Source organism: Acidovorax sp. Root217, assembly GCF_001428645.1.
In the GTDB taxonomy this organism is placed as follows: Bacteria; Pseudomonadota; Gammaproteobacteria; order Burkholderiales; family Burkholderiaceae_C; genus Acidovorax.
Genome location: NZ_LMIH01000045.1, coordinates 135726 through 190489, shown reverse-complemented (window position 1 = coordinate 190489; position 54764 = coordinate 135726). Strand labels below are relative to the sequence as shown.

The window sequence follows — 54764 nt, the reverse complement described above, 5'->3', positions numbered from 1 at the left end:
CTCACGCCTTCCCAGATGCGCTTGCCCAGCTCGCCCGGGTAGGGGGGGAAATCCAGGCCTTCGGCTTCCTTGCCGAGCTTGATGCATTGAACGGTGCGTGCCATGGGGATTTTCCTTGTAAATCGTTGTGCGAGCGAAGTGCTCAGATAGTTTCGGTATAAAGAACTGAAATCTTAGTTGTTTCAGTTTTGATGGCTGCCTCACAGAATGCGATCCATCGGTGTCCAGCACCCATTCACATCCCTAATTGAAGAGGCTCCTCCATGAACTTTCGCCGCGACTTTATCAAGTTTCCCTTTGCCGCTGCCCTGGTGGGCAGCTTGGCCCTGACGGCATTGCCGTCGTTTGCCCAATCGGTGACGCTGCTGAACGTCTCCTACGACCCCACTCGCGAGCTGTACGTGGAGTTCAACCAGGCCTTCGCCAAGTACTGGAAGGGCAAGACCGGGCAGGACGTGACGATCAAGCAATCGCACGGCGGCTCGGGCAAGCAAGCGCGCTCCATCATCGACGGCCTGGACGCCGACGTGGCCACCCTGGCCCTGGCTGGCGACACCGACGCCCTGCACACCAACGGCGGCTGGATCCCCAAGGACTGGCAAAAGCGCCTGCCGCACAACAGCTCGCCCTACACCTCGACCATTGTGCTCGTGGTGCGCCAGGGCAATCCCAAGGGAATCAAGGACTGGGACGACCTCATCAAGCCCGGCGTCAGCGTGATCACGCCCAACCCCAAGACCTCGGGCGGCGCCCGCTGGAACTACCTGGCCGCCTGGGAATTCGCCAAGCGCAAGCTGGGCGGCGACGCCCAGGCCAAGGACTTCGTGGCCAAGCTCTACGGCAACGTGCCCGTGCTGGACACCGGCGCCCGCGGCTCCACCATCACCTTCGCCCAGCGCAACCAGGGTGACGTGCTCATCGCCTGGGAGAACGAGGCCTACCTGCTCGAAAAGGAATTCGGCACCAAGTTCGACGTGATCGCGCCGTCGCTGTCCATCCTGGCCGAGCCCGCCGTGTCCGTGGTCGACAAGAACGTGGACAAGAAGGGCACCCGTGTGGTGGCCGAGGAATACCTCAAGTTCCTGTACAGCGAGGAAGGCCAGGACATTGCCGGCAAGAACTTCTACCGCCCGGCCATTTCCGACAAGGCCAAGGCCAAGTACGCCAAGCAGTTCCCCAAGCTCAACCTGGTGACCATCGACGGCGCCTTCGGTGGCTGGGACAAGGCGGCCAAGGACCACTTCGCCGACAACGCAAGCTTCGACCAGATCTATACACGCAAGTGAACCCCGCCCATCGCGCAAAGGACAGTTCTCCATGTCAGCCCTCTTGATTGCCGGCAGCCCGTCGGAACGCTCGCGCTCAGCCGCCCTGCTGGACGCCGTGGCCCAACGCCTGTCGGTGCGCGGCGCGCTGGTGGACCGCATCCACATCCGCGACCTGTCGCCCCAGGCACTGCTGCTGGCCGATTTCGCCCACCCCACGGTGGTCGGCGCCGTCGACCAGGTGGCCCAGGCGCGGGTGCTGGTGGTGGCTACGCCGGTCTACAAGGCGGCCTATAGCGGCGTGCTCAAGGTCTTCCTGGACCTGCTGCCGCAGACCGCGCTCAAGGGCAAGATCGTGCTGCCCCTGGCCACGGGCGGCAGCCCGCACCACATGCTGGCGCTGGACTATGCGCTCAGGCCCGTGCTGCAGTCGCTGGGCGCCAAGCACATCCTGCCCGGCATCTACGCCACCGACTCCCAGGTCGCCCTGACGCCCGAGGGCGCCTACGACCTGCATGCCGACATTGCCGCCCGCCTGGACGAAGCGGTGAACGTGCTGATCACCGAAACCCTGCGCCCACCGGCGGCGCAGGCCGGGCGCTTTGCGCCTGTGCACTTCTCGCAGGTGCGATGTAGCGTCTGACGCAGTGGGTGTCGCCCGAGCTTTTCAACGCTCCGGCGGCATCCACATCCCCTTCTTTTCTCCCCATTTTGTTGTCGAGCCGGCACCCGCCGATGCGGGCAGGCCAGGCCGCTGCATGCCCGTTGCCGCCGGTCGAACCATCGCACCACCAGACATTGCTGAAAGATTCATCGCCATGACACAAGCCCTCATCTCCTCCCGCCGCCGCCAGGTGGTCCTCTCCAGCCTGGCCGCTGCCGCCCTGGGCGCCACTGGGGGCACGGTGCTTGCCCAGGCCCCGGCACGCGTACTGCGCGTGGGCCACCAGAAGGGCTGGCTGTCCATCCTCAAGGGCCGCGGCACGCTGGAAAAACGCCTGGCACCGCTGGGCGTGAAGGTCACCTGGACCGAGTTCAACGCCGGCCCGGTGCAGCTCGAGGCACTCAACGTGGGCGCCATCGACTTCGGCGACGTGGGCGAAGCGCCGCCGATCTTTGCCCAGGCCGCCGGTGCGCCACTGGTGTACGCCGGAGCCACCGTGCCACGCCCGGCACTGGAGGCCGTGATCGTGCCCAAGGACTCGCCGATCCGCAGCGTGGCCGACCTCAAGGGCAAGCGAGTGGCCTACAACAAGGGCTCCAACGTGCAGTATTTCCTGGTCAAGCTGCTGGAGAAGAACGGCCTGAAGTACGGTGACGTGCAGTCGATCTTCCTGGCCCCGGCAGACGCGCGTGCCGCCTTCGAGAAGGGCGCCGTGGACGCCTGGATCATCTGGGACCCCTTCCTGGCCGCAGCGCAAAAGACGCTGGACGCGCGCCTGCTGGTGGATGCTACCGGCGTGGTCAACAACCGCGCCTACTACTTCACCTCGCGCGATTACGCCACGCGCAACGCCGACGTGCTGCGCATCGCCATCGAAGAGGTCAATGCCATCGACACCTGGGCCTCGAAGAACCAGGGCGCCGCCGCCGCAGAGCTGACCACGGTGCTGGGCCTGGACCGCAGCATCACCGACCTGTACCTGAGTCGCGCCAAGTTCGGCACCGCCCCCGTGACGCGCGAAATCATCGCCGAGCAGCAGTCGATTGCCGACACCTTCTTCGAACTCAAGTTGATCCCGAAAAAGCTCAACCTGCTGCACGCCGCCCCCGTGGACCTTGGCGCCTGACCGTTCCCCGGGAGCTTTCCATGCATACCCCTATGCCCTTTCCCCTGCACGAGCAACTGCGCCGCGTGCTGTGCGTGACCGCCACGTCCTGGGGCCTGCCCACGCGGCCGCGCTGTGCGGGTGTGCGTGCGCCCCGGTTCGGCTTTGCCATCTCCTACTGATGCCATAACAAACAAAGAGGTTTCCCATGCAGATCTTCTGGTTCATCCCCACCCACGGCGACAGCCGCTACCTGGGCACTTCCAAGGGCGCGCGCCAGCTCAGCCACGACTACCTGCAGCAGGTGGCGGTGGCGGCAGACAGCCTGGGCTACGAAGGCGTGCTCATTCCCACCGGCCGCTCGTGCGAAGACCCCTGGGTGATCGCCTCGAGCCTGATCGCGGTCACCAAGAAGCTCAAGTTCCTGGTCGCGGTGCGCCCCGGCCTGCACCAGCCCGCGCTGGCTGCACGCATGGCGGCCACGTTCGACCGGCTCTCGGGCGGGCGCCTCTTGATCAACCTGGTGACGGGGGGCGACCAGGCCGAGCTGGAGGGCGATGGCGTGTTCCTGGACCATGCCACGCGCTACGAGCAGTCGGCCGAGTTCATCCGCATCTGGCGCGAGATCATGGCCCGCAGCCACACCGGCGAGACCTATGATTTCGAAGGCCAGCACCTCACGGTGAAGGGCGCCAAGCTGCTTTTCCCGCCGCTGCAGAACCCGCATCCGCCGGTGTACTTCGGCGGTTCGTCCGACGCGGCCCACGACCTGGCGGCCGAGCAGGTCGAGACCTACCTGACCTGGGGCGAACCCCCGGCCGAGGTGGCCAAGAAGGTGGCCGACGTGCGTGCACGGGCGGCCAAAAAGGGCCGCACGGTGAAGTTCGGCATCCGCCTGCACGTCATCGTGCGCGAGACCGATGAGCAGGCCTGGGCGGCGGCCGAGGAACTCATCAGCCACGTGGACGATGCGACCGTGGTGCGGGCCCAGGCGGTGTTCGCGCGCATGGATTCCGAAGGGCAGCGGCGCATGGCGCGCCTGCATGCCGGTGGCGCCAAGCGCGCCCGGGCCGACCTGGAGATCAGCCCCAACCTGTGGGCCGGCGTGGGCCTGGTGCGCGGCGGTGCCGGCACGGCCCTGGTGGGCGACCCTGAGACGGTGGCTGCGCGCATTACCGAATACGCAGCCCTGGGCCTGGACACCTTCGTGCTCTCGGGCTACCCGCATCTGGAGGAGGCCTACCGCTTTGCCGAGCTGGTGTTCCCGCTGCTGCCCCTGTCCGTGCGCGAGAAGCTATCCGGCGGCAACCCGCTGGGCCCGTTCGGCGAATCCGTCGCCAACGAGCTGCCACCGCGCGCCTCGCAAAGCTGAGCGCACGGCACCCAAGGAGATCGCCCATGGCCATCCATTCCATCAACCACGTGCAACTGGCCTTTCCGGCCGGTTCGGAAGAACCCATCCGCAACTTCTACAGCAGCCTGCTCGGCCTGCCCGAGGTGCGGCTGGCCGCAGGCAACGCGCTGCACTTTGCCGCCGGTACCCAGCGCATCGACCTGGTGCCCACCGACCACTGGCAGGGCGCCCCCTCGGTGTCGCACCTGGCGCTGGAGGTGCAGGATCTGCCCGCACTGCGCGGGCGCCTGCTGCAGGCCCAACTGCCCCTGGTGGAGAACCGGGCGCTGCCCGGCTACCTGCGCTTTTACGTGAAAGACCCGGCGGGCAACCAGCTGGAATTTCTGGAACCCGACACCGAACGACAGGAGTTCGCATGACTTCATCATCCCTCCGTGAGCTGCAGGTCTCGCCTGTGGCCGATTCCATCGACGCGCCCCACCTGGCGCCGTTGGTGCCCTCGCAATGGCTGCGCTTTGCCAAGGGCGTGCTGCAGCGCCTCTTGCCCTGGGCCGTACCCGTCACGCTGATCGTGGTGTGGCAGATCGCCTCGTCGCTGGGCTGGCTCTCCACCCGGGTGCTGCCCGCGCCGCTGGAGGTGATCAAGGCCGCTTGGACGCTGACCGCCTCGGGCGAGCTGTGGACGCACGTCAAGGTCAGCGCCGGCCGGGCGCTGGCGGGCCTGGCCATCGGTGGCGGCCTGGGGCTGGCACTGGGGCTGCTCACGGGATCGGTGCGCCTGTTCGAGACCCTGCTCGATTCGACCATCCAGATGGTGCGCAACATCCCGGCTCTGGCGCTGATCCCGCTGGTGATCCTGTGGTTCGGCATCGACGAGTCGGCCAAGCTGTTCCTGATCAGCGTGTCGGTGTTCTTCCCGATCTACTTGAACACCTTTCACGGCATCCGCAACGTGGATCCGGGCCTGATCGAGATGGGGCGCACCTACGGCCTGTCGCGCTGGCAGCTGTACCGCCAGATCATCCTGCCCGGCGCGCTGTCCAGCATCCTGGTGGGCCTGCGCTTCTCGCTGGGCCTGATGTGGGTGATCCTGATCGTGGCCGAGACCATTTCGGCGCAGTCGGGCATTGGCTACCTGACCATGAACGCACGCGAGTTCCTGCAGACCGACATCGTGCTCGTGGGCATCCTGCTGTACGCACTGCTGGGCAAGCTGGCCGACCTGTTCGCCAAGGGCCTTGAAGGCTACTGGCTGCGCTGGCACCCCGGCTACCAGAGCGCCTGAACACCCCCATTGCATGCATGCCCCGCCAGAGGGGCTCCAAGGATTTCCATGTCTTCAATCTCCCACTCCACCTCCCGGCGCACCACCCTCGCTGCGCTGGCCGCCCTGGCTGCCACGGCCAGCGGCCTGGCGTCCGCACAAAGCGGCGCCAAGCCCGATACCGTGCGCATTGGTTACCAGAAGTCGTCCACCCTGATCGTGGTGCTCAAGACCCAGGGCACGCTCGAAAAGCTGCTGGCCCCCCTGGGCACCAAGGTCACCTGGCATGAGTTCACCAGCGGGCTGCCGCTGCTCGAAGCCCTGAACCTGGGCAACATCGATGTCAGCGCCGACGTGGCCGATACCGTGCCGGTGTTCGCCCAGGCGGCTGGTGCTGCCCTGACCTTCGTGGCGCAGGAGGCGCCGTCCCCCTCGGCCCAGGCCATCGTGGTGCGCGCCGATTCGCCGCTCAAGACCGTGGCCGACCTCAAGGGCAAGAAGATCGGCTTTGCCAAGGCCGCCGGTGCCCACTACCTGCTGATCGCCGCGCTGGAGAAGGCCGGCCTGTCGTTCAAGGACATCGACCCCGCCTACCTCACGCCGGCCGACGGCCGCGCCGCCTTCGAGCGCGGTGCCATCGACGCCTGGGTGGTGTGGGACCCGTTCCTTGCCGCCGTGCAGCGCCAGTCGAATGTGCGCATCCTGGCCGACGGGCGCGATGTTGCTTCGTACCAGCGCTACTACCTGGCCGCCACGCCGTATGCCCAGGCCCGTGCCGACGTGCTGCGCGTGCTGTTCGCCGAGCTGCAGAAGGCCGGCGCCTGGGTCAAGGGCAACCCCAAGGACGCTGCCGCGCTGCTGGCACCCGTGTGGGGGCTGGATGCCGCCACGGTGGAGCAGGCCAACAGCCGCCGCAGCTACGAGGTGCGTGCCGTGCTGCCTGCCGGCCTGTCCGAGCAGCAGCGCATTGCCGATGCCTTCCTGTCCGAGAAACTGCTGCCCCGGCGTGTGAACACGCTGGACGTGGCCCTCTTCAAGCCGGGAGCCTGACACCATGGCACAAACCAATGCGACACCGCGCGGCAGCGCCAACAATGGCGTGCGCCTGGAAGTGCGCGGCGTGGACAAGCGCTACGGCGCCCGCGAGGTGCTCAAGAAGACCGAGCTGGTGATCGAGCCCGGCCAGTTCGTGGCCATCGTGGGCCGCAGCGGCTGCGGCAAGAGCACGCTGCTGCGCCTGGTGGCGGGCCTCGAATCTGTCTCGGGTGGCACCATGCGCCTCGATGGCCAGGCCGTGGACGGCCTGAGCGAGGACACGCGCATCATGTTCCAGGACTCGCGTCTCTTGCCCTGGAAGCGCGTGGCCGACAACGTGGCACTGGGCCTGCCCACCGAGCGCCGCGGCGCCGCAGCCGACGTGCTGGCCCGCGTGGGCCTGGGCGACCGGCTGGGCGAGTGGCCGGCGCGCCTGTCGGGTGGTCAGCGCCAGCGCGTGGCCCTGGCGCGTGCCCTGGTGCACAACCCGCGCCTCTTGCTGCTCGACGAACCCCTGGGCGCGCTCGATGCGCTCACCCGCATCGAGATGCACCGCCTCATCGAAGGCCTGTGGCAGGCCAGCGGCTTCACCGCGCTGCTGGTCACGCACGACGTGCAGGAGGCGGTGGCCCTGGCCGACCGCGTGATCCTGATCGAAGACGGGCAGATTGCGCTGGACCAGCTGATCGACCTGCCGCGCCCGCGCTCGCATGGCGATGCCGCGTTTGCCGCCATCGAAAAACGCATCCTCGACCGTGTGCTGCAAAAGCCCGATGCCGAACCCAGCGCCGCCGACGCGCGCTGGCCCGGTGTGCCCGCGCACGGCCTGCGCTGGGCGGTGTGAGCGCCTTCGCCCCCTCTGATTTTTTGACCCATCCATCCGTTCCCGGACTTTCAAGGAGAAACACCATGTCCATTCAAGCCATCAACGTGCGCAACCAGTTCAAGGGCAAAGTGCGCGAGATCATCCGCGGCGACGTCGTCTCCGAGGTCGATGTTGAAACCCCCTGGGGCATCGTCACCTCCGTCATCACCACGCGCTCGGTCGACGACCTCGCGCTGGTCGTGGGCTCCGACGTGGTCGCGCTGGTGAAGTCAACCGAGGTGTCCATCGCCAAGCTGTGATGCCTGCCTGGGGGCGTGCATCAAGCCCCTTCGAAAGCCCCGCGATGCGGGGCTTTCGCCTTTGTGGGGCAGGGCATAGCCATATCCGTTTTTCTTCGTTGGCCCCCGGAACGTCCAGACCTAAGCTGCGGGCTTCGATTCGCCTCCACAGGATTCCCGCATGACCGCCAGCAGCACGCCAAAGCCCCGTACCCTTCAACTCGGCCTGGTGCTGCATGGCGTAGGTGCTGGCTGGGGCGACTGGCGGCATGAGAATGCGGTGACCGATGCCAGCGTGAATTTCCGGTTCTACGCGCAGCAGGCGCAGTTGGCAGAGCAGGCACGCTTCACCTTCCTCTTCGTGGCCGACAGCGTGCACATCACGCCGCGCTCCAGCCCGCACTACCTCAACCGCTTCGAGCCGCTGACCATCCTCTCGGCGCTGGCGGCCGCCACCTCGCACATCGGTTTGGTGGCCACCGTGACGGCCAGCTACAGCGAGCCGTTCACGGTGGCCCGGCAGTTTGCCTCGCTCGACCACATCAGCGGCGGCCGTGCGGGCTGGAATGTGGTCACTTCATGGCTCGACGGCAGCGCGCGCAACTACGGGCGCGAGGAGCACTATGCGCACGATGTGCGCTACCGCCTGGCCGGTGAGCACCTGGACGTGGTGCAGGGCCTGTGGGACTCTTGGGAGGACGATGCGCTGGTGCGCGACAAGGCCACCGGCCGGTTCTTCGACCCGGCCAAGCTGCACCGCCTGGACCACCAGGGCGAGTTCTTCGCCGTGGAGGGGCCGCTGAACATCGCGCGCTCGCGCCAGGGCCAGCCCGTGATCTTCCAGGCCGGCGCCTCGCCCGATGGCAAGGCCTTTGCGGCGCAGCGGGCCGATGCCATCTTCTTCCATGCCGACAGCTTCGAGGAGGCGCAGGCCTACTACCGCGACGTGAAGGCCCGTGTGCGGGCCGAGGGGCGCAACCCTGACGAGGTGTTCCTGCTGCCGGGGTTTCGCCCCATCGTGGGCCGCACCGAGGAGGAGGCCGAGCGCCGCTACGAAGAGTTGGCCGCGCTGGTACCCATCGAGAACGCCATCGCAGCGCTGGCCCGGCCGTTCAACGACCATGACTTCTCGCAGTACCCGCTGGACGAACCCTTCCCCGACCTGGGTGACCTGGGCCGCAACAGCCAGCAGAGCACCAGCGACCGCATCAAGCAGCATGCGCGCGAGCACGGCCTGACTTTGCGCGAGGTGGCGCTGTGGCATGCCCGGCCGCGGCGCACCTTCGTGGGCACGGCCGAGCAGGTGGCCGATGAAATTCAGCGCTGGTTCGAGGGCGGGGCGGCCGATGGCTTCAATTTCTTCGAGGCACTGCCCAATACCTCGCTCAAGGCCTTCGTGGAACTGGCCGTGCCGGTGCTGCAGGCGCGCGGGCTGCTGCGCACGGAATACGAGGGCGAAACGCTGCGCAGCCATTTCCAGCTGCCGGTGCCCGTGAACCGGCATGCGAAGGGCGCCGATGAACCGTCCGAGTTGCAGGAGGATTCGGTAGCGGCCTAACCCCCATAGCCCATGATGGCCACGGCATGGCAGCCCGTGCCGGCCGCCACGAAGCCATGCCACACGGCATGCGCGTAGCGCAGGCGCGAGTCGAGCACGAAGAACGCCACGCCCACGGTATAGGCCACGCCGCCCGCGATGAGCCAGTGCGCGCTCCATTGCGTGAGGTGACCGATGAGGGGCAGGGCGGCCACCAGCGCCAGCCAGCCCATGAGCACATACATCCCGGTGGACAGCCACGCAGAGCGCAGCCGGTTGAATGCCTTGAGCACCAGGCCCAGCGCGGCCACGGCCCAGACCAGGGCCAGCAGGGCCAGGTTCCACTCGCCCTCGGGTTGCTTCAGGGCGAAGGGTGTGTAGCTGCCCGCGATGAACAGGTAGATGGCGCCGTGGTCGAGCTTCAGCGCAGCCTGCTTGAAACGCCCCTCGGGCAGGGCGTGGTAGACGGTGGAGGCCAGGTACAGCAGCACCATGGTGGCGGCGAAGACGATGGCGCCGGCCACGCTGGCGGTGCCCTGTGGCCGTGCCGAGGCGATGAGAAACGGGGCCGCGATGACCGCCGCCAGCAGTGCCAGGCCGTGGCTGGCGCTGTTGGCCAGTTCTTCGCCGGGGGTCTGGTCGCGGCACTGCATGGCGAGGCCTGTGTCAGCGCGATATCAACGGGGCAGGGCTGTGTGGTGCCGTTCGCGCCAGGCGTGGTAGCGCGAGCGCTGCAGCGCGAACAGCTCCACCAGGCCCCAGGCCATCGCGCAGCCCATGATCCCGAACAGCGCCACGGTGCGCAGCGGTTCAATCCTGCGCGGAGAGCGGGAGCGGTTCGTCATGGAAGAAGCAGTCGTTGTCAGGAAGGTCGAAGGAGAACCAGCTCTCGTCCAAGAGCTCGTCGAACAACCGCTGCAATCCGAGAAATTTCCAGAGCATGGTGACCTCCTGGGTGGTGTGAAGCTCCCCCAAGATAGCGTTGCCGTGTGACGGTTTTGCGTCAGTGTGGCAATCGCAACAGGCCTGCGCAAAGACCCTGGCGCAGGGGGCTGCGGGCGCTATGCTGGCTGTTTTTCGCTGCCAGAGACAACCACCACCGTGCCAGACACCGTTCTGCCCGAACTTGCGGCGCTGCAAAAGATCATCGACCAGGGCGGCGACCGCCTGGACGCCCGGGTGGTGCATACCGTGGAGATGCCCTCCGGCGAGCGCTTTCCCATCCACGCCATCAGCCTGGGCAACCCGGACCGCAGCGCGCCGGCCATGGGCTTCTTCGGCGGCATTCACGGGCTCGAAGGCATCGGCGCCGAGGTGGTGATTGCCTACCTGCAGAACGTGGTGACGCGCCTGCCCTGGGACCTGGCCCTGAACCAGCAGCTAGAGCAGGTGCGCCTGGTGTTCATGCCCATCGTGAACCCGGGCGGCATGTGGGCCGCCACCCGGGCCAACCCCAATGGGGTGGACCTGATGCGCAACGCCCCGGTCGACGCACTGGACCGGGTGCCCTTCCTCATCGGCGGCCAGCGCCTGAGCGCGGGCCTGCCCTGGTACCGCGGCAAACCGGGTGCGCCCATGGAGGCCGAGAGCCGGGCCCTGTGCGAGGTGGTGCACGACGAACTGCTCTCGCGCCCCTTCAGCATCGCGCTGGACTGCCACTCGGGCTTTGGCATCAGCGACCGGCTGTGGTTTCCGTTCGCGCACACGAAGAAGCCCATTGCCCACCTGCCGGAGCTGCATGCGCTGCACGAGATCTTTCTGCAGGCGCATGCCTACCACCCCTACATCATCGAACCGCAGAGCGCGCAGTACCTCACGCACGGCGACCTGTGGGACCACCTGTACATGCAGGCCTGCAACGACCCCACGCGCACCTTTTTGCCGCTGACGCTGGAGATGGGCTCGTGGCGCTGGATCAAGAAAAACCCGCGCCAGCTGTTCTCGCGCAAGGGCATCTTCAACCCGCTGATCAACCACCGCCTGCAGCGCGTGCTGCGCCGGCACATGCCGCTGCTCGACTTTCTCTCGCGCGCGGCGGGCAGCCACCAGCGCTGGGTGCCCGTGCCCGAGGCGCGCGTGCAGCGCCGCGCCGATGCACTGGCGTTCTGGTACTGACGGCATGCAGCACGGGCCCACCCGCTGGATCTTTCTGCGCGGCCTCACACGCGAGGCCGTGCACTGGGGCGGGTTCGCGGACGCCTTCAGGGAGGCGATGCCGGGCGCCGAGGTGCTGATGCTGGACTTGCCGGGCAATGGCCAGCGGCATGCACGCCCCAGCCCGCTGTCGGTTGAGGCCATGGTGGCCGAATGCCGTGCAGAGCTGGCGCAGCGCGGCGTCACCGGGCCGCACCACCTGCTGGCCATGTCGCTCGGTGCCATGGTGGCCACCGAGTGGGCGCGCACCGCCCCGGCCGAGGTGCAGGGCTGCGTGCTCATCAACACCAGCTTCGGCACCTTCAGCCCTTTCTACCGGCGCTTGCGGCCGCGCAACTATGTCGCGCTGCTGCGCGAGGTGCTGATGGCGCCCACCCCGCTTGCAGCGGAGTCCGCCGTGCTGCGGCTCACCAGCAACCGTGCGCAGGAGCGTGCGGCCGTGGTGGCCGACTGGGTGGACGCGCGCGCGCAAAGGCCCGTGTCTTCGTCGAATGCCCTGCGGCAACTGTTGGCCGCTGCACGCTACCGGGCGCCGCGCACATGCCCTGTGGACCGCATGCTGCTGCTGGCCAGCACCCAGGACGGCCTGGTGAGCAGCCAGTGCTCTCAGGCCATCGCCAGCGCCTGGGCTTGCCCGCTGGCGCTGCACCCCTGGGCCGGGCACGACCTGCCGCTGGATGACCCGGCGTGGGTGGCCACACAGGTGGCAGGCTGGGCCAGGAGTTGATCAGCGCGTGGCGTGCGCCCACCAGGTCGGCAGCAGCGCGCGCACCTCGGGCCGGCCGAACCGGTCATCCATCAGGTGCACCACGCCCTCGTCGCTGGGCGTGCGGATCACGCGGCCCGCAGCCTGCACCACCTTCTGCAGGCCAGGGTAGAGGTAGGTGTAGTCGTAACCCTCGCCAAAAAGTGCCTGCATGCGCTCCTTGACCTGCTCGTTGACGGGGTTGACCTGCGGCAGGCCCAGCGTGGCCAGGAAGGCGCCGATCAGGCGCCGGCCCGGCAGGTCGATGCCTTCGGCGAACGCGCCGCCCAGCACCGCGAAGCCGATGCCCTCGCTGGTGTCGGTGAAGCGCGCAAGGAACTGCTTTTGCTCCGATTCGAGCATGCGCCGCGACTGGCTCCAGTGCGGCAGGTGGGGGTGGCGCTCGGCCAGCATCGTGGCTGCCTGCTGCAGGTATTCGTAGCTGCTGAAGAAGGCCAGGTAGTTGCCCGGCCGCTCGGTGAACTGCTGCGCCATCAGCGCCACGATGGGCGCGAGCGAGGCCTTGCGGTCGGGGTAGCGGGTGGAGATGTGGCGCGCCACCTGCACCGTCAGTTGGGCGGCCTGGAACGGCGACTCCACGTCGATGGCCAGGTGGTCCTCGGGCAGACCCAGCAGGTCGGTGTAGTAGCGCGCAGGCTGCAGCGTGGCAGAAAACAGCGTGCTGGTGTGCGCGGCCTCCCAGCGCGGCCCGAGGAAGGGTGCGGGCACCAGGTTGCGGATGCACAGGGTGGAGCTGCCGGGCGCCCGGGCGGCCTGGGGCAGGCCCGGGGCCGTGGGCTGGGTGATGTCCACCAGCGAGTGCGCGTCGAGCAGCCCGGCCATGCGCACCAGGTGCAGGGCATCGAAGTAGAAGGCCTGCAGGGCGGCATCGGGCTCTGCCGGGTGCTCGGCCAGGTGGTCGGTGAGGGTGTTGCCGCAGTGCTGCAGCGCGGTGAGCAGGTCTTCGGGAAAGGCCTCATGCACCGCATAGGCGGTAGCCTGCTGCTTGTCCAGCGCCACCCAGGCGCGGCGCACCTTGTCCAGCGCCTTCTTGACGGCGGGGTAGCGGGTGGCGCTGGTGGATTTGCGCGCCAGGGCCAGGCTGTCGGGACGCAGCTCGGCGGTGTACATCTTGCGGCCCCGGTCCACGAGGTTGTGGGCCTCGTCCACCAGCAGCGCCGTGCGCCAGCCATTGGCCTGGGCCAGGCCGTGCAGCAGGCCGCCCATGTCGAAGTAGTAGTTGTAGTCGCCCACCACCACGTCGGCCCAGCGCGCCAGCTCCTGGCTCAGGTAGTAGGGGCAGACCTGGTGCGCCAGCGCGGCACTGCGCACCTCGGCCTGGTGCAGGGTGATGCGTTCACCCGCGGCGCCAGGCCGCAGTGCGGCGGCGCGTGCGGCCGGCAGTCGGTCGTAGAAGCCCTGGGCCAGCGGGCAGGACTCGCCGTGGCAGGCCTTGTCGGGGTGCTCGCAGGCCTTGTCGCGCGCCACCAGCTCCAGTACGCGCAGCGGCAGGGCGGGTGCGCTGTCGGCCAGGCGCGCAAGGGTGTCCAGGGCCGTCTGCCGGCCCGAGGTCTTGGCCGCAAGGAAGAACACCTTGTCCAGCCGCTGCGTGGGCGCGGCCTTGAGCAGCGGGAACAGCGTGCCCATGGTCTTGCCGATGCCCGTGGGCGCCTGGGCCATCAGGCAGCGCCCGGCGCCCGCGGCCTTGTACACCGCCTCGGCCAGCGGGCGCTGCCCGGTGCGAAAGCCGCCGAACGGGAAGGCCAGGGCGGTGAGAGCTACATCGCGCGCAGCGCGGTGCGCCACCTGCGCCTCGGCCCAGGCCAGAAAGCGTTCGCACTGCTCCTCGAAATGCTGCTGCAGCTCGGTCGCGCTGCGGCGCTCGGTGAACACCGTCTCTTTCTGGCTGGCTATGTCGAAGTACACGAGCGCCAGGTCGATGTGTTCAAGCCCCTCCTGCGCGCACAGCAGCCAGCCGTAGATGCGCGCCTGGGCCCAGTGCAGGGCGCGGTGCGATGCGGGCTGGCGGTCGAGCCGGCCCTTGAAGGTCTTGACCTCGTCGAGCCGTGCATGCGCCGGGTCGAAGCCGTCGGCCCGGCCGCGCACACGCAGGCTCTTGTAGCTGCCGGCCAGCGCCACCTCGGTGCGGTAGCCGTCGCCCCGGCGCGCGGCAGCTACGGCATGGCCGGCCATGCCCTCCAGGGCCGTGGGGGCGGGCGTGAAGCGCAGGTCCAGGTTGCCCTGCTTGGCGGTGAACTCGCACAGCTCGCGCACCGCCACGGTATAGGTCATGGGGCCTCGGTACAGGGAGGCAGGTCGTCTGCAGCCGGCTCACCCAGGTGGGCCTGCGCCAGTTCGTCTTCGCTGCGCAGCGGCGTGGCCTTGCACAGGGCCATCCACACCGCGAAAGGCAGGGCGCAACTGGCATGGCGCGCGGGGCGCAGTAGCTCGAAGCGGCCATCGTCGAGCCCGCCGTGCAGCACCCAGATGCCGAAGTGCTCAGGGATCTCGCCGGGCTCGGCCACGCCAGCCGGGAACACGTAGTAGCACTCCTCGCACAGCCACTGGTAGGCCTGGCGCTTGGCGTCGTGGCGCAGGTCCGAGAGCAGATCGGCGCGGCTGTATTTGATCTCGTGCACCATGGGCTGCAGGTAGGCCGGCACCGTGGTGTTGCGCACCGAGAACAGGTCCGGCCGTGCCATGCGCCAGACGTTGGCGGCCTTGAGGCTCGCAGGCGTGTCCTCGCTCCACAGCGGGTTGCTGGTTGCCGGAGTCAGCGGCGCAGTTTCCGGGGCCGCACCCTCGATCACGGCGCGCAGCGACAATTCGCGCCAGACGATGCGGCCCGAGGCCAGCAGGTGCGCGGCAAACTTCTGGCCCAGCCGGTCGTGCGCGCTCAGGGCGCGCACGCCGCGCTGGCGCGCCTCGGCCAGGGTGCGGATGCCGTCCTCGGTGAGCTTCAGCGTCTCGAAGCCCTCGGGCGAGGTGTGCAGGGCGACCAACTGCGCAGCCAGCAGGTCGATCTCCAGCGCATCCTTGCAGGGCCAGCCGGCCGAGCGCCAGATCTGCATCAGGCGGGTGCGGTGGAAGCGGGTGATGGTCAGCGCCGTCATGGGGCTCGGGGATTCTTCAAAACACTGATTGTAATTACAGTATTTTCCTCCCTTTCGCCCCTGCCGTCACGTCTTCACGGTGTTGTTACACCGCCGGGAAGCTCACCACTCCGCGAAACTGCCATCCTTGTGGCGCCACACCGGGTTGCGCCAGCGGTGGCCTTCTGCAGCACGTTCCCGCACATAGGCTTCATTGACCTCGATGCCCAGGCCCGGGCCCTGGGGGATGGCGACCATGCCGTCCTCGTACGCGAACACCTCGCCGTTGGACACGTAGTCGAGCAGGTCGTTGCTGGCGTTGTAGTGGATGCCCAGGCTCTGCTCCTGGATGAAGGCGTTGTAGCAGACGCCGTCGAGCTGCAGGTTGGCGGCCAGCGCAATCGGCCCCAGCGGGCAGTGCAGGGCCAGGGCCACGTCGTAGGCCTCGGCCATGCTGGCGATCTTGCGTGTCTCGGTGATGCCGCCCGAATGCGAGGGGTCGGGCTGGATGATGTCCACATAGCCCTCGGACAGCACACGCTTGAAATCCCAGCGCGAGTACAGCCGTTCGCCCAGCGCGATGGGGGTGGACGAGAGGTGCGCCAGTTCCTTCAGGGCCTCGTAGTGCTCGCTGAGCACGGGCTCCTCGATGAACATCAGCCGGTACGGGTCGAGCTCCTTGAACAGCACCTTGGCCATGGGCTTGTGCACGCGGCCGTGGAAGTCCACGGCAATGCCCACGTTGGGGCCCACGGCCTCGCGCACGGCGGCCACGTTCTGCAGGCACTTTTCCACCTTGTCGAAGCTGTCCACGTACTGCAGTTCCTCGGTGCCGTTCATCTTCACCGCCGTGAAGCCTCGGTCCACGGCCGCCTTGGCTGCCGCCGCAGTCTCGCCGGGCCGGTCGCCGCCGATCCAGCTGTAGACCTTGATGCGGTCGCGCACGCAGCCGCCGAGCAGTTCGGACACGGGCACGCCCAGGGCCTTGCCCTTGATGTCCCACAGTGCCTGGTCGATGCCGGCCAGTGCGCTCATGTGGATGCCGCCGCCCCGGTAGAAGCCGCCGCGGTAGAGCACCGTCCAGTGGTCCTCGATGTGGCGCGGGTCTTTACCGATGAGGTAGTCGCCCAGTTCCTCGATGGCGGCCGCCACGGTGTGGGCCCGGCCTTCGAGCACGGGCTCGCCCCAGCCGACGATGCCCTCGTCGGTCTCGATTTTCAGAAAGCACCAGCGCGGTGGCACCAGGAACGTGGTCAGTCGGGTGATCTTCATGGAAGTCGGCTCGTCGGAAAGGGGAATAGGGTCGATCGGTCAGGAGGTGGCGTAGGACTGGCGCCAGGCCTGCATGAACGCAGCCGCCTGGCGCGCCACGTCCGCCGCGCTGTCGCCGGGCTTGTACAGGGCCGAGCCCAGGCCGAAGCCGCTGGCACCGGCTGCGGCATAGGCCGCAATGCCCTCGGGCGTGATGCCGCCCACGGGCAGCAGCGCAACCGGCGGGCGCAGCACGGCACGCCAGGCCTTGAGCACGGCGGGAGCCAGCGCCTCGGCGGGGAACAGCTTGAGGGCATCGGCCCCGGCTGCCAGCGCCGCATAGGCCTCGGTCAGCGTGGCCACGCCCGGTGCGCAGGCCATGCCGGCCGCCTTGGCGGCGCGGATCACCGCCGCATCGCTGTGCGGCATGACCACGATCTGCCCGCCGGCCGCGGCCACGGCGGCGCAGTCCTCGGGGCGGATGACGGTGCCGGCGCCGATCAGCACCTCGGCCGGTAGCGCGTCGCGCAGCGCGCGGATGCTGGCCAGCGGCTCGGGCGAGTTGAGCGGCACCTCGATGATGCGAAAGCCGGCCTCGCAGAGCGCCTGGCCGATGGGTACCACTTCGGCGGGCGATACGCCGCGCAGGATGGCGACCAGGCCGCAGCGCTGCATGGAGGCGGAAAGAAGGTCGGAAGGAGTCATGCGCATCGTGCAGCTTGTGTGTCGGTAGGGGTCACCAGCGCGGCGGCGGTGGCGATCTGCCACAGCCCCCGCGCGGTGGCGTTGTCGGCCATTTCGGGCGCCGGCAAGCCGTAGGCGGCCAGGGCCAGGGCGTAGCGCCGGCACAGGTCGGGCTCGCCGCAGAGCACCACGTGTGCGTGCGCGGCGCCTGGCGCCTGTTGTGCCGCCAGTGCGACCACTTCGTGGCCGATCAGCAGGCCCGAGAGGTAGTCCGCCTGGGCCGTGCCGGACAGCGCGCCCGTGAGCCCGAGCGTGCGCGTGCTGAAGATGTGCGAGAGCAGGCCCAGCGAGGCCTCTGCCGAGCGCGCCACTTGCAGGCCGCGCGCAAACGCTGCGTCGTCGGGCGCCTCGGCAGGCTGCATGGTGCGCCCGAGGATGGTGTGTCCGCGCAGCGCCGCAAACACCTCACCGGTCATGAAGGTGTGGAACTGTTCGATGGAGCGGCGGCGCGCCAGTACCCATTTGCTGTGCGTGCCGGGCAGGCCGATCAGCACCGGGGCATCGCCCGGCAGGGCCGAGGCCGCCATCACGCCCAGCACCTGCGTCTCTTCGCCGCGCATCACGTTGGGCAGATCGCCGCGCTGGAGCAGGCCGGGGACGATGTGCACGCGGGGGCCCGCGCTGTGTGCCACCACGGTGAGCCCACGCGCCAGGTGGTCCAGCGAGGCGGGCGATTCGAGGTAGCGGGCTTCGCGCCAGCCCTGGGCGCTGCCGACCATGCCGCAGGCCAGAACTGGGATGCCGGGATGGGCCCGCACCCAATCGCCACAGACATCGTCGAAGGCATGCTCGAAAGCAGCGCCTTGGGTCGCGTGGGCCTGGCCATTGGCTGCGACGGGCAGGTTCATGATGCCCCAGGGGCGCTGGCGCATCTCCTGCACGGTGCCAGCCGCATCGAAGCGGAAGGCGCGCAGCGAACTGGTGCCCCAGTCCAGGCCGATCAGGGCGGCCGCGCCGTTGGAAAGGGCGGTGTTGCTCGTCATTACCGCGCCCAGCGCAGCACCAGCGGGTCGAGCCGGCGCGCGATGTCGATCAGCCCCCGGCGCACCTCGGGGTGCATGGCGGGGAAGGGGTGGCGGCCGGCCTCGCTGGCGATCACGCCGCCTTCCTTCATCAGCGCCTTGGCGGTGAGGATGCCGCCCTGGCGGTTCTCGTGGTTGATGAGCGGCAGCCAGCGCTGGTAGAGCGCGAAGGCCTGGTCGGCATCGCCCTGGCGGTGCGCCTCGAGGATGGGGCGTATGCCATCGGGAAAGCCGCCGCCGGTCATGGCACCGGTGGCGCCAGCGTCGAGGTCGGCCAGCAGGGTGATGGCTTCCTCGCCATCCCAGGGGCCTTCGATGGCGGCGCCGCCCAGGCGGATCAGCTCGCGCAGCTTGCTGGCCGCGCCCGGCACTTCGATCTTGAAGTAGGCCAGGTGTTCGATCTCCTGCGCCATGCGCGCGAGGAACGGGGCCGAGAGCACGGTGCCGCTGGCCGGCGCGTCCTGCACCATGATGGGAATGGTGATGGCATCCGACACCCGGGCATAGAACTCGTAGATCTGCGCCTCGGGCACGCGGAAGGTGGCGCCGTGGTAGGGCGGCATCACCATCACCATGGCGGCGCCCATGTCCTGCGCGGCGCGGCTGCGCTCGGCGCATACGTGGGTGCCGTAGTGGGTGGTGGTGACGATCACGGGCACGCGGCCGGCCACATGCTCCAGCGACAGGCGGGTGAGCGTTTCGCGCTCGGCGTCCGACAGCGAGAATTGCTCGGAGAAGTTGGCCAGGATGCACAGGCCGTCCACGCCAGCGTCGATCATGAAGTCGAGGCAGCGCTTCTGGCTTTCGATGTCCAGCGTTCCGTCCTTATGAAAGGTGGTGGGCACCACGGGGAAGATGCCGCGGTAGCGGGGAGATGTGGGGATAGAGGTTGCAGGCATGGGGTCTACAGGTCAATGTTCAGTGCGAGTGGCGCGGTACGGCAGCACCCCGGCAGCCGACGAGGAAGTCGAAGTCGCAGCCCTCATCGGCCTGCAAAACATGGTCCACATACAGGCGCTGGTAGCCGCCGCGCCCGCCCATGTCGGTATTGGCCAGCGCGGCCAGGCGTGCGTCCAGCTCTTCGTCGCTGATATCGAGGTGCAGGCGGCCCTGCTCGCAGTCGAGTTCGATGAAATCACCGTCGCGCACGGCGGCGAGCGGGCCCCCCGCAGCCGCCTCGGGCGCCACATGCAGCACCACCGTGCCGTAGGCCGTGCCGCTCATGCGCGCGTCGGAGATGCGCACCATGTCCTTCACGCCCTGGCGCAACAGCTTCGGGGGCAGGCCCATGTTGCCCACCTCGGCCATGCCGGGGTAGCCCTTGGGGCCGCAGTTCTTCATCACCATCACGCAGCTGGCGTCGATGTCCAGGTCTTCATCGACGATGCGCTCCTTGTAGTGCTCCAGGTTCTCGAACACCACGGCACGCCCCCGGTGCTTGAGCAGTTCGGGCGATGCCGCCGAGGGCTTGAGCACCGCGCCGCGCGGCGACAGGTTGCCGCGCAGGATGCAGATGCCGCCGTCGGCAATCAGCGGGTTGTCTATCGGGCGTATCACCTCGTCGTTGTACTGCGGTGCCTCGCGCACGTTGTCCCACAGGCTCTTGCCGTTGACGGTGAGCGCGCCGGGGTGGGGCAGCAGGCCGTTCTCGCCCAGGCGGCGCAGCACGGCAGGCAGGCCGCCCGCGTAGTAGAACTCCTCCATCAGGAAGCGGCCCGAGGGCTGCAGGTCCACCAGCGTGGGCGTGCCGCGGCCGATGCGCGTCCAGTCCTCCAGGTCCAGCTGCACGCCGATGCGGCCAGCGATGGCCTTGAGGTGGATCACCGCGTTGGTCGAGCCGCCGATGGCCGCATTGGTGCGGATGGCGTTCTCGAACGCCTCGCGCGTGAGGATCTTCGAGAGCGTGAGCCCCTCGTGCGCCATCTCCACGATGCGCCGGCCCGACATGTGCGCCAGCACATAGCGGCGCGAGTCCACGGCCGGTATGGCCGCGTTGTGCGGCAGCGAGGTGCCCAGCGACTCGGCCATGCAGGCCATAGTGGAGGCTGTGCCCATGGTGTTGCAGGTGCCGGCCGAGCGCGACATGCCGGCTTCCGCCGCGAAGAACTGGTGCTCGTTGATTTCGCCGGCCTTCAGCGATTCGTGCAGCCGCCACACGGCCGTGCCCGAGCCGATGTCCTTGCCATCGAGCTTGCCGTTGAGCATGGGCCCGCCCGTGACCACGATGGCCGGCACGTCGCAGCTGGCCGCCCCCATCAGCAGGGCAGGGGTGGTCTTGTCGCAGCCGACCAGCAGCACCACCGCGTCGATGGGGTTGCCGCGAATGGCTTCCTCCACGTCCATGCTGGCCAGGTTGCGCGTGAGCATGGCCGTGGGGCGCAGGTTGGATTCACCGTTGGAGAACACCGGGAACTCGACCGGGAAGCCCCCCGCCTCGTAGATGCCGCGCTTGACGTGCTCGGCTATCTTGCGGAAGTGGGCGTTGCAGGGCGTGAGTTCGGACCAGGTGTTGCAGATCCCGATGATGGGACGGCCGTCGAATTCATGGTCCGGGATGCCCTGGTTCTTCATCCAGCTGCGGTACATGAAGCCGTTCTTGTCGGCGGTGCCGAACCATTCGGCGGAGCGAAGCTTGCGCGGGGAGGTGGTCATGGTTGTTTTTGGGGGAGAGGGAGATGCGGGGTCACTTGGAGCTGCGGTGCGTCAGCAGGCGCTGCAGCAGGCAGAAGACGAAGAGCAGCACGCCGACGACGATGCGCGTCCACCACGAGCTGAGCGTGCCGTCGAAGGAAATCAGGGTCTGGATGATTCCGAGCATCAGCACGCCGAACAGCGTGCCGGCCACGTAGCCCACGCCGCCTGTGAGCAGGGTGCCGCCGATCACCACGGCGGCGATGGCATCGAGCTCCATGCCCGTGGCGTGCAGGCCGTAGCCCGACAGCATGTAGAAGGTGAACACCACGCCGGCCAGCGCCGAGCACAGGCCCGAAAGCGTGTACACGCCGATCACCGTGGCGCGCACCGGCAGGCCCATGAGCACGGCCGAATGCTCGTTGCCGCCCACGGCATACACGTTGCGGCCGAACGGCGTGCAGTGCGCGACGAAGATGGCGGCCAGCAGCACAGCCATGGCGATCAGCGCGCCCAGCGAGAGCGAGGCACCCTCCCACAGTTCCAGGCGCCACTGCGCCATCGCGGAATAGGCCTCGTCGGACATGCTGATCGAGTCGATGCTGATCAGGTAGCACAGGCCGCGCGCGAGGAACATGCCGGCCAGCGTCACGATGAAGGGCTGCAGCCGAAAGCGCTCGATCAGAAAGCCCATGAAAGCGCCGAACACCGTGCCCATGAGCAGCACCAGCGGTATCGCCGCGAGGGGGCTCCAGTGGTGGTGCTCCACCAGGCTGGCGAGCACCATGGTGGTCAGCGCCACCACGGAGCCCACCGACAGGTCGATGCCGCCCGAGAGGATAACGAAGGTCATGCCCACCGCGACGATGATCAAGAAAGCGTTGTCGATCAGCAGGTTGAGGAACACCTGGGCCGAGAAGAAACCGGTGTAGAGCACCGAGCCCGCCGTGGCCATGGCCACGAACAGCGCGATGGTGGCCGCCAGCGGCAGGTACTTGGGGTTCAGGCGCATGCTGTGAGAAACAGGGCGTTGTGTTGGCGCGTCGGCGGCGGGTGCCACATCCAGGGCAGGGCTGTGTCCGCCGCTCATGACAGGGCTCCCCCGGCTGCGGGCCGGCGCACCAGGGCGCCGATCTGCGCGCGGAAGTCGGGCGACTGCAGCAGCATCACGATGAACACCACCACGGCCTTGACCACCAGGTTGATCTCGGGCGGCACGCCCAGCGAGTAGATGGCGTAGGTCAGCGTCTGGATGATGAGCGCGCCGATCACGCTGCCCACCAGGCTGAAGCGCCCGCCGGTCAGTGCCGTGCCGCCCAGCGTCACGGCCAGGATGGCGTCGAGCTCCAGCATCTGGCCGGCATTGTTGGCGTCGGCACTCTTCACGTTGGAGCTGATGAGCAGGCCGGCGATGCCCGCACACACGCCGCAGAAGGTGTAGGCCGCCACGACCAGGCGGCGCGACTGCACGCCGGCCACGCGCGCCGCCGTGGGGTTGATGCCCACGGCCTGGACGAACAGGCCCAGTGCCGTGCGCGTGACGGCCAGATACAGCCCGGCAAACACGGCGGCCAGCACGAACAGCGAAAACGGCAGGCCCAGCAGGTAGCCCCCGCCCAGGAAGAAGAAGGGCGCGTAGTAGATGGTGATGATCTGCCCGTCGGTGATCAACTGGGCAATGCCCCGGCCGGCCACCATCAGGATCAGCGTGGTGATGATGGGCTGCATGCCCACCTTGGCCACCAGGAGGCCGTTCCACAGCCCGCACAGCGCCGCCACGCCGATGGCGCCCAGGATGGCCAGCGGCAGGGGAAAGCGGCTCTCGCCGCCCGAGACCGAGCCGCCGATCATCCAGGCGCCCACGGCGGCGGCGATGGCCACCACCGCGCCCACCGAAATGTCGATGCCGCGCGTGGCGATCACCATGGTCATGCCCAGCGACACCAGCGCCAGGGGTGCCGCACGGTTGAGGATGTCGACCAGGCTGCCGTAGAAGTGGCCATCGCGCCACTCGATGTGCAGAAAGCTCGCGTTGAAGGCCGTGTTCACGGCCAGCAGCAGGGCCAGCGTGACCAGCGGCCAGGTGAGCCGGTGGCGCAGCGCAGCGGCCAGCAGAGAAGAGGAGGGGGAGGGTGCGTCAGGCATTTTCGGCGGCAATCAGTTCGTACACGGCTTCTTCGCTGCTGCCTGCAGGCAGCTCGCCGACCTTGCGGCGGTCGCGCAGCACCACGATGCGGTGCGCCACGCGCACCACTTCGCTCATTTCGGAGGAGATGAAAACCACCGCCATGCCGGCATCGGCCAGGCACAGGATCTGCTCCATGATTTCCTGCTTGGCCGCCACGTCGATACCGCGCGTGGGCTCGTCCAGGATCAACAGGCGCGGCTCGATGGCCATCCAGCGCGCGAGGATCGCCTTTTGCTGGTTGCCGCCCGAGAGCAGGGCGATGGGCGTGTCCACGCTGGTGGTCTTGATGCCCAGCAGCTGCACATAGCGCTCCGCAATCGCGGTCTGCTCGGCTCGCGACAGAAAACGGCCCATGCCCATGCGCGCCTGCAGCGCCAGGGCGATGTTCTCGCGCACCGAGAGTTCGGCGACGATGCCATCGGTCTTGCGCTCCTCGGGGCACAGGGCCAGGCCTGCGCGGATCGCATCCATGGGATTGGAAAAGGTGACGGTACGGCCATCGATGCGCAGCACGCCCTTGTCGGGCGCCTGCAGACCGAACAGCAGCCGTGCCAGCTCCGTGCGGCCCGATCCCAGCAGGCCCGCCAGGCCCACCACCTCGCCGGCTCGCACCTTGAGGTCGATGGGCTGCAACTGCCCGCTCTGGCCCAGGCCTTGCGCCTCCAGCAGGGCCTGCGCCGCGTCGTCGAACACGGGGATCACCGGTGGCTCGGTGCACTGCGCTGCCAGCTCGCGCCCCAGCATGGCGGCAATCAGGGCCTGCGGGCCCAGGTCACCCACGGCCCATTCACCCACCCAGGCACCGTTGCGCAGCACCGTGATGCGGTCCGAAACGGCATACACCTGGTTCAGGAAATGGGTCACGAAGACGATGGCCAGACCCTCGCCGCGCAGCCGGCGCAGCACCTCGAAGAGCTTTTGCACCTCGTCGTCATCCAGGCTGGAGGTGGGTTCGTCCAGGATCAGCACCTTGGCCTCGATGCTCAGCGCCCGGGCAATGGCCACCAGCTGCTGCACGGCCACCGGGTAGTCCGAGAGCAGTCGCGTGACATCGATGGACAGTCCGATGCGCGCAACCAGATCGCGCGCGCGCTGGTGCAGCGTGGCCCAGTCGATGCGAAAGCCCTGGGCGATGCCGCAACGCGGGTAGCGGCCAGCAAAGATGTTCTCGGCCACCGACAGGTTGGGGCAGAGGTTGACCTCCTGGTACACGGTGCTGATGCCCAGGCGCTGCGCGGCCAGCGGCGAATCGGGCCACACGGCCTGGCCGGCCAGGCGCATCTGCCCGCCGCTGGCTTCGAGCACGCCGGTGAGCACCTTGATCAGCGTGGACTTGCCCGCGCCGTTCTGCCCCATGAGGGCGTGGATTTCGCCCGGGTACAGGTTGAGCTGCACGTCGCGCAGCACGGGGATGCCCGAGAAATGCTTGTGGATGCCCGTGAGTTCCAGCACGGGAGCCAGGGGGTGACCGGTGGACACGTCCATGGGCTTTCAGGCCTTGTTCTTGTTGTAGACGTCGACGAGCACGGCTGCGAGCAGCACCACACCCTTGATGACCTGCTGGTAGTCGATGCCGATGCCCAGGATGGACATGCCGTTGTTCATCACGCCCATCACGAAGGCGCCGATCACCGCGCCCATGACCTTGCCCACGCCACCCGAGGCCGAGGCCCCGCCGATGAAGCAGGCGGCGATCACGTCGAGCTCGAAGCCCAGGCCCGCCTTGGGCGTGGCCGTGTTCAGCCGCGCGGCGAACACCAAGCCGGCCAGGGCGGCCAGCACGCCCATGTTGATGAAGGCGTAGAAAGACAGCCGCTCGGTCTTGATGCCCGAGAGCTTGGCGGCCTTCTCGTTGCCGCCCATGGCGTAGATGCGCCGGCCGATGGTGGTGCGGCTGGTGACGAAGTCGAACAGCACGATCAGCAGCGCCATGACCACCAGCACATTGGGCAGGCCCTTGTACGATGCGAGCAGGTAGGCAAAATAGACAAGCAGCGCCGCGAACACCGCCGTGCGCGCCACGAAGAACGCCAGCGGCTCGGCCTGTACGCCGTGCCGCACCCGGTTGGCCCGCGCCCGCACGCCAGCCACCGCCAGTGCAACCGCCACGGCCACGCCCAGCAGCAGCGAGGTGAGCTTGAGCCCCTCCACGCTGAACAGGTCCGGGATGAAGCCCGAGCTGAGCAGTTGGAACTCTGCAGGGAACGGCCCCACCGACTGCCCGGCCAGCAGCGCCAGCGCCAGGCCCTTGAACACCAGCATGCCCGCCAGCGTGACAATGAAGGACGGAATGCGCGAGAAGGCCACGAACCAGCCCTGCAGCCCTCCGATGATGCCGCCGCACAGCAGGCACACCAGCGATGCGGGCAGAAAGTGCCAGTGGTACTCCACCATCAGCACCGCCGCCAGCGCGCCGATGAAGCCGCAGACCGAGCCCACCGACAGGTCGATGTGCCCGGCCACGATCACCAGCAGCATGCCCAGCGCCATGATCACGATGTAGCTGTTCTGCAGCAGCAGGTTGGTCAGGTTGAGCGGCTGCATCAGCGTGCCGTCGGTCATGTACTGGAAGAAGCCCATGATGGCCACCAGCGTGATTAGCATGCCGTATTCACGGAAGTTGTGCTTGATGTGTTCCAGCAGCGGCTTGTCGTTGCGGGCGGCAGCCTCGGCAGGATTGGCGAGGGTGGCAGTGGGGGAGGGGGTCATTGGGGTCATCTCAACTGGCTTTCACGATCGCGCGCATGATCTTTTCTTGCGAGGCTTCTGCGGTCGGCATTTCGGCGACGAATCGGCCCTCGTTCATCACGTAGATGCGGTCCGTGATGCCCAGCAGCTCGGGCATCTCCGACGAGATCACGATCACGCACTTGCCTTCGGCCGCCATCTGGGCGATCAGGGTGTAGATTTCGTACTTGGCACCCACGTCGATGCCGCGCGTGGGCTCGTCGAGGATCAGCACCTCGGGGTTGGTGAAGAGCCACTTGCCCAGCACCACCTTCTGCTGGTTGCCGCCCGAGAGGTTCACGGTCTTCTGGTCCACGCCCGAGCAGCGGATGCGCAACTTGCGCCGGTAGTCCTGCGCGATCTGGTGCTCGCGCCCATGGTCCATCACCGTGGCGGTGGAGATGCCGCCCAGGTTGGCCAGCGAGACGTTGAACTGGATGTCTTCATTGAGCACCAGGCCGTTGCCCTTGCGGTCCTCGGTGACGTAGGCCAGGCCATGGTGCACGGCCTTCTCCACCGTGCCGACGTCGATCTCCCGGCCGTTCAGCAGCACCTGGCCGCTGATGCGCTGGCCCCAGGATTTGCCGAAGATGCTCATCGCCAGTTCGGTGCGGCCCGCGCCCATGAGGCCGGCGATGCCGACGATCTCGCCGCGGCGCACAGAGAGGTCGACGCCCTTGATGACCTCGCGCTCGGCGTGCTGCGGGTGGTGGGCGTGCCAGTTGCGCACCTCGAACACGGTGGGGCCGATGTCGGGCTGGCGCGGCGGGTAGCGGTCGGCCATCTCGCGGCCCACCATGGCCTTGATCACGCGGTCCTCGCTGACCAGGCCGGTGCGGCAGTCGAGCGACTCGACCGTGCTGCCGTCGCGCAGCACGGTGATGGCATCGGCCACGCGCGATATTTCGTTGAGCTTGTGCGAGATCAAAATGCAGGTGATGCCCTGCTTCTTGAGCTCCAGCAGCAGGTCCAGCAGCGCCTGGCTGTCGTTCTCGTTGAGGCTGGCCGTGGGTTCGTCCAGGATCAACAGGCGCACCTGGCGCGACAGCGCCTTGGCAATCTCCACCAGCTGCTGCTTGCCCACGCCCAGGTGGGTGACCAGGGTCTCGGGCGACTCCTTGAGCCCCACCTTTTTCAGCAGGGCCTGGGCCTTGCTGTGCGCGGCCATCCAGTCGATCACGCCATGGCGCGCCGTCTCGTTGCCCAGGAAGATGTTTTCGGCAATGGACAGCAGCGGCACCAGCGCCAGTTCCTGGTGGATGATGATCACACCCAGGTGCTCGCTGTCGCGGATGCCGCCGAACTGGCGCTCCTGGCCTTCGAAGACGATCTCGCCGCTGTAGCTGCCGTGCGGGTAGACGCCCGAGAGCACCTTCATCAGCGTGGACTTGCCCGCGCCGTTCTCGCCGACGATGGCGTGGATCTCGCCGGCGCGCACGTTCAGGTTCACCTGGTTGAGTGCGACCACGCCGGGGAAGGTTTTGCGGATGTTCCGCATTTCAAGAATCATGGACTGGGCTCGTGCAGGAAGCGCTGCGGGCTTCCTCTGTTGTCTCACGTGGCCCTGGTACCAGGGGAGATGCGCTGCCTCCCCTGGCCCAGGCCTGGGTTACTTGACTTGAGATTCCTTGTAGTAGCCGCTGCCCACCAGCACCGCGTTCCAGTTGGACGCATCGACCGACACCGGCTTGAGCAGGTACGACGGAACCACCTTCTCGCCGTTGTTGTAGGTCTTGGTGTCGTTGATCTCGGGCTGCTTGCCCGAGAGCGTGGCGTCCACCATGTTGGCGGCCACCTTGGCCAGTTCGCGCGTATCCTTGAACACGGTAGAGAACTGCTCACCCTTGAGAATGGACTTGACCGAGGGGATTTCGGCATCCTGCCCGCTCACCACCGGGCAGGGCTGCTGCGCCGTGCAGTAGCCCACGCCCTTCAGGGACGACAGGATGCCGATGGACAGGCCGTCGTAGGGCGAGAGCACGGCGTGCACCTTGTCCTTGCCGTAGTAGGCCGAGAGCAGGTTGTCCATGCGGGCCTGGGCCACCGAGCCGTCCCAGCGCAGCGTGCCCACCTTGTTCATGCCCAGCTGCTTGCTGCGCACCACCAGCTTGCCGCTGTCGATGTAGGGCTTGAGCACGCTCATGGCGCCGTCGTAGAAGAAGAAGGCGTTGTTGTCGTCGGGCGAGCCACCGAAGAGTTCGATGTTGAACGGGCCCTTGCCCTGCTTCAAGCCCAGCTTGTCGACGATGGAGCTGGCCTGCAGAACGCCGACCTGGAAGTTGTCGAAGGTGGCGTAGTAGTCCACGTTCTTCGAGCCCTTGATCAGGCGGTCATAGGCGATGACCTTCACGCCCTTGTCGGCCGCGCTCTGCAGCACGCGCGAGAGGGTGGTGCCGTCGATGGAGGCGATCACCAGCACCTTGGCGCCCTTGGTGATCATGTTCTCGATCTGCGCGAGCTGGTTGGGGATGTCGTCGTCCGCGTACTGCAGGTCGGTCTTGTAGCCGCGCTCCTTGAGCACCTTGACCATGTTGTCACCGTCGGCGATCCAGCGGGCCGAGGACTTGGTGGGCATGGAGATGCCGATGCTGCCCTTGTCCTGGGCCAGTGCCAGCGGTGCGGCCCCCATGGCGGCCAGGGCCACGGTGGCCAGTACGGTCTTGAAAATGGTGCGTTTCATCAATTTGTCTCCTGTTTTTCTGGTTTTCTGCCCGGCCCTCGTACACCTCCTGTGGCGCGCGGGGCCGGCCTCCTGCCGTGCTGCCGGCTCTACACCGGCAGCAGCGGCATCAATACTTGCGTTTCGGGAACTCCGCGGCGGCCACTTCCATCGGGAAGATGCCTTCCTCGGTCACGATGCGCTTTTGCACCGCCTTGCCGGCCTTGATGTCCTTGACGGCGGTCATCAGCTGCGGGCCCAGCAGGGGGCTGCATTCCACGCTCACATTGAGCTTGCCGGCGATCATGGCCTCGAAGGCGCCCTTGACCGCATCGATGGAGATGATGGTGATGTCCTTGGCGGGCTTCATGCCGGCCTCTTCGATGGCCTGGATGGCGCCGATGGCCATGTCGTCGTTGTGCGCGTAGAGCACGTTGATCTTCTTGCCCTCGGCCTTGAGGAAGGCTTCCATCACCTCCTTGCCCTTGGCGCGCGTGAAGTCGCCGGTCTGCGAGCGCAGGATCTTGAACTTGGGGTCGGCCTTGACGATTTCCTCGAAGCCCTTCTTGCGGTCGATGGCCGGGGCCGAGCCCACGGTACCCTGCAGTTCGACGATGTTGACGTCGCCCTTCTGGTCCTTCATCTTGTCCACCAGCCAGCGGCCGGCCTTGCGGCCTTCTTCCACGAAGTCCGAGCCCATGAAGGTCACGTACAGCGACTGGTCCTTGACGTTGACCGAGCGGTCGGTCAGCACCACGGGGATCTTGGCGGCCTTGGCCTCGCGCAGCACGTTCTCCCAGCCCGACTCGACCACCGGCGAGAAGGCGATCACGTCCACCTTCTGCGCGATGAAGGAGCGGATGGCCTTGATCTGGTTCTCCTGCTTCTGCTGCGCGTCGGAGAACTTGAGCTCGATGCCGGCCTCCTTGGCGGCGGACTTGATCGACTCGGTATTGGCGGTGCGCCACTCGCTCTCGGCACCCACCTGGCTGAAGCCCAGCACGATGGGTTTCTGGGCCCAGGCGGCGCCCGGGAGCAGCCCGGCCACGGGGGCGCAGGCAAGGGCGGATACGAGGGTCCGGCGGTTCAGTTTCATCATTTGTCTCCTGTCTGTTGTTGACGCTGTTGTGAAATGCGATGCGACTGCGGGGGAAAGAACCAACGCTTCAGGCCAGCATGTAGCCGGTCTTGACGGTGGTGTAGAACTCGGCGGCATAGCGGCCCTGCTCGCGCGGGCCGTGGCTGGAATCCTTGCGCCCGCCAAAGGGCACATGGAAGTCCACCCCCGCCGTGGGCAGGTTGACCATGGTCATGCCGACCACGGCGTTGCGCTTGAAATGCATGGCGTGCTTGAGCGAGGTGGTGCAGATGCCCGCGCACAGGCCGTAGGGCGTGTCATTGGCCAGTGCCAGCGCATGCTCGTAGTCATCGGCGCGCAGCACGCAGGCTACCGGGCCGAAGATCTCCTCACGCGCAATGCGGTGCTCGGGCTTGGCCAGGAACAGCGCCGGGGCCATGTAGTGCCCGGGCGTGGCGCGCTCGAGCCGCTCGCCGCCCCAGACATGCTGGGCGCCCTCGCTCCGGGCGATCTCCACATAAGAGAGGTTCTGCTCCAATTGGCTGGCATCGGCGACCGGGCCCATCTCGGTGCCGCGCTCCAGCGCATGGCCCACCTTTAGGGCCACGAGCCGCTGGCGCAGCCGGTCCACGAAGGCATCGTGCACGCTGGCTTCGACGATCAGCCGGCTCGATGCCGTGCAGCGCTGGCCGGTGGAGAAGTACGAGCCCTGCAGCGCGCAGTCGATGGCCTGTTCCATGTCGGCGTCGGCCAGTACCACCAGGGGGTTCTTGCCGCCCATCTCCAGCTGCACCTTGGCACGGCGCGCCGTGGCGGATTGGAGGATGCGTTCTCCGGTATCGACCGATCCCGTAAAGCTGATCGCATTCACCAGTGGGTGGTCCACCAGGGTCTGGCCCACCTCGCGGCCGCTGCCCATGAGCAGGTTGAACACGCCGGCCGGCAGGCCGCAGCGGCTGATGATCTCGGCCAGCGCCCAGCCGCAGGTCGCCACCAGCTCGGCCGGCTTGAACACCACCGTGTTGCCATAGGCCAGGGCGGGGGCGATCTTCCAGGCCGGGATCGCAAACGGAAAGTTCCAGGGCGCGATGATGCCGACCACGCCCACGGGTTCGCGGGTCACGTCCACCTGCACGCCCTGGCGCACCGAGGCCATGAGCTCACCCGGAATGCGCAGCGCCTCGCCGGCAAAGAACTTGAAGATCTGGCCGGCGCGGGCCACCTCGGCCACGGCCTCGGGCAGGGTCTTGCCCTCCTCGCGGGCCAGCAGGGTTCCGAGCTGGTCCTTGCGCGCCAACAGCTCGCTGCCAATGTGGTCGAGCACGTCGGCGCGCCGCTGGGGGCTGCTCTGGCTCCAGTGGGGCAGGGCGTCGGCGGCGGCGCGGATGGCGCGCTCGGTCTGGTTGCGGTCGGCCCGGGCGTACTCGGCCACCACCTCACGGGTGTCCGACGGGTTGGTGCTCACCCCGGTGGTGGTGCCGATCTCCCAGCGCCCATTGATCAGGTGCCGGGGGTTTTGCTGCGTATCGCCGAGTTTCATGGGGACCTTGGAAAGAACCTTGGTGCTGGTGTGCGGCAAAGTCTAAGATCGATTTAGATATCAATCTAATAGTTTTTTTGACAAAATAGATATACGTCTACGCATTCTGGAAAACCCCATGAGCACCTACAACCACTGGTTCATTCGCGCACGCCTGAAGACGCGCCAGCTGCTCTTGCTGGTGGCCCTGGCCGAAGAGGGCAACATCCACCGCGCGGCCCAGGTGCTCAGCATGACGCAGCCGGCCGCGTCCAAGCTGCTCAAGGACCTGGAGGACGTGCTGGAGGTCTCGCTGTTCGAGCGCCTGCCCCGCGGCATGCGCCCCACCTGGTATGGCGAGACCATGATCCGCCACGCGCGCATGGCGCTGGCCAGCCTGAACCAGGCGCATGTGGAGCTGGCGGCCCTCAAGACCGGGCATTTCGGCCAGGTGGGCATCGGGGCCATCACCTCGCCGGGCCTGAGCCTGCTGCCCGCCGCCGTGGCCCTGGTCAAGCAGGAGCACCCGAGCCTGCGCATCTCGCTCGACATCGAGACCAGCCCGGTGCTGATGGACCGGCTGGAGCAGGGCAAGCTCGATATCCTCGTGGGCCGCCTGTTCGAAGAGCACGACAAGGCCAACCTGCGCTACGAGCCGCTGAGCGAGGAACTGGTCTGCGCTGTGACCCGACCGGGCCATCCGCTGTCGGGCATGGCCGGGCTGACCCTGCGTGACGTGCTGGCCGCCGGCTGGATCGTGCCGCCCGCAGGCAGCGTGCTGCGCCACCGGTTCGACCTGATGTTCCAGCAAGAGGGGCTGGCCCCGCCGGTCAACGTGGTGGAGACGGCGGCCCTGCTGTTCATGACGCGCATGCTGCAGCAGAGCGACATGATCGCCGTGGTCGGCGCCGACGTGGCGCACTACTACGCATCGCACGGCATGGTGGCGGTGCTGCCGCTGGCCATGCCCTGCCACATGGATGCCTTCGGCATCATTACCCGCACCGACCGCCTGCTGTCGCCGGCCGCCAAGGTGATGATGAAGGCGCTCAAGCAGACCAGCCTGGTGCAGTACGGGCGTCGGCTCGAAAACGGAGACTAGGTACTGCCCTCTGAATGAACCTCATTCATTCCAAGGCTGGTCGGTACTGTCGCAGCCTAGGCCAGGACAGCCGCGCAAGGGCCGCCCCGCCGCGCTGGCGGTGTCCCCCTTCCCGAATGGCGCAGCCATTCGAGAGAAGGGGTGAAGGCGCGAAGCGACTCAGGGGGATGGTCCGAATTACACCCAGCCGGCGTCCACCTTGAACTCTTGCGCCGTGCACATCGCACCGTCATCGGACGCCAGAAACAGCACCATGCGCGCGATGTCATGCGGGCGCAGCTTGTCGGGCAGGCACTGGTTGCGCGCGATCTCCTGCTCGCCCTCGGCGTCGAGCCACAGCTTGATCTGGCGCTCGGTCATCACCCAGCCGGGCGAGACGGTGTTGATGCGGATGCGGTCCTGGCCGAGCGTGCGCGCCAGGCCACGCGTGAGCCCGTTCACCGACGACTTGGCAATGGCATAGCAGGGGTAGCCTGCGCCCTTGCCCTGCCAGCCCGTGGAGCCCAGGTTGACCACCGAGCCCGCGCCCAGGCGGCGCATGCCGGGCACCACGGCCTGGATGGCGAAGAAGGCCGGGCGCTCGTTGATGGCCATGCGCTCGTCGTAGTAGTCGGGCGTGACCGACTCCAGCGTGTGGCGGTCATCGCTGGCGACGTTGTTGACCAGCACCGAGAAATCACCGAGTGCGCCTGCCGCCTCGGCCACGGCCGCCTGCAGCGCGGCGATGTCGCGCACGTCGCACACCTGCCACCACGGGCGCTCGTGGCCTGCGTCCACGAGTTGTTGGGCCAGCGCTTCGCTGGCTTCGCGCGCTACGTCCACGAAGGCCACGCGCGCACCCTGTTCGGCGAACGCGGCGACGATGGCAGCGCCGATACCACTGCCGCCGCCGGTGATGAAGACCGAGCGGCCTTGCAAGCTCGGAAAGTGGGCGAGCGCAGCGGGCTGGGAGGGGATATGGATACCAGTTGTCATTGCAATTTGTATATCAAAAAATTCCAAAAATAATCATTCCATGCATCAATTGACGTTGATAAGATGCCCGGCGTCAAGAGGCAGGCAGGTAAACAACAAACAGGAGACAAGCTTTGAGCAACCAGAGTCCCATGGCAGCGTCCGCTGCGTCGCGATTTCCCGTCCCCACCGTCACGTTGCCCCTGCGCTGCGTGGTCGAATCCGATGCGCAGCTGGGGGAGGGGCTTGTATGGTCCGTGCGGGAGCAGGTGGTGTATTGGCTCGACATCCTGGGCTGCCGCCTGTACCGGCTGGACCCGGCCACGGGCCTGCAGACGCAGTGGAGCTTCGACGAAGAGATATCGGCCCTGGCCGAGCGCCGGGACGCGCCCGGTCTGATCATCACCCTGCGGCGCGGCTTCGCGCTGTTCGACCCCGCCACCGACAGCGCCCCGCATTGCCTGCACCAGCCCGCAGCCGAGCTGCCGGGCAACCGCTTCAACGACGGCAAGTGCGATGCCGAGGGCCGCTTCTGGGGCGGCAGCATGGACTTTGACTGCAAGCTGCCCACCGGTGCGCTCTACCGCTACGACCCCGACGGCCGCTGCACGCGCCACGACGAGGGCTTCGTGGTGACCAACGGGCCCACCTGGGCCATGGCGGAGGGCCGACAGCGCCTGTACTTCAACGACACGCTGAGTTCCATCACCTGGCGCTACGACTTCGATGCGGTGGCAGGCACCGTGTCCAACAAGCAGATGTGGAAACGCTTCAGTGCCGAGGACGGCCTGCCCGACGGCATGACCACCGACGCCCTGGGCCGGATCTGGATCGCCCACTGGGGCGGCCACTGCGTGAGCTGCCACGACCCCGAAACGGCCGAGGAACTGGGCCGCGTGGTGCTGCCCGCCAGCCAGGTCACCACCTGCGCCTTTGGCGGGGCGGACCTTCGCACGCTGTTCATCACCACCGCGCGGGTGGGTCTCACGCCGGCGCAACTTGCTACCGAGCCGCTGGCCGGCAGCGTGTTTGCCATCGAGATCGACAGCCCCGGCGTGCCCGCCCATCTGTTCGGCGGTTGACCCTTTTCACGAGAGCTTGCACATGAGCGAAACCACCCATCCCATCACCTGGCTGAGCCATGCGGGCCAGCACCTGGGGCTGGTCCCCTCCCTGGGCGGCAGCGTGGCCGCCTGGCAGATCGACGCCCCGGAGCAAGCCGGTGGCCGGCTCGACCTCTGGCGCCGCTGGGATGGTGCCACCCCCGACCTGTACCAGCTGGCCTCGTTTGCCATGGTGCCCTGGTCCAACCGCATCAGCGGCGGCGGCTTCACGCACGCCGGGCAGTTCCATCCCATGCAGCCCAACCGGGCAGGCGAGCCGTATCCCATCCATGGCGATGGCTGGCTGCAGCCATGGGTGCTGTCGCAGCCCGCGCCGGACACGCTGCAGATGCAACTGCGCTCGGAGCGCTTCGGGGGCAACCCCTACGACTACGAATCGGTGCAGACCTTTCGCCTGGTGGAGGGCGGGCTGGACCAGCATGTGCTGGTGCGCCACCTCGGCGCCGAGCCGCTGCCCTACGGCATTGGCGTGCATCCCTGGTTTCCGCGCACGCCGGGCACGCGCATCAGCGCACCGGTGCAGGCCGTCTGGCTGTGCGGCAACGACCCGTTGCCGACCGAACACACCCGGCAGTTCCCTGAAGGCTGGGACCTGAATGCCGGCGTCTCGGCCCATGGCACCCTGATCGACAACGGCTACACCGGTTGGGGTGGCACGGCGCAGATCGACTGGCCCGAGCACGGCCTGCGGTTGACCGCCCGCATGCCCGATTCCGGTGCCGATGGCGGCGCCGGGCAGCACTTTTGCCTCATCTACCGCCCACCGCAGGGCCCGGCCTTCTGCTTCGAGCCCATCACCCAGCCCATCGATGCCTTTCACCTGGCGGGGCAGCCAGGGCTGCGCGTGCTGGAGCAGGGGGAGTCGTTTGCGCTGAACGTGCAGTGGCGCTACGGCCGGCTGGCCGTTGGCTAGCAACAGGCGATTTCCGTCGGATCAGTCCACCTCTGCCTGGCGACCCAGAAGCCTGTCCACCGCTGCGCGCAGCGCCAGCAAGGACGTGGTGTTGAGCACGAACACCACGAAGCCTTCGATCTGGCTGCTGAGCAGCTCGAAGCGGATGTGCAGGAACACCACCAGGTGGTTCTGGATGCGCGTGCCCAGAATGGTGCGGCTGTCACCGACATCGACACGGGGCGGGCTCAGCTCGAACTCGTTGCCCAGCAGGTCGGCCAGGGTGGCGAGGCAGGCGCTGAGCATCACGTTGCCCAGCTCGGTCATGGCATCCTGCTCGATGGCGCTCAGGTCCTCGCCGGGCAGGCTCTGGCCCGCGACGATGCGGACGATCTCCAGGCTCTTGTCGCCCGGAAAGATCAGCAGCGCGTCGCCGTTGAACACGCCCCGGAAGGGCTGGCGCACCCCATACATGGTGCTGCCGGCGGTGCCCAGTTGCTGGGCCGCCTCGCTCACCGTGAAAATGCTCACGTGCGGTACTGACAGCAGCACCTCGTCGTGCATGAGATCGCCCATGGCAGCGGCCGCCTTGCCGACACCGATGTTGAAGATCTCGCTGAGCGCGTCTATTTGTTCCGCATCAAGCTTGGCAGTCATGTCATGCTCCTGCCAGTGCTGCGAGCTTCCTCGCTGCATCGGCTGTGATGGGTTTTGCAATGAATACCAGGCCGGCCTCGTCGATGCGTTCCTGCATCGCAGACTGGACGTTGGCGGTGAGGATGGCGATGGGCAGGTGGGGCCGGGTCTGGCGCAATGCCAAGGCCGCCTCCAGGCCGGTCATCCCGTGCATGTTGAAGTCCATGGACACCAGGTCCACAGGGTGTTCTTCACACATTTTCAGGGCTTCCTCGCCGCTGCTGGCGTGCAGGATGGTCCATGCGGGGTGGGCCTGCAAGACGAATCCTTGCAGGATGAGCCGGGACATGCGGCTGTCGTCAACAATCAAAAGTCGCAGGCTCATGGCAGGATCTCGGTTGTATCGGGAGACGGGATGGATCGTTCGTAGGCCAGCACCTTGTTGCGGCCCGTGGCCTTGGCGCGGTACAGCGCCTGGTCGGCCCATGCCAGGATGGTCTCTATCCCGGCATCCCGGTGCGCCATCTCGGCCATGCCGATGGACACGGTGATCCTCAACGGCTCGCTGGCGATGGAGAGGATCTGCAGTTGCGAGATGGCGTCGCGGATGCGCTCGGCCACCAGGTGTGCACTTTCGGTGGACGAGTGGGGCAGCAGGGCCGCAAATTCCTCGCCCCCCAACCGCCCCAGGATATCGGCCTCGCGCAGCGCGCCCGCAATCGAGGTGGCGCAGGCACGCAGCGAGTCGTCGCCGGTCTGGTGTCCATACCGGTCGTTGATGCGTTTGAAGTGGTCGATGTCGATCATCAGCACCGTGCACGGCTTGGCATGGCGGCGGCAGTGGTCGAGCAGTGCGGTGCCGCGCTCCAGAAAGGCCCGTCGGTTGAGCAGGCCGGTCAGTGAATCGCGCGTGGCCAGTTCACGCAACTGCGATTCCAGTTGCTTGTGCGTGCTGATGTCGAAGCCCCACAGCAGATGGGCCAGCCTGCCATCGACCTCGATGAGGCGTGCCGACAGCGAGCTCCAGCGTGGATTCCTGGTGCCGATGAGCGCTTCCATGCCATCCACCTGGCCATACTTCTCCAGCGCATCCATCAATTGCCGGCTGGTGGCAGGGTCGTGCAGCAACTCGGGCAGGAACAGCTTCATGGGTGGCCACTGGAGCCCCAGGCGTTCCACCATCTGGTTGTTGATGAAGTGCACGAAGCCGCTTTCGACGTCTACGAGAACGACATCGCTGGGGCTGGAGTCGAGGATGAAGCCCAGCAACGCGCGGTTCTCATCGATCTCGCGCGTGCGACTGGCCACGCGCATCTCCAGCTGGCGGTTGGCCTGCGCCAGCTGCTGGGACAGGGCCTGGGCCGACCGGGCTTCTTGCAGCAGCTTGCGGATCAAGAGGGCCGTGCCTATCAGCAGGCCCCCGAGCACGGCGCTGAGCAGCATGAAATGGTCGTGCAGTTCCTGGCGAACCCGGTCCGTGTCCTGCGAGGAAAACAGGTGTACCGCCACCACGGCCTTGCGGGTGCTCTGCAGCAGGGCATCGGTGTGCGCGATGATGTCGTCGCTCAGGCCCGCACGTTCGGGTGGTGCCGAGGCCATGCGGCTGGACCAGCGCTTTACATGCCGGCCCAGTTCCTCCAGATCGAGTGCTGGCTGCGCCAGATCCTGCCGCAACCGCGCGCCGATGCGCTGGCTTGCGCCGGCCATGTCCAGGGTGCTGTAGAGAACCTCCAGGCGCTCGCGCAGCTCCTCCTCGGGCGCCTCCAGCGCTTTCACCTTGCGCGCCAGCAGGGCGACCCGCCCCAGTTCGCTGTGCACGCTCGACACGTACCACAGATCGCTTTTCTGAAACGGCTGCGCCAGCGATTGCGCCTGCCGCAGCGTCCACCACAAGGCGACGGATGTCGCCACCACCATGGCCAGCACCAGGGCCAGCAGCCAATAGGTTCCACGCTGGTGGCGCGGCAGGCGGGCGGCTTGCGCCGCAGGCGACAGGGGCTTATCGGACGGAGAGGACATTGACCTGCCAGATGGTGCGGTTGACGTAGTCCTGCTTTTGCAACTGGGGGTGTTGGTCAAAGGGATAGATCAGGATCAGGGGGCCCTTGTCGCGCACGCCGATCGGCTGGTGATTGCGGCGGTAGGCCAGTACCGGGTCGTACTGCAACAGGTCGCTCCATGGGATGCGCACGGCGTAGTCGTTCAGGGCGGTCAGCTCGATCTGGTGGCGCTCGTTACCGCCCATCCGTTCCACCAGCTGGCGCAGGGACACGCCGCGCCACTGGGACTTGCCGGCAATCCCCAGTGCCTGCGGCAAGGTGGTGACGATGTCACGGGCCGGCAGCCTCTCCAGCGCCTGGAGGTCGCAGGCCAGGGCTGGCTGGGTTGGGCGTTGCAGTTGCAGCACCGGCCGCGCGCCTGATGGCTGGCACACCAGGCTGGCATGGGAGGGCAATGGCAGCCACAGGCTGGACAGGACAACAAACAGGGCGAACGCTGCGCAGGGCAGCCCCGCGCGAAAACAGGGCGTCATGAAGGGGTCTCGCTGGCTCGCTCCTCGGATGCAGTGTCAGGAGCAGACGCAGCGACTATGCCGGGATGCCCTGCAAGGTGGGCCTGTTTACACGCTGTTGTGGGGGCAATAGCCCCGCTTTGACAATTGTTGACAGCTTGGCCATGCAGCCCGGCGCCCCGCAGGTGTGGACGGGGGCGCATTCCAGGCGCCCATGGCGCGCAAGAATCGCCCCCGGCACCCGGGGCTCCACGCATGTGCGGGTCGGCCCTGTCGGCCGCACCTGCGGTACCGCTTCAAATGACCCGAAAGCCGTGTGTCCCGTCGCGGCCCAACTGCTCGACCAGCCCGAACTCCCAGTCCAGGTAGGCCTGCATGGCCTCGCGCGGGCTTTCCGTGCCCTCATAGGGGCGGCGGTAGCGGTCGGTACGTGGCGATGCCAGGCGCGTTTCGCCATGCTCCAGCGGCAGGCCCTGGTCGATCCAGGCCTGGGTGCCGCCGTCCAGCACCTGCACTTCGGCCCCGGTCAGGCGCGCCAGGTCCTGCGCCGCATAGCGGGCCAGCAGGCTGCTGCCGCAGGTGAGCACGTAGCGGCGCGCCTGCGGGATGGAGGCCACGGCGTGCGCCAGCTGCGAGCGCAGCGCGAACCAGGCACCCGGGATGTGGCGCTGGGTGTAGTTGGCGCTGCTGGTGAGGTCAAGCACGGCGGTGTGTCCGGCCGGCTCCTGCTGCAGCCATGCGGCCAGTTGCTCTGGCGTGGTCCAGGCGATGGGGCCCTTCGGCTCTGGCACGGAGTTGGCCACGGCGCCGGTTTCGCTGAAGTCTGCGGGTTGTGCGCTGTCGAGCACCCACACCTCCCAGCCCATCTGGGCCAGCCACGATGCGCTCATGTTGGCGCGCACGCCATCGTCGTCCACCAGCACCAGGCGGGCACCGCGCACGGCGGCCGTGTGGTCGGTCTCCTGCACCAGTTGGCCACCCGGTGTGTTGCGAAAGCCCGGCAGGTGGCCGGCGGCGAACTCCTCGGGCGTGCGCACGTCCAGCAGGTAGGTGGTGCGGCCGGCCTCGGCCGCAAAGCGGGCCAGGACGCCGCCCTGGGCACGCTGCACGCGGGCGCGGTCGGCCACGCTGCGTGCCTGCTGCGGCGCCTGGCTGCGGTTTGTGTGCACGGCGGGATCGAAGCGGCGGCTGGCGCCGCGCTCCAGCGTCTGCCCGGCCAGCAGCCAGCCGATGGTGCCGTTGCGCAGGGCGGCCACGGGGTTGGGAATGCCAGCGTTGACCAGCGACTGCGTGCCGATGATGCTGCGCGTGCGCCCGGCGCAGTTCACGATGATCTGCGTGGCAGGGTTGGGCGCCAGCGCCTGGGCGCGCAGCACCAGTTCGGCGCCGGGCACGCTTACTCCGGTGGGGATGTTCATGGTGTGGTATTCGTCGTAGCGGCGTGCATCGAGCACCACCACGTCGGCCTTGGCGTCGATCAGGGCCTGCACCTCCTCGGCAGCGAGGGAGGGGGTGTGGCGCTCGGCCTCCACCAGCTCGCCAAAGGACTTGCTGGGCACGTTCACGTCGATGAACAGCTCGCCCCCGGCATCGCGCCAGCCCTGCAGGCCGCGTGCGAGCAAGGTCACCTGGGTGTAGCCCAGCTGCTGCAGCGTGCGCGCCGCCGGCTCAGCCAGGCCCTCGCCATCGTCGTAGACCACGATGAAGGTGTCGCGGCGGGGGATGCGCGTCCAGGCATCGAGCTCGATCTTGCCGGCCGGCAGGTTGGCGGCGAACAGCGGGTGGCCCTGGGCATAGGGGTCTTCCTCGCGCACGTCGAGGAGGGCGATTTCCTCGCGGGCGAGCAGGGCCTGGCGGACCTGGAGAGCGGAAGTCTGGGGAATGGCGGGTGCGGTCATTGCGGGATCGTACGGGTCTTTGAAAATCGGGTCAGGCCGAGGGGGCAGGGTTGCGGGACAGGTCCCAGATGTTGGGCAGGGTGCTGTTGCTGTAGCCCGAGATGAAGGGTTTGCGCGTGCCGTCTTCGAGGTACACGCTGCGCTGCACGGCACCGATGTTGGCACCGTAGACGTGGATGCTGATGGAGGTCTGGCCCTCCACCGCGTTGCTCACGCGGTGCACGTCGCCGATGCTGGGGGACACGGCCTCCACCTGGCCGGGCTGCAGGCGGTGCGGCGCGCCATCGGCGGCCCAGCGTCCGTCTGCGATACGGGCAAAGGCCTGCGAATCCTCGGCACCGCGCAGCATGCCGATCAGGCCCCACACCGTGTGGTCGTGGATGGGCGTGGCCTGGCCCGGTCCCCAGACGAAGCTCACCACCGAGAAGCGGCCCAGGGCATCGGCATGCAGCAGGAACTGTTGGTAGCGCTCGGGGCTGGGTTGCGCATAGGCGGCGGGCAGCCAGTCGTCATGGGCCACGAGCGCACCCAGCAGGGCGCCGCCGCGTTTGAGCAGTTCGGGCTCGGGCGGGGCGCTTTCCACCAGTGCGGCCAGTTGCTGAACGAAGCCGCGCAGGCGGGCGGTGTCGGGCGACGTCGGGGCGGCGGTGGGCGCGGTTGGTTCTTTGGCTGTGGAGGCGAGGGCATTCATGCCCTGCATTGCACCAGCGTTGGGCGTGGGGGTGTGCGGAATCTTTTGCATATCCATCTCCGTTTTTCTTCGTTCTCATTGTGGTGTCCAGCAGTTGCAATGCGGCTGGTGCGGTGCTTGCCACCGTTGTCTTTATTACACATGAGGTGCAGGGCATGAACAACAAGGGCCAGGTTCTGGGTGGGGGAGAAGCGCGCTGGTCGCGCCGGCAGTTGCTGCGTGCAACAGGTGCTGCCACGGTGGTGGGCGCCTCGGGCGTGGTGGGCAGCCAGGTTCTGGCGGCCAGCAATTTGCGCGAAGTCAAGCTGGCGTGGAACGCCAACGCCATCTGTCTGTCGGCCGCCCCGGTGGCGATCGAGCGCGGCATCTTTGAAAAGCACGGCCTCAAGGTCGAGCTGGTCAACTTCGCGGGCTCCACCGACCAGTTGCTCGAAACCATCGCCACCTCCAAGGCCGATGCCGGCCTGGGCATGGTGCACCGCTGGATCAAGCCGCTGGAGTCGGGTTTCGACGTGAAGCTGGTGGGCAGCTCGCACGGCGGCTGCTCGCGCCTGGTGGGCTACGAGGCAGCCGGCGTGACCAGCCTGCAAAAGCTCAAGGGCAAGACGATTGCCGTGTCGGACCTCAACAGCCCGGGCAAGAATTTTTTCTCGGTGCTGCTGTCCAAGGTGGGTCTGAACCCCGAGAAGGACGTCACCTGGCGCCAGTTCCCCGGCGACATGCTGGGCCTGGCCGTGGAAAAGGGCGAGGCCCAGGCCATTGCCGATGGCGACCCCAACCTCCTGTTGATCCAAAGGCGCACCAAGGGCCTGGTGGATCTGGCCTCCAACCTCTCGGGCGAGTACGCTGCCAAGACCTGCTGCGTGCTGGGCGTGAGCGGCGCCATGGTGCGCAGCGACAAGGGCACGGCGGCGGCCCTCACGCGCGCCATCATCGAGGCGTCGGACTTCGTGGCCGACAACCCCAATGAGACGGCACGCATCTTCAGCCCCTACTCCAAGGTGCCGCAGGAAGACCTGCGTGCCGTGCTGGGCACGCTCACGCACCGCAGCCACCCGGTGGGCACGGCCCTGCGCCAGGAGATCGAGTTCTACGCGCGCGATTTCAAGCTGGTGGGGGTGCTCAAGCCCTCCACCGACCCCGCGCGCTTTGCCGCACATGTGCACGCCGACGTTCTGGCCTGATCCCGCCATGAGCACCGTTGCCGACCATATTCTGCCTGCACCCGCATCCGTGGCCGATGCGCCCCGGGCGCCCCGTGCCACGGCGCCCGCCACCAAAGTGGCTGCGCCCGCCACCTTCGGCGCGGCCCAGCCTGTTCCCTCCATCTGGTGGGCTGGGCTGGTGGCTGCCTTCGCCTGGGCGGCCCTGGGCCTGCTCACCTATCTGTGGCCCAACAAGCCCGCGGGCTTCAGCGAATGGGAGTTCACCCAGGAATTTGCCCTGGGAGCCGGCGTAGTGGCCGTGGCACTGGTGGCGCTGGCCCTGACCCCGGTGGCTTTCGGCGCCGTGGGTGCGCGCGCGCGCCGCGCGGGCCCCTGGCTGGTGGCCATTGCCGTCGGCCTCACGGTGTGGGAGATGTTCACCGCCAAGCTGGGTACCCTGCCGCCCCCGTTCTTTGCCCCGCCGCAAAGCCTGGTGGAGGTGTATGTGACCGACTGGGCGCGCCTGCTAGAAAGCGCCGGCGCATCCATCCGCCTACTGGCCCTGGGCATCGCCATCGGCGCGGCGGCGGGCTTCGTCACCGGCGTGCTGATCGGCTGGTCGCGACAGGCCAGCTACTGGATCCACCCGGTGCTGCGCATCCTGGGGCCGGTGCCCACCACGGCGCTGCTGCCGGTGAGCTTCTATTTCTTCCCGTCGAGCTGGTCCACGGCGATCTTCCTGATCGCATTGGGCACGGCCTTTCCGGTGGCCATCCTCACCTGGTCGGGCGTGGCGGGCGTGCACAAAAATTACTACGACGTGGCACGCACCATGGGCGCATCGCCCTGGTTCCTGGTGCTGCGCGTGGCCATACCGGCCGCGCTGCCGCAGGTCTTCGTGGGCCTGTTCATGGGCCTGGGCGCGGCGTTCTCCACCCTGGTGGTGGCCGAGATGCTGGGCGTGAAGGCCGGCCTGGGCTGGTACCTGACCTGGGCCCAGGGCTGGGCGGCGTACCCCAACATGTATGCCGCACTGATCGTGATGGCGCTGCTGTTCTCGGGCGTGATCACCTTGCTGTTCGTACTGCGCGACCGGGTGCTGTCGTGGCAGAAGGGGGTGGTGAAATGGTGAGTACAGCGATTGCCGCCGAGGCGGGCGCCGCAGCCCGGGTCACTGGTGCGCGCATCGACGTGCGCAATGTGAGCCACTGGTTCGACCTGCCCGCAGGCCCGCTGCACGTCATCGACGAGCTCGACCTTTCCATTGCCCCCGGCGAGTTCGTGGCGCTGCTCGGGCCCAGCGGTTGTGGCAAGAGCACCTTGCTCCGCCTGGTGGCGGGGCTCGAGCCCGCGACCACGGGGGAGTTGCTACAGGACGGCACCCCCATCACCGAGCCCGATCCCTCGCGCATCGTGGTCTTCCAGGACCCGACGCTGTTCCCCTGGCGCACGGTCTGGGACAACGTGGCCCTGGGCCTGCAGGCGCGCGGCATCCTGCGCCAGCAGCGCCACCGGGTGGACCAGGCCCTCAGCCTGGTGGGGCTGCAGGACTTTGCCAAGGCCTTTCCGCACCAGCTGTCGGGCGGCATGGCGCAGCGCGTGGCGCTGGCGCGGGCCCTGGTCAACGACCCGAGCCTGCTGGTGCTCGACGAACCGCTGGGCAAGCTCGACTCGCTCACGCGCCTGTCCATGCAGACCGAGCTGGTGGACCTGTGGCAGCGCACCGGCTTCTCGGCCCTGCTGGTCACGCACGACGTGGAAGAGGCGCTCTTCATGGCGCAGCGCGTGGTGGTGTTCGCCGACCGGCCGGCGCGTATCCAGCAGGTGCTGGTGAACGATTTGCCTTACCCACGCCACCGCGGCGACCCGCGCCTGGCCGCGCTGCGCCATGAGGCTCTGGCCCTGCTGGGGCTGGATGCGAGCTGGTAGGCCGGGCTGTTGTCGCCGGAACTGTTGAACGGCCTGCTCGAAGGCCTGCAGGCCGCGCAGCAAGGGCTGCGTGCCCTGTTGCACGCGTTGGGCCTGGCTCCTGAAGTGCACGGCCAGCCCGCCTGGCCTTGGGGGCAGCGCATTGCGGCCGAGATGCTGGTGGTGGATGCCGGCCATGCGCGGCGCGTTCTGCTGTCGCTGGTGTGTGCGGGCGCCGCCTTAGTCGTCTTGTTGGTATCGCTGCCCTGGCGACGTGCGCGTCTTCCCCTCTGGGCGCTGGCCATTGCCTTGCTGGTGTTCGCCCCCTGGCCCCAGGCGCACCTGCTGCTGGCGCCGGCCGTGGCGACCAGCCTGCACCAGTCGCCCACCGGCTTTGCTGCGGCAGGCATCGTGCGTGGCCAAGCCACCTACCAGCAGCACTGCGTGCGCTGCCATGGCACCGACGGCCGCGGAGAGGGGCCCGACGCGCCGCAGCTCGTGCAGTGGCCGCCCAACCTGAACGGCGCACTGCTGTGGAAGCGGCTCGACGGCGAGTTGTTCTGGCGCGTGCGCGAGGGCATGCACAACCGCGCGGGCGTGCCCACCATGCCCGGCGTGGGCGGCGCATTGAGCGACGCGCAGATCTGGGAGGTGCTCGACTACCTGCAGGCCCATGCCGCCGGGCAGATGCTGCGCGAATCGGGCACCTGGGACCGCCCGGTGCGCCTGCCGGCCATGGCCGTGCAATGCCGCCAGGGTGGCGCGCGACACAGCCGCGAGCTGGTGGGGCAGCGCGTGCGCGTGGCCGTGGCGGGGCCCGGCGTGCAGCCCGTGGCCGACGACCCGCGCCTGGTCACCCTGGTCGCCGGCGTTCTGCCTGCAGGGGGCGATTCCGAATGCCGGCCGCAGGCAGACCTGCATGCTCTAGACCAGGCTCTGGCGCTGGTCCTGGGCATCCCGGCCGCCGAACTGCCGGGCTACCAGTTGATCGTGGACCGCGCCGGCTGGCTGCGTGCCCGCGGCCAGCCAGGCAAGGCGGCCTGGTCCGAGGACGACCTGGTCTGCCGCTCGACCACCGTGCCCGGGGCGCCCCCCGATGTACCGGTGGCGGTCGCCGCCGTCGCACCGGGCGACGGGCTGGAGGCGCTGATCCGCCGCATGGACGCAGAACCGGTGCGGCTCACGCGCGGTGGCTTTCCGCACTGAATCGGATGGGGGCGGACTGGCGCGCCCCTACTTGCGGCTCTTGCGGTACACGTCGCCCACCGAATTGGTCAGCGACGCCTTGTCCGGTGCCACGCGCATGGTCATCGGCCGTTCCTTGCCGCCCGCGATGCAGGTGAGCAACAGCACGCCGGCACCCGGTTGGTAGCGGCAGTGGGCATAGACCTTCTGGCTGTCGCGCAGCACCACCGTGCCCTGGGCGTCGAAGTCCATGAAGTCGTCGGTGAAGCCGGGCTTCTTGCGGTCTTCGGCCAGTTGCCAGGTGCCGGCCAGCCAGCCGGTGCCCTCCTGCGCCAGGGTGCTGCCGGCGAGTGCCAGCAGGGCGATGCCCGCCAAGGTGTGTCGAATGCCCATGTCTGCTTACTCCTTGCGTCCCAGCGCGAAGTAGATGCCGCCCAGCACCAGGATGACGAGCGGCATGCCGATGGCCACGAAGCCCCGCGCCTGGACGTGGCGCAGGTTGGCCAGCAGCCAGAGCCCGCCGACGGCCATGCCGGCGATTCCGGCCTGGGTCTTGCGGTTCATCTGAAACCCTCCGGGGCGGGTACGGCAGGCACGGCCATCCCTTGGTTGCAATGCATGAAAATCCCTCTCTCGTCGTGTTATTTCCGGCATTTTGCCAGGGCTGCGCTCAACCCTCCAGCGCGTTCATGGCGAACGGCGCCGCCGTCAACATGCGCAAGTCCTGCGCATGGGGTGGGGCCGGGGGGGGCAGTAGTGACCGCACACCGCAGCAGTGGCCGCAGGCGGTATGTGCGCAGTGAATTTGCAAACGCGGTTTTCTTCGTTGGCTGACAGCGGTGGGCGTTCCATCATGGACCGGTTCATTTACTTGCCTCACCAGGAGCCCGCTATGCCCGTCCAGTTCATCGGCATGATCCAGCCGCACGAAGTCTCTGAAACCATCGCCCGCAAGGGCCCGGCCGTGGATGCTGCTTATGTGCGCGTGTTCGCCCAGGCGCACGAACACGCAGGTTTCGACCGCATCCTGGTGCCGGCCAGCTCGTCCAGCCCCGACACGCTGCTCACCGTTGCCTATGCCGCCTCGGTCACCGAAAAGATCGGCTTTTTGCTGGCCCACCGCCCGGGCTTCGTCGCGCCCACGCTGGCGGCGCGCCAGCTGGCCACGCTGGACCACTACACCGGCGGGCGCCTGGCGGTGCACTACATCAGCGGCGGCTCGGACGAGGACCAGCAGCGCGATGGCGACTTCCTGGACCACGACCAGCGCTACGCCCGCACCGACGAGTACCTCGCGCTGCTGCGCCGCGTGTGGACCGCCGACAAGCCCTTCGACCACGAGGGCGCCCACTACCGCGCCAGGGGCGTCTGGTCCGAGGTCAAGCCGTTGCAGCAGCCCTATGTACCCATCTTCTTTGGCGGTGCCTCGGCGCCCGCGTTGCAGGTGGCCGGTAGGCATGCCGACGTGTATGCCCTGTGGGGCGAGTCACTGGCCCAGGCCAGCGACCTGGTGCGCCGCGTGCGCGCCGAGGCCACACTGCACGGGCGTGAGGTGCAGTTCAGCATCTCCTTTCGCCCGATCCTGGGAAAAACCGAGGACGAGGCCTGGGCGCGCGCCGAGCAGATCCTCGAAGACACGCGCCGCCTGCGCGTGCAGCAGGGCTACTCGCGCGGTAATGGCCCCCAGCAGAGCGAGGGCGCGCAGCGCCTGCTGGCCGACGCCGCCAAGGGCGACCGGGTGGACGAGCGCCTGTGGACCGCGATTGCGCGCGAGATCGGCGGGCGCTCCAATTCCACTTCGCTTGTGGGCACGCCCGAGCAGGTGGCCGACGCCTTGCTGAAATACTACGACCTGGGTATCACCACCTTCCTGATACGCGGCTTCGATCCGCTGGTGGATGCCATCGACTATGGCCGTGAACTGCTGCCCCTGGTGCGCGCCAAGGTGGCCGAGCGGGACCGGCAGACCGCAGCACATGTGGCGCTGAAGGTGGCCTGAGCACCGCGCCTTGCAGGCAGATGCGGCGCGCACTTCTTGCGAGTGCGCGCTGCAGTGCTTTTGGCTCAGGCGGGTGGCTGCACAGCGCCTCTTGCCCCAAATGCCCCGCTGAAGCTGCGGTCCCACGGCGGGGCCACCTGGGCCGGGCCATCGAGCACGCCCAGCTTCAGAAAGGTATCGGCCACGGCCTGGTGGCCCTTGACCACACCGTCGTCCACGGCGCGCAGGTCGTAGTCGGTGCTGCGGTTGTTCCACAGCTCGATCAGGTCGCCCACCGGCACGCGGGTTTCTTCCGACTGCGCGCGGGCATAGGCCAGGTAGTTGCCATTGGCCCAGAGGTAGGCGCGGCGCAGGCGCTGCAGGTAGTCGCTGATGGCGGCGTGTTTGAGCGGGTCCTGCACAGACCTGGGGTTGGCATAGATCGGGAAATTGCCCGAGAGGTAGCCATCCCCGGTCTTGAGCACGCGCGCGCCGTAGCGCAGGCGCGCCAGCTGGCCGTTGTAGCCATAGATGGCCCAGGCATCGAGGTCGCCCCGGTCAAAGGCCGACAGGCCGTCGGCCGGTGTGAGGCTCACAGGCGTGATGTCGGCAAACGACAGGCCCGCTTCGGCCAGCTGCCGGCTCAGAAAATAGTGCGAGGTGGTCGCGCGCACATAGCCCACGCGCTTGCCCCTGAGGTCGGCGATGCGCGTTATGGGCGCGTCCTTGCGCGCCAGGGTGACCTGGTTGTTCAGATCCTCGCGCGTGACGGCGATGAAGCGCACCTGCGCCTTCTGCCGCGCCGCGAACAGGGCCGGTATCTCGCTGCCCGAGCCCAGGTCCAGCGCGTCGCCGTTGATGGCCTCGATGTGCAGCACGCCGTTGTTGAGCTCGCGCCACTCGATGCGGTAGGGCGTCTGGCCCTGGCCGCTGGCCGCGATGAGGGGGCGCCACAGGCCCTTGTAGGTGCCGATGCGCAGGGTGACCTTGGAGAGGTCGGTGGCACCTGCCGCCACGGCGGGTGCGCCTAGAGTGGCCAGGGTGGCCGCACCCAGGCCGGCGCGCAGCAGGGTGCGGCGGTGGGTGCCGGAGGTGGTTGGCAATGGCATGGAGAAAGTCCTTTCGTCGTTCTGCGGGAATGCCAAGGTTCCAGCAACCGCTTTCCCGCTCCAACGACCATTGCGTAGCATCGATATGCGCAAATCAGCGGTCCGCAGCATGCGCCCCGCCTCATGCCAAAACCGAATGTGCACACGCGCTTTTCTTCGTTGGCGGTGCCGGGGGCGGCCTTTATGGTGGGCAGCACATTCCCCAGACACAAGGCCTCCCGATGTCCTCCTCAGCCACGCTGTTGCCTCCGCTGAACCTCCACGCCCGGAACCTCGCCCCCCAGCGCAAGGACTGGTTCGATCCACCGCCAGCGCGCCCCACGCTGGAGGCCGAGCGCCGCCACCGGCAGGAGAACCTGGCCGTGGCCTTTCGCCTGTTCGCCCAGCATGGCTTCGACCATGGTCTAGCGGGCCACATCACGGCGCGCGACCCGGAGTGGGCGGACCATTTCTGGGTCAACCCGCTGGGCCTGCATTTCTCGCAGATCAAGGTGTCGGACCTGTTGCTCGTGAACTCTCAGGGCGAGATTGTGGTCGGCAACGGTCCGCTGAACCGGGCGGCGTTCGCCATCCACGCGGCGCTGCACGAGACGCGGCCCGACATCGTGGCCGCTGCGCACACGCATTCGACCTACGGCAAGGCCTGGTCAGCGCTGGGCCGCCGGCTCGACCCGCTGACGCAGGACTCGTGCATCTTCTACGAGGACCATGCGCTGTTCGATGACTTCACGGGCGTGGTGCTTGAGACGGACGAGGGCTTTCGCATCGGCCAGGCCCTGGGCAACCAGAAAGCCGTGATCCTGCAGAACCACGGTATTCTGACGGCCGGCCCTTCGGTGGAAGCGGCTGCCTGGTGGTACATCGCGCTCGAGAACGCCTGCCACACCCAACTGCTGGCCGAGGCCGCGGGCGTGCCCCGGCCCATCCGGCCCGAAGTGGCGCGCCACACGCATGCGCAGATCGGCGGGCCGGGCGGGGCGCACTTCACCTTCAAGAGCCTGTTCGACATCGTGGTGCGCGAGCACCCCGAGGTGCTTCAGTGAACGCGCCCCTCACGGCAGGCCAACTGGCCCGCACGCTGGCCGTGGAGTTCGGCGCGCGCGCTGCCGTGCATGACCGCGAAGGCAGCTTTCCGCACCGCAATTTCACCGAACTGCAGCAGGCCGGTCTGCTGTCGCTGGCCGGGGCGCGCCATCTGGGCGGGCAGGGCGCATCCCTGGCCCAACTGGGCGAGGTGGTCGGTGCCGTGGCCCAGGGCTGCCCGGCCACCGCGCTCGTGCTCACCATGCAGTACATGCAGCAGCGCGCCATGGGCCGGGCCGGTTCGCCCTGGCCCGAGGCGCTGGCGCGCCAACTGGTGCAGGAGTCGGTGCGCGAGGTGTCGCTGATCAATGCCCTGCGTGTGGAGCCCGAGCTGGGCTCGCCCGCGCGCGGCGGCCTGCCGGCCACGGTGGCACGCCGCGCGGGTGAGGGTGCGGGCGCGGGCTGGCGCATCACCGGCCACAAGATCTATTCGACCGGCGCACCCATCCTGCGCTGGTATGTGGTGTGGGCCCGCACCGACGAGGAGGCGCCGCGCACCGGCGCCTTCCTGGTGCGGGCAGGGGCGCCCGGCATCCGCATCGACCCCACCTGGGACCACCTGGGCCTGCGCGCCAGCGGCAGCCACGATGTGCATTTCGACAGCGTGCCGGTGCCCGCCAGCCATGCGCTGGAACTGCGCCTGCCGCAGGACTGGGCGCGGGGTGACTCCGCCGTGCAGGCCGAGATGGTGGTCCTGCTGGGCGGGCTCTACACCGGTGTGGCACGGGCTGCGCGCGAATGGCTGCTCGACTTCCTGCGCACGCGCAGCCCCGCCAGCCTGGGCGCGCCGCTGGCCAGCCTGCCGCGCGTGCAGGAGGCCGTGGGCACGCTGGAAGGGCTGCTGCTCACCAATGAGCGCCTGCTGCGCGGCCTGGCGGCCGACATGGATGCCGGTGTGCCGGTCTCGTCGGTGGACAGCGGCCTGATCAAGTCCACCGTGACCCACAACGCCGTGCATGCGGTGGAGGTGGCCCTGTCGCTCACCAGCAACCACGGCCTGGCCCGGCGCAACCCGCTGGAGCGCCATTTGCGCGACGTGCTGTGCGGGCGCATCCACACGCCGCAGGATGACAGCGTGCACGTGGCGGCGGGCAAGGCGGCCCTGGGCTGACGGGGCAATGCGGTCCGGGGTGCCGACCCCGGACCGATGTCCGCTGCATGCGAAAACCGCATATCCATGGACGCAAGGCTTCGTTGGCCTGGCGCGCGGCGGGTGCTGCAATGAAGCCTGTCCAACCCGATCACTTCTTGTCCAACGCCACCATGCTGCGCCGCCAATTCAACCACCTGCTCACCGCCTCCGTCGCCGCCAGTTCCTTTCTGTCGCCGGTGCTCACCCACGCACAGTCCCGCGTGCTGTTGCGCGCGGGCGACCAGAAGGGCGGGCTGCAGGCCCTGCTCGACGCTGCAGGCGAGCTCAAGAACCTGCCCTACGACATCAAGTGGAGCGAGTTCCCTGCAGCTGCGCCGCTGGCCGAGGCGCTCAACGCCAATGCCGTGGATTTCGGCCCCATCGGCGATGCGCCGCTGCTGTTCACCCTGGCCGCCGGCAGCCGTGTGAAGGCCTTTGCTGCGAGCCGCTCCGATGCCTATGGCACGGCGGTGCTGGTGGCCCCCAATTCGCCGCTCAAGACCGCAGCCGACCTCAAGGGCAAGAGCATTGCGACCAACCGCGGCTCCATCGGCCATTTCGTCACGCTCAAGGTGCTGGAGTCGGCGGGCCTCAAGGCCGATGACGTGCAACTGCGCTTCATTCCACCGCCGGACGCAAAGCTCGCGCTGACGCAGGGTTCCGTCGATGCCTGGGCCACCTGGGAGCCCTACACCGCGCTGGCCGAGACCAGCGGTCACGCGCGTGTGCTGGTCAACGGGCGCGGGCTGTGGACCGGGCTGAGCTACCTGGCCGCAACGGAGGTGGCCCTGGCCGAAAAGACCGCGGTGCTGCAGGACTTCAAGGAGCGCGTGGTGCGCGCCCAGGTCTGGTCCTACCAGAACGCCAAGCCCTTTGGCCAATCGCTGGCGCGCATCATCGGCATTCCCGCCGACGCCGCGCAACTGCAGTTCGAGCGCCGCGCCACGCGCTGGCAGGACATCGACGCACAGGTGCTGGCCGACCAGCAGCGCACGGCGGATTTCTACCTGGCGGCAGGGCTCCTCAAGCAGCGGCTGGACGTGCGGGGCACCTTCGATACGCGGTTCAATGCCAAGGCCTGACGGCAGGGACCCCGCGCCCCAGGGCATTTGACCCGCCGCCAGCAGCCTGGCGCGCTGCGCCGCACAATCGGCGCCTATGCATTCTTCCTCGACGATGCTGCGCCTGATCAGCGTGGCGGCCTTCTCCAGCATGGCATCCATGCGCGTGTGCGATCCGATGCTGGTCACCCTGTCCCAGGAGTTCCATGTCACCACCGGCGATGCATCGGCAGTGATCGCCGCGTTCGCGGTGGCCTACGGCGTGCTGCAGCTCTTCTACGGCCCGCTCGGTGACCGCTTCGGCAAGGTGCGCGTGATCATCGGCGCCACCTTCGCCTGCGCCGTATTCAGTGCCGTCACGGCCCTGGCGCCGACCCTGCCGGTGCTGGTGGTGTCGCGCGCGTTCATGGGTGCGGCGGCGGCTGGCATCATCCCGCTGTCCATGGCCTGGATCGGGGACAGCGTGGCCTACGAGCAGCGCCAGGAGACGCTGGCCCGGCTCATGGTGGCCACCGTGTCGGGGATGATGGCCGGCCAGTGGTTCGGCGGCTTCGCGGTGGAGGCCCTGGGCTGGCGCTGGGCGTTTGCCGTGCTGTCTGTGCTGTTCCTCACGGCTGCCACCCTGCTGCTGCGCCAGATGCGTGCCACGGTGGCGGGTGCTGCAGCGGCGGGTGACCATCCGGCCGAACCGGCTGCCTTCTCGCTGCCAGCCTACCTGGCCACCACCGGGCGCCTTCTGCGCATGCCCCGGGTGCGCTGGGTGCTGGCCATCGTGGCGGTGGAGGGGGCCCTGGGCTTTGGCACCATGGCCTTCGTGCCAGCGCGCATGGTCGATGGCTTTGGCCTGTCCCCGTCGGCGGCGGGCGGGGTGATGGTGCTGTACGGCGTGGGCGGGCTGGTCTACAGCCTCATGGCGCGCCGCTGGCTGGCCATGCTGGGTGAGAAAGGCCTGGCACTGCTGGGCGCAACGATGATCGGCGGGGGGCTGCTGCTGCTGGCCTGGGCGCCGCTGGTACCGCTGGCGGTGCTGGGCTGCTTCTCTGCCGGCCTGGGCTTCTACATGCTGCACAACACCTTGCAGGTGCAGGCCACGCAGATGGCGCCCGAGGCGCGGGGCACGGCAGTCACCTTGTTCGCATGCCTGCTGTTCCTGGGCCAGTCGCTGGGGGTACTGGCAGTTGCGGCCAGTGTGGACCGGGGGTGGATCGCGCAAGTGTTCTCGATCGCCGCCGTATGCGTGGTAGTGCTGGGTGTGCTGGTCTCGCGCAAGGTCAAGGGGCGGGTTCCGCAGACTGCCGCCGTCTGATTTCGACATCTAAATAACCAAACTGTCTTATTACCCAATTTTTTGATAGTTGGTTTCTTTATGTTGCAATAGTACATTCCCTTATCCTTTTCATCCAGGGCCGAACCGGCGCCACAGGCGTACGGCGGCCCTTTGCGTTTCATGATCGACTTACGGGGTATCACCCAGATTTACCCGGGCCCACAAGGCCCGGTGGAAGCCCTCAAGGGCATCGACCTGCACATCCATTCGGGCGAGGTCTTCGGCATCATCGGCAAGAGCGGTGCCGGCAAGAGCTCGCTGGTGCGCGTGATCAACCTGCTCAACCGCCCCACAGAGGGCGAGGTCATCGTCAATGGCCGCGACCTCACCAAGCTCAATGACGCGCAGCTGCGCGAAGCGCGGCGCGACATCGGCATGGTGTTCCAGCATTTCAACCTGCTGTCCTCGCGCACGGTGTTCGACAACGCCGCGTTGCCGCTGGAGCTGGCGGGCATGGACAAGGCCGCCATCCGCGAGCGGGTGAACCCGCTGCTGGAGCTGGTGGGCCTGTCGGCCCTGGCCAACCGCTACCCGGCACAGATCAGTGGCGGGCAAAAGCAGCGCGTGGGCATTGCGCGCGCGCTGGCCAGCCGCCCCAAGGTGCTGCTCTCGGACGAGGCCACCTCGGCGCTCGACCCCGAGACCACGCGCTCCATCCTCGACCTGCTGCGCCAGGTGAACCGCGAGCTGGGCCTCACGGTGGTGCTCATCACCCACCAGATGCAGGTCATCAAGCAGGTGGCCGACCGCGTGGCCGTGATCGAGGCCGGCCGCATCGTGGAGCAGGGCCGCGTGCTGGAGGTGTTCACGCGCCCCCAGCAGGCCATCACCAAGAGCCTGATCGACGAAATATTGCCGCAGGAGCTGCCCGCCAGCGTGCTCGACCATGTGCGCAAGCTCACCGGCCAGCTGGCCACCACCGCGCCCGGCCATACCGGCCGGCTGCTGCGCCTGTCGTACTCGGGTGACAGCGCCTACCAGCCCATCCTGTCGCAGCTGATCCGCGAGTTCGGCGTGGACATGAGCATCCTGCACGGCCAGGTCGACGAGATCCAGGACGAGACCTTCGGTTCGTTGGCCGTCTACGCCAGCGGCGAGCCCGCGCGCTTGCGCGGCGCGGTCGAGCACCTGCGCGCGGGCGGCGTGGCCGTCGAAGAAGTCACCATTGAAACCTGAAGAGGCAAGAAGCCATGTTTGACCATTTCACTCCCGCCATGCTGGAGCTCTTCGCCTCGTCGCTGTGGGAGACGCTCATCATGGTGGGCATCTCCGGCCTTGTCGGCGGCCTGCTGGGTGTGCCGCTGGGCGTGTTCCTGCGCCTCACCGACCAGGGCGGCGTGCTGGAGAACAGCCCCGTGAACAAGCTCGTGGGCTGGCTGGTGAATGCCGTGCGCTCCACACCCTTCATCATCTTGCTGGTGGCCATCATCCCGTTCACGCGCTTCATCACGGGCTCGTCCATCGGCACGGCGGCGGCCGTGGTGCCTTTGACCATTGCCGCTGCGCCCTTCGTCGCGCGCCTGGTGGAGGCTGCGTTGCGCGAGGTGGACCATGGGCTGGTCGAAGCGGCCCAGGCCATGGGGGCTACCACCAGCCAGATCGTCTGGAAGGTGTTGCTGCCGGAGGCTCTGCCTGGCATCGTTGCTGGGCTGACCATTACCTTCGTGAGCCTTACCGGGTACTCGGCCATGGCCGGTGCGATTGGTGGGGGTGGGTTGGGGGATCTGGGGATTCGTTATGGGTACCAGCGGTTTCTGCCGGAGATCATGTTGGCTGTTGTGCTGGTGTTGATTTTCTTTGTGCAGGCGGTGCAGAGTCTCGGGGATTGGGCTGTGCGTCGGCTGAGCCATCGTTGATTTGTCGGCTGTGGTTGCTCTTTGCCTTGATTG

General features: G+C 67.8%; 56 protein-coding genes (1 of these 56 only partly in view). 27 read left to right on the top strand and 29 right to left on the bottom strand.

Features of this window, described 5'->3' with window-relative positions:
- Nucleotides 1-104, bottom strand: partial view of an oxidative damage protection protein gene (locus ASE31_RS30705; protein WP_057207053.1) — the start only. Its footprint begins 172 nt before the window's first position; 104 of the gene's 276 nt are visible here — the first part of the coding sequence; the start codon lies at nucleotides 102-104; the stop codon falls past the left edge of the window.
- Nucleotides 105-263: 159 nt separating this feature from the next.
- Here ASE31_RS30705 and ASE31_RS30700 point away from each other — a divergent pair, with 159 nt between their 5' ends.
- The 11 genes from ASE31_RS30700 to ASE31_RS30655 all read left to right on the top strand — a co-directional run bounded on the left by ASE31_RS30700 (nucleotide 264) and on the right by ASE31_RS30655 (nucleotide 9349).
- Nucleotides 264-1286: a sulfate ABC transporter substrate-binding protein gene (locus ASE31_RS30700; RefSeq protein WP_057207051.1), complete on the top strand. Its 1023-nt coding sequence runs from the start codon at nucleotides 264-266 to the stop codon at nucleotides 1284-1286.
- Nucleotides 1287-1317: 31 nt separating this feature from the next.
- Complete coding sequence (gene ssuE, locus ASE31_RS30695; RefSeq protein WP_057207049.1) at nucleotides 1318-1908, top strand: NADPH-dependent FMN reductase; 591 nt, start codon at nucleotides 1318-1320, stop codon at nucleotides 1906-1908.
- Between the two features lie 175 nt (nucleotides 1909-2083).
- Nucleotides 2084-3055, top strand: a complete 972-nt coding sequence (locus ASE31_RS30690; RefSeq protein ID WP_057207046.1) for a sulfonate ABC transporter substrate-binding protein — start codon at nucleotides 2084-2086, stop codon at nucleotides 3053-3055.
- 20 nt (nucleotides 3056-3075) lie between these two features.
- Nucleotides 3076-3216, top strand: coding sequence for a hypothetical protein (locus ASE31_RS32320; protein ID WP_179680738.1), 141 nt, complete (start codon nucleotides 3076-3078; stop codon nucleotides 3214-3216).
- A 26-nt stretch (nucleotides 3217-3242) separates the two neighbouring features.
- Nucleotides 3243-4406, top strand: coding sequence for an FMNH2-dependent alkanesulfonate monooxygenase (gene ssuD / locus ASE31_RS30685; protein WP_057207044.1), 1164 nt, complete (start codon nucleotides 3243-3245; stop codon nucleotides 4404-4406).
- Nucleotides 4407-4432: 26 nt separating this feature from the next.
- A complete protein-coding gene (locus tag ASE31_RS30680; protein ID WP_057207042.1) occupies nucleotides 4433-4807 on the top strand; it encodes a VOC family protein in 375 nt (124 codons plus the stop codon).
- Complete coding sequence (ssuC, locus tag ASE31_RS30675) at nucleotides 4804-5673, top strand: aliphatic sulfonate ABC transporter permease SsuC (RefSeq protein ID WP_082604456.1); 870 nt, start codon at nucleotides 4804-4806, stop codon at nucleotides 5671-5673. The genes ASE31_RS30680 and ssuC overlap by 4 nt, the downstream gene beginning before the upstream one ends.
- A gap of 48 nt (nucleotides 5674-5721) precedes the next feature.
- Nucleotides 5722-6702: an aliphatic sulfonate ABC transporter substrate-binding protein gene (locus tag ASE31_RS30670; RefSeq protein ID WP_235514816.1), complete on the top strand. Its 981-nt coding sequence runs from the start codon at nucleotides 5722-5724 to the stop codon at nucleotides 6700-6702.
- A gap of 4 nt (nucleotides 6703-6706) precedes the next feature.
- The gene (locus ASE31_RS30665) at nucleotides 6707-7531 is read left to right on the top strand and encodes an ATP-binding cassette domain-containing protein (protein ID WP_057207040.1); all 825 of its coding nucleotides are present in this window, start codon (nucleotides 6707-6709) and stop codon (nucleotides 7529-7531) included.
- Between the two features lie 65 nt (nucleotides 7532-7596).
- The gene (locus tag ASE31_RS30660) at nucleotides 7597-7812 is read left to right on the top strand and encodes a molybdopterin-binding protein (protein ID WP_056168199.1); all 216 of its coding nucleotides are present in this window, start codon (nucleotides 7597-7599) and stop codon (nucleotides 7810-7812) included.
- 160 nt (nucleotides 7813-7972) lie between these two features.
- Nucleotides 7973-9349 (top strand): LLM class flavin-dependent oxidoreductase, encoded by a 1377-nt coding sequence (locus ASE31_RS30655; protein ID WP_057207037.1) that lies wholly within the window; start codon nucleotides 7973-7975, stop codon nucleotides 9347-9349.
- On the opposite strand, the gene ASE31_RS30650 is transcribed toward ASE31_RS30655, so the two are convergent.
- The 3 genes from ASE31_RS30650 to ASE31_RS32985 are packed head-to-tail and all read right to left on the bottom strand — an operon-like array spanning nucleotide 9346 to nucleotide 10270.
- A complete protein-coding gene (locus tag ASE31_RS30650) occupies nucleotides 9346-9981 on the bottom strand; it encodes a hemolysin III family protein (protein WP_057207035.1) in 636 nt (211 codons plus the stop codon). The genes ASE31_RS30655 and ASE31_RS30650 overlap by 4 nt on opposite strands.
- 24 nt (nucleotides 9982-10005) lie before the next feature.
- Nucleotides 10006-10173 (bottom strand): hypothetical protein, encoded by a 168-nt coding sequence (locus ASE31_RS32315; protein ID WP_179680731.1) that lies wholly within the window; start codon nucleotides 10171-10173, stop codon nucleotides 10006-10008.
- On the bottom strand, nucleotides 10139-10270 hold the full coding sequence (locus ASE31_RS32985; protein ID WP_255357714.1) for a hypothetical protein: 132 nt from the start codon (nucleotides 10268-10270) through the stop codon (nucleotides 10139-10141). The genes ASE31_RS32315 and ASE31_RS32985 overlap by 35 nt, the downstream gene beginning before the upstream one ends.
- A gap of 159 nt (nucleotides 10271-10429) precedes the next feature.
- Here ASE31_RS32985 and ASE31_RS30645 point away from each other — a divergent pair, with 159 nt between their 5' ends.
- On the top strand, nucleotides 10430-11443 hold the full coding sequence (locus ASE31_RS30645) for a M14 family zinc carboxypeptidase (RefSeq protein WP_057207034.1): 1014 nt from the start codon (nucleotides 10430-10432) through the stop codon (nucleotides 11441-11443).
- Between the two features lie 4 nt (nucleotides 11444-11447).
- Nucleotides 11448-12209 carry an alpha/beta fold hydrolase gene (locus ASE31_RS30640; RefSeq protein WP_057207031.1) on the top strand — a complete coding sequence of 254 codons (762 nt, stop codon included), beginning with the start codon at nucleotides 11448-11450 and terminating at the stop codon, nucleotides 12207-12209.
- On the opposite strand, the gene ASE31_RS30635 is transcribed toward ASE31_RS30640, so the two are convergent.
- The 15 genes from ASE31_RS30635 to ASE31_RS30565 form a co-directional block, all read right to left on the bottom strand.
- Nucleotides 12210-14519 carry an ATP-dependent DNA helicase gene (locus ASE31_RS30635; RefSeq protein ID WP_057207029.1) on the bottom strand — a complete coding sequence of 770 codons (2310 nt, stop codon included), beginning with the start codon at nucleotides 14517-14519 and terminating at the stop codon, nucleotides 12210-12212.
- Entirely contained in the window at nucleotides 14516-15340 is an 825-nt protein-coding gene (locus tag ASE31_RS30630; protein ID WP_057207028.1) for a hypothetical protein, read from the bottom strand. The genes ASE31_RS30635 and ASE31_RS30630 overlap by 4 nt, the downstream gene beginning before the upstream one ends.
- A gap of 102 nt (nucleotides 15341-15442) precedes the next feature.
- The gene (gene dgoD / locus ASE31_RS30625; RefSeq protein ID WP_057207026.1) at nucleotides 15443-16591 is read right to left on the bottom strand and encodes a galactonate dehydratase; all 1149 of its coding nucleotides are present in this window, start codon (nucleotides 16589-16591) and stop codon (nucleotides 15443-15445) included.
- Nucleotides 16592-16630: 39 nt separating this feature from the next.
- Nucleotides 16631-17275, bottom strand: coding sequence for a 2-dehydro-3-deoxy-6-phosphogalactonate aldolase (locus ASE31_RS30620; protein ID WP_057207024.1), 645 nt, complete (start codon nucleotides 17273-17275; stop codon nucleotides 16631-16633).
- A complete protein-coding gene (locus ASE31_RS30615) occupies nucleotides 17272-18297 on the bottom strand; it encodes a 2-dehydro-3-deoxygalactonokinase (protein ID WP_057207021.1) in 1026 nt (341 codons plus the stop codon). The genes ASE31_RS30620 and ASE31_RS30615 overlap by 4 nt, the downstream gene beginning before the upstream one ends.
- Nucleotides 18297-19235 (bottom strand): dihydrodipicolinate synthase family protein, encoded by a 939-nt coding sequence (locus tag ASE31_RS30610; protein ID WP_057207018.1) that lies wholly within the window; start codon nucleotides 19233-19235, stop codon nucleotides 18297-18299. Before ASE31_RS30610 ends, ASE31_RS30615 begins: the two co-directional genes overlap by 1 nt.
- Nucleotides 19236-19254: 19 nt before the next feature.
- Nucleotides 19255-20988 carry an IlvD/Edd family dehydratase gene (locus ASE31_RS30605; RefSeq protein ID WP_057207016.1) on the bottom strand — a complete coding sequence of 578 codons (1734 nt, stop codon included), beginning with the start codon at nucleotides 20986-20988 and terminating at the stop codon, nucleotides 19255-19257.
- Nucleotides 20989-21019: 31 nt separating this feature from the next.
- Nucleotides 21020-22057, bottom strand: a complete 1038-nt coding sequence (gene yjfF / locus ASE31_RS30600) for a galactofuranose ABC transporter, permease protein YjfF (RefSeq protein ID WP_082604455.1) — start codon at nucleotides 22055-22057, stop codon at nucleotides 21020-21022.
- On the bottom strand, nucleotides 22054-23112 hold the full coding sequence (locus ASE31_RS30595; protein ID WP_057207013.1) for an ABC transporter permease: 1059 nt from the start codon (nucleotides 23110-23112) through the stop codon (nucleotides 22054-22056). The genes yjfF and ASE31_RS30595 overlap by 4 nt, the downstream gene beginning before the upstream one ends.
- On the bottom strand, nucleotides 23105-24640 hold the full coding sequence (locus ASE31_RS30590) for a sugar ABC transporter ATP-binding protein (protein WP_057207010.1): 1536 nt from the start codon (nucleotides 24638-24640) through the stop codon (nucleotides 23105-23107). The genes ASE31_RS30595 and ASE31_RS30590 overlap by 8 nt, the downstream gene beginning before the upstream one ends.
- Nucleotides 24641-24646: 6 nt before the next feature.
- Nucleotides 24647-25873, bottom strand: a complete 1227-nt coding sequence (gene mmsB, locus ASE31_RS30585; protein WP_057207008.1) for a multiple monosaccharide ABC transporter permease — start codon at nucleotides 25871-25873, stop codon at nucleotides 24647-24649.
- 1 nt (nucleotide 25874) lies between these two features.
- The gene (gene mmsA, locus ASE31_RS30580) at nucleotides 25875-27392 is read right to left on the bottom strand and encodes a multiple monosaccharide ABC transporter ATP-binding protein (RefSeq protein WP_057207006.1); all 1518 of its coding nucleotides are present in this window, start codon (nucleotides 27390-27392) and stop codon (nucleotides 25875-25877) included.
- Between the two features lie 99 nt (nucleotides 27393-27491).
- The gene (chvE, locus tag ASE31_RS30575; protein ID WP_057207004.1) at nucleotides 27492-28562 is read right to left on the bottom strand and encodes a multiple monosaccharide ABC transporter substrate-binding protein; all 1071 of its coding nucleotides are present in this window, start codon (nucleotides 28560-28562) and stop codon (nucleotides 27492-27494) included.
- A 109-nt stretch (nucleotides 28563-28671) separates the two neighbouring features.
- The gene (locus ASE31_RS30570) at nucleotides 28672-29637 is read right to left on the bottom strand and encodes an ABC transporter substrate-binding protein (RefSeq protein WP_057207118.1); all 966 of its coding nucleotides are present in this window, start codon (nucleotides 29635-29637) and stop codon (nucleotides 28672-28674) included.
- Between the two features lie 70 nt (nucleotides 29638-29707).
- A complete protein-coding gene (locus ASE31_RS30565) occupies nucleotides 29708-31159 on the bottom strand; it encodes an aldehyde dehydrogenase family protein (protein ID WP_057207002.1) in 1452 nt (483 codons plus the stop codon).
- Nucleotides 31160-31277: 118 nt separating this feature from the next.
- Between ASE31_RS30565 and ASE31_RS30560 the strand changes: the two genes are divergently transcribed.
- A complete protein-coding gene (locus ASE31_RS30560) occupies nucleotides 31278-32240 on the top strand; it encodes a LysR family transcriptional regulator (RefSeq protein WP_057207000.1) in 963 nt (320 codons plus the stop codon).
- A gap of 177 nt (nucleotides 32241-32417) precedes the next feature.
- Here ASE31_RS30560 and ASE31_RS30555 read toward each other — a convergent pair whose 3' ends face one another.
- Entirely contained in the window at nucleotides 32418-33215 is a 798-nt protein-coding gene (locus ASE31_RS30555; RefSeq protein ID WP_057206997.1) for an SDR family NAD(P)-dependent oxidoreductase, read from the bottom strand.
- A gap of 131 nt (nucleotides 33216-33346) precedes the next feature.
- Between ASE31_RS30555 and ASE31_RS30550 the strand changes: the two genes are divergently transcribed.
- Both ASE31_RS30550 and ASE31_RS30545 read left to right on the top strand, forming a co-directional pair.
- A complete protein-coding gene (locus tag ASE31_RS30550; RefSeq protein ID WP_057206995.1) occupies nucleotides 33347-34276 on the top strand; it encodes an SMP-30/gluconolactonase/LRE family protein in 930 nt (309 codons plus the stop codon).
- 22 nt (nucleotides 34277-34298) lie between these two features.
- Entirely contained in the window at nucleotides 34299-35231 is a 933-nt protein-coding gene (locus ASE31_RS30545; protein ID WP_057206993.1) for an aldose 1-epimerase, read from the top strand.
- A gap of 21 nt (nucleotides 35232-35252) precedes the next feature.
- Here ASE31_RS30545 and ASE31_RS30540 read toward each other — a convergent pair whose 3' ends face one another.
- The 6 genes from ASE31_RS30540 to ASE31_RS30515 form a co-directional block, all read right to left on the bottom strand.
- Nucleotides 35253-35867, bottom strand: coding sequence for a hypothetical protein (locus tag ASE31_RS30540; protein WP_057206991.1), 615 nt, complete (start codon nucleotides 35865-35867; stop codon nucleotides 35253-35255).
- A 1-nt stretch (nucleotide 35868) separates the two neighbouring features.
- Nucleotides 35869-36231, bottom strand: coding sequence for a response regulator (locus tag ASE31_RS30535; RefSeq protein ID WP_162261452.1), 363 nt, complete (start codon nucleotides 36229-36231; stop codon nucleotides 35869-35871).
- Complete coding sequence (locus ASE31_RS30530; protein WP_057206987.1) at nucleotides 36228-37865, bottom strand: diguanylate cyclase; 1638 nt, start codon at nucleotides 37863-37865, stop codon at nucleotides 36228-36230. The genes ASE31_RS30535 and ASE31_RS30530 overlap by 4 nt, the downstream gene beginning before the upstream one ends.
- Nucleotides 37846-38379 carry a molybdopterin-dependent oxidoreductase gene (locus ASE31_RS30525; RefSeq protein ID WP_057206985.1) on the bottom strand — a complete coding sequence of 178 codons (534 nt, stop codon included), beginning with the start codon at nucleotides 38377-38379 and terminating at the stop codon, nucleotides 37846-37848. Before ASE31_RS30525 ends, ASE31_RS30530 begins: the two co-directional genes overlap by 20 nt.
- A 275-nt stretch (nucleotides 38380-38654) precedes the next feature.
- Entirely contained in the window at nucleotides 38655-40256 is a 1602-nt protein-coding gene (locus ASE31_RS30520) for a rhodanese-related sulfurtransferase (RefSeq protein WP_057206983.1), read from the bottom strand.
- 31 nt (nucleotides 40257-40287) lie between these two features.
- Nucleotides 40288-40947, bottom strand: coding sequence for a cysteine dioxygenase (locus ASE31_RS30515; RefSeq protein WP_057207116.1), 660 nt, complete (start codon nucleotides 40945-40947; stop codon nucleotides 40288-40290).
- 155 nt (nucleotides 40948-41102) lie between these two features.
- Between ASE31_RS30515 and ASE31_RS30510 the strand changes: the two genes are divergently transcribed.
- The 4 genes from ASE31_RS30510 to ASE31_RS30495 are packed head-to-tail and all read left to right on the top strand — an operon-like array spanning nucleotide 41103 to nucleotide 45206.
- The gene (locus tag ASE31_RS30510; RefSeq protein WP_057206981.1) at nucleotides 41103-42131 is read left to right on the top strand and encodes an ABC transporter substrate-binding protein; all 1029 of its coding nucleotides are present in this window, start codon (nucleotides 41103-41105) and stop codon (nucleotides 42129-42131) included.
- A gap of 7 nt (nucleotides 42132-42138) precedes the next feature.
- Entirely contained in the window at nucleotides 42139-43224 is a 1086-nt protein-coding gene (locus ASE31_RS30505) for an ABC transporter permease (protein WP_157412721.1), read from the top strand.
- Complete coding sequence (locus ASE31_RS30500; RefSeq protein WP_057206979.1) at nucleotides 43218-44021, top strand: ABC transporter ATP-binding protein; 804 nt, start codon at nucleotides 43218-43220, stop codon at nucleotides 44019-44021. Before ASE31_RS30505 ends, ASE31_RS30500 begins: the two co-directional genes overlap by 7 nt.
- Nucleotides 44022-44030: 9 nt before the next feature.
- The gene (locus ASE31_RS30495) at nucleotides 44031-45206 is read left to right on the top strand and encodes a cytochrome c (RefSeq protein WP_057206977.1); all 1176 of its coding nucleotides are present in this window, start codon (nucleotides 44031-44033) and stop codon (nucleotides 45204-45206) included.
- Between the two features lie 27 nt (nucleotides 45207-45233).
- Here the strand turns inward: ASE31_RS30495 and ASE31_RS30490 are convergent, their stop codons facing one another.
- Nucleotides 45234-45578: a hypothetical protein gene (locus ASE31_RS30490; protein ID WP_057206975.1), complete on the bottom strand. Its 345-nt coding sequence runs from the start codon at nucleotides 45576-45578 to the stop codon at nucleotides 45234-45236.
- Between the two features lie 6 nt (nucleotides 45579-45584).
- Nucleotides 45585-45749 (bottom strand): hypothetical protein, encoded by a 165-nt coding sequence (locus ASE31_RS32000; protein WP_157412720.1) that lies wholly within the window; start codon nucleotides 45747-45749, stop codon nucleotides 45585-45587.
- A gap of 328 nt (nucleotides 45750-46077) precedes the next feature.
- On the opposite strand from ASE31_RS32000, the gene ASE31_RS30485 reads away from it, so the two are divergent.
- The gene (locus ASE31_RS30485; RefSeq protein WP_057206972.1) at nucleotides 46078-47184 is read left to right on the top strand and encodes an LLM class flavin-dependent oxidoreductase; all 1107 of its coding nucleotides are present in this window, start codon (nucleotides 46078-46080) and stop codon (nucleotides 47182-47184) included.
- A gap of 65 nt (nucleotides 47185-47249) precedes the next feature.
- Here ASE31_RS30485 and ASE31_RS30480 read toward each other — a convergent pair whose 3' ends face one another.
- Nucleotides 47250-48272, bottom strand: a complete 1023-nt coding sequence (locus ASE31_RS30480) for an ABC transporter substrate-binding protein (RefSeq protein ID WP_057206970.1) — start codon at nucleotides 48270-48272, stop codon at nucleotides 47250-47252.
- A gap of 221 nt (nucleotides 48273-48493) precedes the next feature.
- Between ASE31_RS30480 and ASE31_RS30475 the strand changes: the two genes are divergently transcribed.
- The 6 genes from ASE31_RS30475 to ASE31_RS30450 all read left to right on the top strand — a co-directional run bounded on the left by ASE31_RS30475 (nucleotide 48494) and on the right by ASE31_RS30450 (nucleotide 54731).
- Nucleotides 48494-49315 carry a class II aldolase/adducin family protein gene (locus tag ASE31_RS30475; protein ID WP_057206968.1) on the top strand — a complete coding sequence of 274 codons (822 nt, stop codon included), beginning with the start codon at nucleotides 48494-48496 and terminating at the stop codon, nucleotides 49313-49315.
- Complete coding sequence (locus ASE31_RS30470; protein ID WP_057206966.1) at nucleotides 49312-50466, top strand: acyl-CoA dehydrogenase family protein; 1155 nt, start codon at nucleotides 49312-49314, stop codon at nucleotides 50464-50466. The genes ASE31_RS30475 and ASE31_RS30470 overlap by 4 nt, the downstream gene beginning before the upstream one ends.
- Nucleotides 50467-50618: 152 nt before the next feature.
- Nucleotides 50619-51569 carry an ABC transporter substrate-binding protein gene (locus tag ASE31_RS30465; RefSeq protein ID WP_057207112.1) on the top strand — a complete coding sequence of 317 codons (951 nt, stop codon included), beginning with the start codon at nucleotides 50619-50621 and terminating at the stop codon, nucleotides 51567-51569.
- A 76-nt stretch (nucleotides 51570-51645) separates the two neighbouring features.
- The gene (locus ASE31_RS30460) at nucleotides 51646-52854 is read left to right on the top strand and encodes an MFS transporter (protein ID WP_235514815.1); all 1209 of its coding nucleotides are present in this window, start codon (nucleotides 51646-51648) and stop codon (nucleotides 52852-52854) included.
- 141 nt (nucleotides 52855-52995) lie between these two features.
- Complete coding sequence (locus ASE31_RS30455) at nucleotides 52996-54051, top strand: methionine ABC transporter ATP-binding protein (protein WP_057206963.1); 1056 nt, start codon at nucleotides 52996-52998, stop codon at nucleotides 54049-54051.
- A 14-nt stretch (nucleotides 54052-54065) separates the two neighbouring features.
- Nucleotides 54066-54731, top strand: coding sequence for a methionine ABC transporter permease (locus tag ASE31_RS30450; protein WP_057206961.1), 666 nt, complete (start codon nucleotides 54066-54068; stop codon nucleotides 54729-54731).
- The last annotated feature ends 33 nt before the right edge of the window (nucleotides 54732-54764 follow it).

Bases quoted from the DNA above. Each gene is read 5' to 3' on its own strand.
- ASE31_RS30615 (WP_057207021.1), bottom strand. From the start codon at position 18,297: ATGACGAGCAACACCGCCCTTTCCAACGGCGCGGCCGCCCTGATCGGC.
- chvE (WP_057207004.1), bottom strand. From the start codon at position 28,562: ATGAAACGCACCATTTTCAAGACCGTACTGGCCACCGTGGCCCTGGCC.
- ASE31_RS30465 (WP_057207112.1), top strand. From the start codon at position 50,619: ATGCTGCGCCGCCAATTCAACCACCTGCTCACCGCCTCCGTCGCCGCC.
- ASE31_RS30475 (WP_057206968.1), top strand. From the start codon at position 48,494: ATGTCCTCCTCAGCCACGCTGTTGCCTCCGCTGAACCTCCACGCCCGG.
- ASE31_RS30610 (WP_057207018.1), bottom strand. From the start codon at position 19,235: ATGCCTGCAACCTCTATCCCCACATCTCCCCGCTACCGCGGCATCTTC.
- ASE31_RS30480 (WP_057206970.1), bottom strand. From the start codon at position 48,272: ATGCCATTGCCAACCACCTCCGGCACCCACCGCCGCACCCTGCTGCGC.
- ssuC (WP_082604456.1), top strand. From the start codon at position 4,804: ATGACTTCATCATCCCTCCGTGAGCTGCAGGTCTCGCCTGTGGCCGAT.
- ASE31_RS30540 (WP_057206991.1), bottom strand. From the start codon at position 35,867: ATGACTGCCAAGCTTGATGCGGAACAAATAGACGCGCTCAGCGAGATC.
- ASE31_RS30510 (WP_057206981.1), top strand. From the start codon at position 41,103: ATGAACAACAAGGGCCAGGTTCTGGGTGGGGGAGAAGCGCGCTGGTCG.
- ASE31_RS32320 (WP_179680738.1), top strand. From the start codon at position 3,076: ATGCATACCCCTATGCCCTTTCCCCTGCACGAGCAACTGCGCCGCGTG.
- ASE31_RS30570 (WP_057207118.1), bottom strand. From the start codon at position 29,637: ATGAAACTGAACCGCCGGACCCTCGTATCCGCCCTTGCCTGCGCCCCC.
- ASE31_RS30630 (WP_057207028.1), bottom strand. From the start codon at position 15,340: ATGACGGCGCTGACCATCACCCGCTTCCACCGCACCCGCCTGATGCAG.
- ASE31_RS30505 (WP_157412721.1), top strand. From the start codon at position 42,139: ATGAGCACCGTTGCCGACCATATTCTGCCTGCACCCGCATCCGTGGCC.
- ASE31_RS30560 (WP_057207000.1), top strand. From the start codon at position 31,278: ATGAGCACCTACAACCACTGGTTCATTCGCGCACGCCTGAAGACGCGC.
- ASE31_RS30640 (WP_057207031.1), top strand. From the start codon at position 11,448: ATGCAGCACGGGCCCACCCGCTGGATCTTTCTGCGCGGCCTCACACGC.
- ASE31_RS30500 (WP_057206979.1), top strand. From the start codon at position 43,218: ATGGTGAGTACAGCGATTGCCGCCGAGGCGGGCGCCGCAGCCCGGGTC.
- yjfF (WP_082604455.1), bottom strand. From the start codon at position 22,057: ATGAGCGGCGGACACAGCCCTGCCCTGGATGTGGCACCCGCCGCCGAC.
- ASE31_RS30655 (WP_057207037.1), top strand. From the start codon at position 7,973: ATGACCGCCAGCAGCACGCCAAAGCCCCGTACCCTTCAACTCGGCCTG.
- ASE31_RS30660 (WP_056168199.1), top strand. From the start codon at position 7,597: ATGTCCATTCAAGCCATCAACGTGCGCAACCAGTTCAAGGGCAAAGTG.
- ASE31_RS30605 (WP_057207016.1), bottom strand. From the start codon at position 20,988: ATGACCACCTCCCCGCGCAAGCTTCGCTCCGCCGAATGGTTCGGCACC.
- ASE31_RS30680 (WP_057207042.1), top strand. From the start codon at position 4,433: ATGGCCATCCATTCCATCAACCACGTGCAACTGGCCTTTCCGGCCGGT.
- ASE31_RS30520 (WP_057206983.1), bottom strand. From the start codon at position 40,256: ATGACCGCACCCGCCATTCCCCAGACTTCCGCTCTCCAGGTCCGCCAG.
- ASE31_RS30635 (WP_057207029.1), bottom strand. From the start codon at position 14,519: ATGACCTATACCGTGGCGGTGCGCGAGCTGTGCGAGTTCACCGCCAAG.
- ASE31_RS30525 (WP_057206985.1), bottom strand. From the start codon at position 38,379: ATGACGCCCTGTTTTCGCGCGGGGCTGCCCTGCGCAGCGTTCGCCCTG.
- ASE31_RS30620 (WP_057207024.1), bottom strand. From the start codon at position 17,275: ATGACTCCTTCCGACCTTCTTTCCGCCTCCATGCAGCGCTGCGGCCTG.
- ASE31_RS30460 (WP_235514815.1), top strand. From the start codon at position 51,646: ATGCATTCTTCCTCGACGATGCTGCGCCTGATCAGCGTGGCGGCCTTC.
- ASE31_RS32315 (WP_179680731.1), bottom strand. From the start codon at position 10,173: ATGACGAACCGCTCCCGCTCTCCGCGCAGGATTGAACCGCTGCGCACC.
- mmsB (WP_057207008.1), bottom strand. From the start codon at position 25,873: ATGACCCCAATGACCCCCTCCCCCACTGCCACCCTCGCCAATCCTGCC.
- ASE31_RS30455 (WP_057206963.1), top strand. From the start codon at position 52,996: ATGATCGACTTACGGGGTATCACCCAGATTTACCCGGGCCCACAAGGC.
- ASE31_RS30565 (WP_057207002.1), bottom strand. From the start codon at position 31,159: ATGAAACTCGGCGATACGCAGCAAAACCCCCGGCACCTGATCAATGGG.
- ASE31_RS30530 (WP_057206987.1), bottom strand. From the start codon at position 37,865: ATGTCCTCTCCGTCCGATAAGCCCCTGTCGCCTGCGGCGCAAGCCGCC.
- ASE31_RS30555 (WP_057206997.1), bottom strand. From the start codon at position 33,215: ATGACAACTGGTATCCATATCCCCTCCCAGCCCGCTGCGCTCGCCCAC.
- ASE31_RS30700 (WP_057207051.1), top strand. From the start codon at position 264: ATGAACTTTCGCCGCGACTTTATCAAGTTTCCCTTTGCCGCTGCCCTG.
- ASE31_RS32000 (WP_157412720.1), bottom strand. From the start codon at position 45,749: ATGAACCGCAAGACCCAGGCCGGAATCGCCGGCATGGCCGTCGGCGGG.
- ASE31_RS32985 (WP_255357714.1), bottom strand. From the start codon at position 10,270: ATGCTCTGGAAATTTCTCGGATTGCAGCGGTTGTTCGACGAGCTCTTG.
- mmsA (WP_057207006.1), bottom strand. From the start codon at position 27,392: ATGATTCTTGAAATGCGGAACATCCGCAAAACCTTCCCCGGCGTGGTC.
- ASE31_RS30670 (WP_235514816.1), top strand. From the start codon at position 5,722: ATGTCTTCAATCTCCCACTCCACCTCCCGGCGCACCACCCTCGCTGCG.
- dgoD (WP_057207026.1), bottom strand. From the start codon at position 16,591: ATGAAGATCACCCGACTGACCACGTTCCTGGTGCCACCGCGCTGGTGC.
- ASE31_RS30545 (WP_057206993.1), top strand. From the start codon at position 34,299: ATGAGCGAAACCACCCATCCCATCACCTGGCTGAGCCATGCGGGCCAG.
- ASE31_RS30650 (WP_057207035.1), bottom strand. From the start codon at position 9,981: ATGCAGTGCCGCGACCAGACCCCCGGCGAAGAACTGGCCAACAGCGCC.
- ASE31_RS30690 (WP_057207046.1), top strand. From the start codon at position 2,084: ATGACACAAGCCCTCATCTCCTCCCGCCGCCGCCAGGTGGTCCTCTCC.
- ASE31_RS30450 (WP_057206961.1), top strand. From the start codon at position 54,066: ATGTTTGACCATTTCACTCCCGCCATGCTGGAGCTCTTCGCCTCGTCG.
- ASE31_RS30490 (WP_057206975.1), bottom strand. From the start codon at position 45,578: ATGGGCATTCGACACACCTTGGCGGGCATCGCCCTGCTGGCACTCGCC.
- ASE31_RS30595 (WP_057207013.1), bottom strand. From the start codon at position 23,112: ATGCCTGACGCACCCTCCCCCTCCTCTTCTCTGCTGGCCGCTGCGCTG.
- ASE31_RS30550 (WP_057206995.1), top strand. From the start codon at position 33,347: ATGGCAGCGTCCGCTGCGTCGCGATTTCCCGTCCCCACCGTCACGTTG.
- ASE31_RS30535 (WP_162261452.1), bottom strand. From the start codon at position 36,231: ATGAGCCTGCGACTTTTGATTGTTGACGACAGCCGCATGTCCCGGCTC.
- ASE31_RS30590 (WP_057207010.1), bottom strand. From the start codon at position 24,640: ATGGACGTGTCCACCGGTCACCCCCTGGCTCCCGTGCTGGAACTCACG.
- ASE31_RS30515 (WP_057207116.1), bottom strand. From the start codon at position 40,947: ATGAATGCCCTCGCCTCCACAGCCAAAGAACCAACCGCGCCCACCGCC.
- ASE31_RS30665 (WP_057207040.1), top strand. From the start codon at position 6,707: ATGGCACAAACCAATGCGACACCGCGCGGCAGCGCCAACAATGGCGTG.
- ssuD (WP_057207044.1), top strand. From the start codon at position 3,243: ATGCAGATCTTCTGGTTCATCCCCACCCACGGCGACAGCCGCTACCTG.
- ssuE (WP_057207049.1), top strand. From the start codon at position 1,318: ATGTCAGCCCTCTTGATTGCCGGCAGCCCGTCGGAACGCTCGCGCTCA.
- ASE31_RS30485 (WP_057206972.1), top strand. From the start codon at position 46,078: ATGCCCGTCCAGTTCATCGGCATGATCCAGCCGCACGAAGTCTCTGAA.